We start from the raw sequence: 57671 nt of genomic DNA on the forward strand, positions 1-57671 counted from the left end.
CGAGCGGCGGTTCTGCCCGATTCTCAAGCGCCACGTGATGGACGCTGCCCTTGGTCATGCCGGGCATAGGCCAGCAGAAGGCGGGGTGGAAGCCAAAGCCAAAGGGCATTGCGACCTTGTCATGGTTCTCGACGCGCGCTGTCACCTTCAGGCTGCGGCCTTCAAGCGCATGCGTAACCGAAAGCAGAAAGTCGAAAGGATAGGCGGCGCGGGTCTCCTCGGAGGGGCCAAGTTCCAGGCGGCACAGGCTTTCGGTCTGTTCCGCCACGCTGAAGAGCGAACGGCGGGCGAAACCATGCTGCTTCATCGGCATGCGCACGCCATCGATCTCGATCATGTCATTGGCGGCTTTGCCGACGATCGGAAAGAGGATCGGCGCGCGACCGGTCCAGAAGGCGGGATCGCCGTTCCACAGCCATGAGCGACCGTCGGTCGTTTCAAGGGTCTGCGTTTCCGCCCCGAGCGTTGCGACGGTCACGACGAGTTCGTCATTAGCGATGCGTATGGTCTCGGACATTAAGCTTCCTCGTTTCTGTCGATCGATTTCTGACGGACATTTCAAAACATTTCCGCGCTGGCAGCAATGAAAAACGCCGCGTTTTCGAGGCGCGGCGTTTTCAATTCTTTCAGGACGTCAGGCGGTTGCCATCAGCACCTTGCGCAGCTTGTCGAACAATTCATCGATCTCCGACTTGGAGATGATCAGCGGCGGCGACAGGGCGATGATATCACCGGTGGTGCGGATCAGCAGGCCGTCTTCATAGGCCTTGAGGAAGGCGTTGAAGGCGCGTTTGGTCGGCTCGCCGGCCAGCGGTGAAAGCTCGATCGCGCCAATCAGGCCAATATTGCGAATGTCGATGACATGCGGGCAATCGCGCAGGCTGTGCAGCTGTTCTTCCCAATAGGGGCCGATTTCGGCGCCGCGGGTCAGAAGGCCTTCTTCCTGATAGGTTTCAATCGTTGCAAGGCCTGCGGCCGAGGCGATCGGGTTGCCGGAATAGGTGTAGCCATGCATGAATTCGATGGCGTGGTCCGGACCGTTCATGAAAGCATCATGAATTTCGTCGCGCACAAAGACGGCACCCATCGGGATGACGCCATTGGTGAGGCCCTTGGCGGTCGTCATGATATCGGGAACGACGCCGAAATATTCCGATGCGAAGGCGGCGCCCAGGCGGCCATAGCCGGTGATGACTTCGTCGAAGATCAGCAGGATGCCATGCTTGGTGCAGATGTCGCGCAGGCGCTTCAGATAGCCCTTCGGCGGAATGAGAACGCCGGTGGAGCCCGAAACCGGCTCGACGATGACGGCGGCAATGCTTGAGGCATCATGCAGGCCGATGATGCGTTCCAGATAATCCGCCAGTTCAACGCCATGTTCCGGCTCGCCCTTGGTGAAGGCGTTCTTTTCCGGCATGTGGGTATGCGGCATGAAATCAACGCCCGGCAGCATGGGGCCGAAGGTCTTGCGGTCGGCAACGATGCCGCAGACCGAGGTGCCACCGATATTGATGCCGTGATAGGCACGCTCGCGGGCGACGAACATGTAGCGCGATCCTTCGCCACGAACCTGATGATAGGCACGGGCAATCTTCAGCGCGGTATCGACCGATTCCGAACCGGAATTGGTGAAGAATACATGGTTCATACCTTCCGGCGAAATATCCGTCAGACGGTTTGCAAGTTCGAAGGCCTTGGGGTGGCCGAGCTGGAAGGCCGGTGCATAGTCAAGCTCTGCGGCCTGTGCCTGGATTGCCTCGGTGATCTTCGGGCGGCAATGGCCAGCATTGTTGCACCACAGGCCTGCCGTGCCATCGAGAACCTTACGGCCGTCATGGGTTGTGTAATACATGTCCTTCGCGGCGACGAACAGGCGTGGTTCCTGCTTGAACTGCCGATTGGCGGTAAAGGGCATCCAGAAAGCCCGCATATCGTTCGGGGTGATATTGCGTCGATCAGACATCAACTGCTCCACTGAAAAAAGCCCGCTCTGCGGGCTGACTGTTTTTGGTGTTTTTGTGGGCCGCACGTTAGCAGGGTGAAACCATGCGTCAAGCAAGATCGACACACGACCAAAGGTCGCATTCCGACAATGCTGTTATGGTGCGCTGGCCTGCGCTCCGGAATGCTGCGGCCAGTCGGTTTCCTGGCAGTAGATGTCTTCCAGCGCACCAAGCAGCTTGAGAACCGGATCGGCATTACTGGTGTAGAAGATCGTCTGCGCCTCTCGGCGCGTGGTCACAAGATTTTGGGCGCGCAGCTTGGAAAGATGCTGGGAAAGCGCAGATTGGCTCAGGCCGACACGGTTTGCCAATAGCCCGACAGGCAATTCACATTCAACAAGCGCACAGAGAATTTCTAAACGTTTGGCATTGGCCATGGCCGACAGGACGCCTGCAACGTTTGTGGAGCGCTCGGAAAGAGTTTTGGTGTCCATTCTTGAATTCCGGTTTCGCATTTGTTGCGGTTTGCACCGCTTCTGCTGCTTTTGTCTGTTTTGAATAAATAAAATTGACGGGTGCGTACACTCTCAAATCTAAGATATTCGCATTTTTTGGCGGGATAAGAGCATTTCTAGCTCCGTTTCTGTCATATTCAGCGTGTTTAAAGGGATGCGCGACAAGGTTGAACCGTCTGCAAGGTCAACGCCACCAGGATCAGCACCGATGCATTTCATGCCGGAAAACGCCGGCAGAGCGCCGTTTTCAATCTGGTCTGTAACGATTCCGATCATCTTCTCCTCGTCAAATTCCGGGGCTGGTTCCGGAAATCTGAACGGTCGCAGATCATCAGCGGTCAGTGCAAAGGCCCGGCCGAAGCCACCGTTGAGACTGGCCGAATGCGGCTCAAGACGGAAGAAGGAAAAATCGGGGAAATCGATATAAAGCGCCGATTTTGGATGCCGGCGCAGGAAGCGGGTTTTCAAACGGTCATGATCAGCGCTGTCACGGCTGACAATTTCCGCATGGCAGCGCAGTGTCATGCGGGCATGGGCAAGCGGATCGCCCTTGCCCGGTTCACCAAGGAGCAGCGAGACGCGCGAATCAGCCTCGACAGCCTGGCGATGCGCAGCAAGCCTTGACAAAAGCAGGCATGGCCTGCCCTCAACATCGAAGCCGATCAGGACGCGGGTAACCAGCGGAAAACCGGAGCCTGGCTCAAGCGTTGCCAAAGCAGCAAAGCGCGCCTCGTGAAGCAGCCGCTCCGCAAGCAGTCGCGCCTCGTCATCTGTTGATCGCAGGATATTCGTGGCTTCCGTCATTGCCGACTCAGATTGGTTAATCTAGGGCGAAGTTATCATATTATCGGTGGAAAACCACGTGCTTTCCGTTGATGTGCGGAGGGCGCCGGTCAATCACGGTCTTGTTTGCGGTGGACGGTGAGCCCGGAAACAATGTCGCGCGCGCTGATCGTGCCGACGATCCGTCCGTGATCGACCACGCCGATACTGCCTTCGCTTCCGGCGATGACATCGAGGATATCAAGCAACGGCGTTTCAGGCCGTGCCGTGCCGGCGACGCTGGCGCGCAGACCGTCGGGGGCCGTGCTCGGCTGCATCACATCGGCCGCGGTCAGCATGTTGATCGGATTCATGTTCTGCACAAAATCAAAGACATAGCTGTTTGCCGGGCGGCTGACGATTTCGCGGGGCGTGCCGCACTGGATAATACGCCCGCCTTCCATGATGGCGATGCGATTGCCGAGCTTGAAGGCCTCGTCGAGGTCGTGGCTGACGAATAAAATGGTTTTTCTCAGCCGACGCTGGATATCCAGAAGCTCGTCCTGAAGATGCGAGCGGATCAGCGGATCAAGCGCGGAGAAGGGTTCGTCCATCAATAGGATTGGCGCGCCGGTGGCAAAAGCCCTTGCAAGCCCGACGCGCTGCTGCATGCCGCCAGAAAGCGCTGCGACCGGATGGTTGGCCCATTGCGACAGGTTGACAAGTTCCAGCTGCTGTTCGACGCGGCGCTTGCGCTCTGCCGCTTTCATGCCGGCCAGTTCCAGCCCGAAGCCGACATTTTCGGCGACGCTGCGCCAGGGCAGTAGTGCAAATTGCTGAAACACCATGGAAACGGTGTGCATGCGCAGGTCGCGCAGCACCTTTGCCGGTGTGTGATAGGGATCGACCGGACCATGATCGGTCTCGACCGCCACGCGGCCGCGGGTGACGGGCGCAAGCCCGTTGACGGCGCGCATCAGGGTGGATTTCCCGGAACCGGACAGCCCCATCAGCACCAGGATCTCGCCTTCTTCTACGGCGAGTGATGCATTGGCAACACCGACCACATTGTCGGTCTTTCTGGCAATGTCATCGCGACTGTGGCCTGCATCGATCAGCGGCAGTGCGCGTTCCGGTCTGTGGCCGAAGACGATATCGACATTTTCAAACAGAACCGCAGCACTCATTTTCTGTCTCCCGCACCGTCAACCTTGAACATGCGGTCGAGGATTATCGCCAGAACGACAATGCACAGGCCCGCTTCGAACCCCTTGGCGACATTGACGGTGTTGAGCGCGCGCAGAACGGGCACGCCAAGACCGTCAGCGCCGACAAGGGCGGCAATGACCACCATGGACAGCGACAGCATGATCGTCTGTGTCAGCCCGGCCATGATCTGGGCGGTGGCATAGGGAAGCTCGACCTTCAGCAGCACCTGCCACGAGGTGGCACCGAAGGATTGCGCCGCCTCCACCAGCGGAGCAGGCGTCGAGACGATGCCAAGCCGCGTCAGCCGGATCGGTGCGGGAATGGCAAAGATGACGGTGGCGATCAACCCCGGAACCATGCCGAGCCCGAAAAGGATGAGTGCCGGGATCAGATAGACAAAGGTCGGGATGGTCTGCATCAGATCAAGCAGCGGCCGCAGTATTGTGTAGAACCATTTCCGGCGCGCAGCGACGATGCCGAGCGGCACGCCGACCAGCATGGAGACGGCGGTGGAGGCCAGCACCAGCGACAGCGTTTCGGTGGTTTCCTTCCAGTAACCCTGATTGATGATCAGCAGAAAGCCTAGGATGGTGCCGATGGCAACCGTGACAGACCGGCGCAGCGCGAAGGCGATCAGCGCGATGACGGCAACCACGACCAAGGGAGGCGGTGCCTGCAGCAGATAGAGAAGACCGTCGATGACAGCCGACATCAGTGCGGCGAGCGCATCGAAGAAACCGGCGCCATTATCGGTCAGCCAGTCGACAGCGAGCTTGGCCCACCGGCCGAGGGGGATTTGGTGTTCAGTCAGCCAGTCCACGTTTTTCGTCCCGGATTGACGCATTCAGGGGCAGAGGACGGTCATTATGCGACCGTCCTCCTGGGTTGAGAGGCTTCAGTTGAGGCCAAGTGCAGTCTTGACGGCTGGCAGTGCATCGCCCGAGCCATCAAAGGTGGTCACACCTTCAAGCCAGGGGCCAAGCGTATCGGGATTGGCCTTCAGCCAGGCTGTCGCTGCCTTTTCCGGATCGGTGCCATCATCGAGGATGGCGCCCATGATCTCGTTTTCCATGGGCAACGAGAATTTCAGGTTCTTCAGGAAGGCGCCGACATTGGGGCATTCATCAAGATAGCCTGCGCGGACATTGGTGTAGACGGTCGCGCCGCCGAAATCGGGTCCAAAAATATCATCGCCGCCCGAAAGATAGGTCAGGTCAAACTTCGCATTCATCGGATGCGGCGCCCAGCCGAGGAAGATGATCGGCTTCTTTGATTTGTCGAGGCGGGCCACCTGGGCAAGCATGCCCTGTTCGGAGGATTCGACGATCTGGAAATCGCCGAGGCCGAAATCGTTCTTGTCGATCATGTCGATGATCAGGCGGTTGCCGTCATTGCCGGGTTCGATGCCGTAGATCTTGCCGTCGAGCTCATCCTTGTGGGCGGCGATATCGGCGAAATCCTTGATGCCGAGTTCCGCGCCATATTCATTGGTGGCCAGTGTGTATTTTGCGCCCTCAAGATTTTCACGAACGGTTTCAACGGAGCCATCTTCGCGATAGGGGCCGATGTCGCCTTCCATGGTCGGCATCCAGTTGCCGAGGAAAACGTCGATATCCTTGTTTTTCAGCGCGGTATAGGTCACCGGAACCGAGAGAACCTTGGTATCCGGCTCGTAGCCGATCGCTTTCAGAATGACGCTGGTGGTGGCCGTGGTTGCGGTGATGTCGGTCCAGCCGACATCGGAAAAGCGGACGGTCTTGCAGCTGTCCGGATCGGCGGCCAGCGCCCCTGTCGAAAGAATTGCCGTGATCGCCAGAGCAAGGGCCGATCGTTTCAGTTCCATCATGACGTCTCCATCTGTTCCCGTTTGCCATTTGTCTGTTTTGTAGCGGCAGCGTCAGCACAACTCAACCGCAGCACATCGCTGACCCGGCGGGCACCCGAATGCGCTTTTCTGTGGCTAGCTGAATTTTGGGCTTTTTCGTGACCGCCGACAGCGGCATTTAGAGGCAGCACCGAAAGACAGGACCATGGCCAAGCTACACTTCCACTACGCTACTATGAATGCAGGCAAGTCGACACTCCTGCTCCAGGCCGCCTATAACTATCGCGAACGCGGCATGCATGCCGTTATTCTGGCGGCTGCCTTTGACGACCGGGCGGGAACCGGCATCGTCGCATCGCGGATCGGGCTCAAGGCCGAAGCAGAGGTTTTCGATGCCGATACGGATCTGTTCGAGATGGTTTTGCGGCTCAATGCCGAAAAGCCGATCGATTGCATTTTTGTCGATGAAGCGCATTTCATGACGGCTGCCCATGTCTGGCAGCTGGCTCGCGTTGTCGATGAAGCAAGGCTGGCGGTGATGGCCTATGGTTTGAGAACCGATTTCAAAGGGGAACTGTTCCCGGCAACGGCAGAACTCTTCGCTCTTGCCGATGAGGTGCGCGAAGTGCGCACTATCTGCCATTGCGGCCGCAAGGCGACCATGGTGGCAAGGCTTGATCAGAAGGGCAATGCCCTGATAGACGGGCCGCAGATCGAAGTCGGCGGCAATGAGCGCTATGTCTCCTATTGCCGGCTGCACTGGAAGGAAAAAACCGGCCGGCGCTAGCGGCAAGCTGCACGGCCATAACGGAGATTGCGCGCGCATGCGAACAGCCTTTACTGCCTCTCTCATCCTTATGGCTGCATGCGGTTTCCTGGCCGAATCGGCGTTTGCCGGCGGCGATCCGGCCAAGGGCGAGGCGCTGTTCAAGCGCTCTTGCCAGGCCTGTCACACAGTTCAGGGAACGCAAAATCGCGTCGGCCCCTATCTTGCGGGCCTGTCCGGCCGCCCGATCGCCAGCGCAGAGAAATACAGATACACTCCCGCCATGCTGGATTTTGCCGCAACGCATGATGTCTGGACGGCAGAGCTTCTTGCCGAATATCTGCAAAATCCCCGTGCCATGGTCCCGAAAACCCGTATGGCCTTTGCCGGGATCCGGGATGCGGCAGACGCTCAGGATCTGGCGGCCTATCTGGAAAGCCTTCCCCCCGCCAAGTGATTGCCAGCTTTCGTGACCCGGTCGCCATCCACTGGTGCACCGGGTTTTTCATCGGTATTTATGCAAAAAATTTACGTATTTCGCAAAGTTTTCACTTGATGAAAACGGGCGTAGATTGCCGGACGAACAGCTGATGCGGCCACTGCGCGAGGGCCGCCAGACGATCCGGGAGGTCATGATGTCGAACGAAGCTGAATTTGCCTGGGACAGGCTGCCGATCATCCAGAAAATGGCGGCGAACAATCCGATGAACGGCAATCCGCTCAAGAGCCGCGATGACATGGCGGTTGCGGTTTCCCGGCTTTTTGCGCCACTGAAAGACCATTTCTCAGCGGGCAATGCCCGGATCGAATTATCGGCAGGTGCTGCGCATTATGATGACGGCGCGACCGCCATGGAGGCCTTCGTGCGGCCGCTATGGGGCATGGCACCACTGGTTGCCGGCGGCTATGCCTTTGACGAGGCCTGGCGCTATGTCGAGGGACTGGCCAATGGCATGGACCCGGAGCATCCTGAATATTGGGGTGACATTGCCCCCTTTGATCAGCGTCTGGTGGAAATGGCCGGTATTGCGCTGGCGCTGCTGGTTGCCCCGAAAATCTTCTGGGAGCCGATGCCTGAAGCCGCGAAAAAGAAGGCGGTCAGCTATCTTCTGAAGATCAACACCTATGATGTGGCCGACAATAACTGGCTGTTTTTCCGCGTGCTGACCAATCTGGCGCTGCGCAATGTCGGCGAGGAATGGTCGGAGGCGGCCGTGCGTGCTGCGCTGGAGCGGATCGAGAGTTTTTACATCGCCGACGGCTATTATCTCGATGGCAAGTGGCGCCAGCGTGACTATTATTCGCCGATGGCGCTGCATTTCTACGGTCTGGTTGTCACCAAGGTGGCGGGCGATCTCTTCCCCGATTATGCGGCGCGCTATCGCGAGCGTGCGCGCCTTTTTGCGCAGGATTTTCAGCACTGGTTCGCCGATGACGGTGCCGCCATTCCCTATGGCCGGTCGCTGACCTATCGCTTTGCCGAAGGCGCCTTCTGGGCCGGCTGTGCCTTTGCCGATGAGGAGGTGCTGCCCTGGGGACGGATCAAGGGGCTTTTGCTGCGCCATCTGCGCTGGTGGTCGAACCGGTCGATCACCGATCGCGATGGTATCCTGAATATCGGCTATGCCTATCCGAACCTTTTCATGTCGGAGAGCTATAATGCGCCGGGTTCACCCTATTGGGCGCTGAAAAGCTTTCTTGTGCTCTGCCTTGAAAAGGACCACCCCTTCTGGGCGGCGGAGGAAGAAGCGCCTGAGGCGCTTCCCGGCGGTCGCGTGATTGCGCCGGCGGCGGGGTTCATCGTCCGGCGTGCCGAAGGCGATACGGTGATGCTGACCGGCGGCCAGGATGGTCACGAACATCGCGGTTTTGACGCCAAATATAGCCGTTTTGCCTATTCCTCGGCCTTCGCCTTTTCGGTGAAGTGCGACATGGTTTCCCCGGATCAGCCGGACAAGAGCGCGGTTGACTGTGGCATGATGATCTCACGCGATGGAAAGACCTTCATTTCACGGGCCGAGATCCTTGAAGAGGGCATTGATCAGAACATGGCCTTCGGGCGCTGGCGGCCGGACGAGCGTATTGCCGTTGAAAGCTGGCTCGATTTTGCTGGCGAGGGCTGGCATGTCCGTATCCACCGGATCGTTACCGAGGATGCGCTGGTGATTGCCGAAAGTGGCTTCTCGCTTGACCGGACCGGCGAAAATGCGCCCGGCTTTGCCGAGGGGCTGAAGACCGAGCCCGGCCTTGCCATGATCCGCACCGGCTTTGCCACGTCAGCGATCCGTGACCTCACCGGCGACCGTATGGCGATGAATGTCCGCGCAGCACCCAATACCAATCTGCGCTTTCCCCGCACGCTTTTTCCGCGCCTCGAAGGACGCGTCGGGCCGGGTGAGACCTATCTGGTCACCGCCGCCTTCGGCGTGACGCGGCCGATGCAGGCCTTGCCGCCGGTTGAAATACCGGAAACGGTCAGAAGTTTCTGTGCCGCGCGTGGTATCGTGCTCAACGCATTCTGACAGGTGAAGGGAGGACGGGCGCTCTGGCCGAGATTGGAGAACTGACGCGCAACAGGCGCCGGGTGAAACTACGTGAAATTGCCGACGAGGCGGGGGTGTCAATCGCCACCGCCTCGCGGGCGCTGTCCGGGGCCGATGGCATTTCCGATGCGGTGCGGGCCCGCGTTGCCCAGGTGGCGGCCCGGCTTGATTATGTCGGTCAGGGGCCGGCACCGGAGGTGATTGTTCATTCGGCACTGGATATGGGCATGTCCGGCCTGCCAGCCTTTCAGCAGGAGTTGTTTGGCGGGATCGAAGAAGCGGCGCTCGCGCTTGGGGTCGGCATCACCGTGCGCGTTCACCGGCCTGGCGAAGGGCTGGAGGAAAGCGACCTGAAGACACGTCGTGGTGCGCACGGACATATCCTGATGTCGGTGCAGGACGAAGTGTTGATTGCCGGGCTCGTCGCCCATGATCTGCCAGCGATTATCGTCAATGGTTTCGATCCGCTGATGCGCCTTGATACGGTGGCGGCGGGAAACCGGGCGGGCGGCTATGCCACGGCGCGCCATCTGATCGGGCTTGGACATCGCCGTATTCTGATGCTGGAACACAGGGCGCGTCTGCCAGTGATGGACCGGTTCGGCGGTGCGCGTTTCGCGCTTGCCGAAGCCGGTCTGCCGCATGATCCGGCGCTTTGTGCCGATATGTCGGTGATGAACCCGGATGTCGCCTATGATCTGATCGGCAAACGGCTGGCCGCTCATGGTGGCAGGCCAGATTTTACGGCCGTGCAATGCCCGAATGATGCTGCTGCCTTTGGTGTCATGGCCGCCCTTGGCGAAGCCGGGCTTGGCGTGCCGGATGATGTTTCGGTCGTCGGTTTCGATGACATTCCCATGGCCGCCAGCGCCAGTCCGCCGCTGACGACCGTTGCCGTGCCGCGCGGCGAGATCGGCGCTCACGGGCTTCGCCGGCTGATCGCGCGGATTCGCGAGCCTGCCCTGACCGCAGTCTATGCCGAGCTGGCAGGGCGTCTGGTTATTCGCGCCTCCACCGGGGTCATATGCCGCCGCGATGTTGACTGAACTGCGCGCAAAGGTCGTAAGTCTTCATATTCCTGTTACGGTTCTGCCGTGAACTTCGATTCGGCAATTTGCAGCAGGATCGTCTTATGGCGGGGGATTTTGATGAATATGGAGAGGGATGCTGGCTTCTGGAACAAGCTGGCGGAAAAATATGCGAAATCCCCGGTTGCTGACCAGAAGGCCTATGAGCGGACGCTGGAGCGAACCCAGGCTCACTTGAAACCGGGCGACCATGTCGCGGAACTGGGATGTGGCACCGGAAGTTCGGCGCTTCTGCTCGCCGCACATGTGGAGCGATATCTGGCGACGGATTTTTCCGAGCAAATGATCCTGATCGCCAGAGACAAGCAGCAAAAGAGTGAAGCGTCAGCAGGGCTTGAATTTCGCTGCGCCACGGCTGAGGTGCTGGCCGGGGAGGCGGCGCGTTTTGATGTGGTCCTCGGCTTCAACTATCTACATGTGGTGCATGATCTGCCGGCGACGCTTGCGGCCATCCATGCCATGCTGAAGCCTGGCGGCTTGTTCATCTCAAAGACCCCCTGTCTCAACGAGATGAACCCCCTCATCAGGCTTGTGGCCTTGCCGGTCATGCAGTTTTTCGGAAAGGCCCCGCATGTCGTTTCATTCAGTGCCGAAAGGCTGAACGGAGCCTTGCGCGATGCTGGTTTCAACGTCATCACGACCGAGCATCATGCCAGCAAGGGGGCCGATCCGCGCCCCTTCATCATTGCCGCGCGTGTGTAAGCTGGGCCGTGGGGCGAAGCGCTGAAACAGGCTGCGCACAGGAGGACTGGTGAGACAGTCTTTTAATTGCGACGCTGAAGTCTTGCAGCCTGGCGCAGGCGCTCGTCACGCATCAGGTTGCGATAGCGCTCCTGGCTACCCTTGAGATGGTCGCGCATGGCATCGCGCGCGCCCTGTTCATCACCGCTGGAAATGGCGATCACGATCCGCTCATGCTCCTTGATCAGCAGATTGCGATAGGCGATTTCATCGCCGTCATCTTCTTCAATTCGCTGACCGGTCTGCGGGATGACGGCCTTGCCCTGCATTTCGAGAAAGGTCGAGAACAGCGGGTTGTTTGTTGCACGTGCGATGGCAAGGTGCAGCGCAATGTCGGCGTCGGCCCAGCGCGGACCGTCATCGCGGGCGGCAATCGCATCGGCATGGGCAACGAAAATCGCTTCTTCCTGGGCCGGCGAACGGCGCAGCGCGGCAAGGCCTGCGGCCTCGATTTCAAGCGGTGTGCGGGCTTCGAGAATTTCCAGCGATGAATAGAGCCGCTCGCGGTCGACGCTTGGATGGGTGCGGTTGAAGGCAAAGCCGATCGGATCGAGAACAAAAACGCCCGCGCCCTGTCTCGCTTCGACAAGACCGTCAGAGCGCAACGCTGCGACGGCCTCGCGCACAACGGTGCGGGATACGCCATGGGCCTGGGTCAGCTGTGCTTCGCTCGGCAGCTTCTGGCCGGGTTGATAGGTGCCGTCGAGGATGGCACCGCGCAGGGCATCGCTGACGCGGGAAACGAGCGTGCCCGTACCCGCTGTGCTGCGGCTTGCCGATTGAGTGGCCAATTGCATCCCCTTCCAAGCACCCGCCATTTTTGGCGGTGCAACATGTCTGTTCTGTGCCACAGTTGCAGCAAATCATCATATAATTGTATGACAAGCTGAATAATTTGGCAACAGATGAATGATGAGTCTTCCGTCTAGACCTCTGTTCCCCAGGCCTCGATCTGGGTCAGCGCCGGAAAGGGGGAGGGGTCATCGGCCTTGATCAGCCGGTCGATGCGGATCCAATCGGTGATGCGATCTTCGATGGCATGGCGTTGCGGGCCGTCGATCTTTCCAAGCGGCAGATCGGTTGTCCATCCATCGCTCAATGTCAGGCTTGCCTGTTCCCACCAGGCGTCATGCGGGAAGTCGGCGCGGGTATAAAGGGTCACTTCGCTGATCCTGACCGGGCGGCCGAAATGAATGGTGATGGCGGCATCGGGATCGGCGTTGATGCCCCAGCTTGTATAGGGCCAGAAGCCGTGATTGTCGGCGGCAATCTCGCCATCGATCGCATTGCGGGCGGCAAAGGCAGCTTCGCCCCGGGTTTCCACCGTCGCTGTTGCATGCGGGAAGGTGCTGCGATTGTCGGCGTGGTCGAGAATATTGATCGCGAGATTGCGCGGCGCTTCGGTTTCTGGCGGACGCGCCAGCCGCGCCATGATCCGGTGCCGTGTCCCCGAAAAGGCCAGCGGCGGATAGATCATGGTCTGCTCGTCGAAGGGCACGGGGAAGGAGAAACGCGGTTCCTTCATGAAGATGATGGAAGGGGCGAGGGCTGCATCCACGGCGAGGCGGAGGAAGCAGGGAAACTGATCGGTCTCGATGACGATCTGCTCGCCAGGATGATAGCTGCTCTCGTGAACCAGATAGACATTGTCGCTGCCGGTTCTCTCCCTCAGTCGCGCGCCGTCCTTGTCCTCAATCGCGATTGTGATGGTCATGGTCGTCTCCCCTCAACGGATGGCAAGCCTGAGCGTGTTGCCGCTCAGGGGCAGAAGGACGCGATAGAGCCGCGCCGGCCAGGCTGCGCGCAGCCGGGAATCTGTAATGTCGATATGTTCAAGCCGCATGCTGCCGCCACCGGAAATGGCGATCTGTCCAAGGCCGGGCAGGGTGATGAGAGCGTCACCAAGCTGTGGCGCCTCGGCGAACAGCAATGACAGGACCGCTGGAAGGTCGCCGTCAAAACGGTCTTCAATATCAATGCCATGGCCCTTCTTGAACAAAACGGAGCGGTGATAGCTGCGCAACCTTGCTGTTGCAGGCCAGGCACCGGCAAGCTCCATCGTGATGGCGGCGGTGCTGTCTGTCAGCGTGACGGCAACATCGCTGGCGGCGTATTCCACCCCGTCCTGCTGGTCGATGCCGCCAAAGGCGGGCAGGTTGTGGAAGCCGGACTGCATGGTCCAGATCTCGTAGCGTCGTGCCGAGAAGGTTTTGGCGGTGTAGTTTTCAACGCCGATATCGATCAGAAACGGCCTGTTGTCCTTGTAAAGCGTGAAACTGCCGACATCGTTGTGATTATGGCTGTCGCCATTGTCGCCCGCCTTTGCGGCGAGCGCGAAATGCTGATCGCGCGCCACCAGCAGGCCGAGGCTTTCGAAGAAATGGTCGGGGATCGCCGGCATTTCAGGTGGTGTTTCCGGAAGGTCAATGGCGGTCATAGCCGTCTGCAGCCGGTAAAACAGGTTGATCTCCTCCGGCAGGTCGGGCTCTTCGCTTAGCGCAAAATCACGGGCGGCGAACTGCATCAATCGGTTAGAGCCGACGGCCTTACCGAACAGATATTCCCGTGCGCCGCAACGCCCGGCGCGGGCGGACGAATCATTGAAATTGAAATAGCGCTCGCCATCGACATGCATGAAGAGAATGAATTCCGCGATATTGCGGATTTTCTCATTCTGCCAGAGCGGTGCAAAGGCCTCAGGCGCCACGGTGCTCAAAATGTTGAGGGCGTTGAAAAGACAGAGGCCGGCATGGCGATAATAGAGCACACCTTCTTCGCAGGCGCCGTCCTCGCCATATTCCTTGAGGAAACAGTCAAGGCTGTAGGCCGCTTTCTTCACGACGGCGCGGCGGACCTCATCCGATGTCGCGCTGGTAAAAGTCGCGAGCAGCACATTCTGGGTGCACCATGCCGTCCAGTTGTTCATCGGCTCATCACCATTGCCCATCCACCAGAAGTGCGTGTTGAGGTATGGGGTGATGATGCGGCGTTCGATCTCATCTTGGATCCGCGCCGCAATGAAGGGGCTGACACGATCGAATTCTGCCGCAAACAACCAGTTGAGGACGGCAAGCTGGGCGCCGGTTTCGGCGGCGAAGAGGTCGATCACCGGCCGTGCTGCATCGGGTAGCGGCAGGCAGGGCGTGTCGCGGATATAGGTGTTGTGGGCGGGCAGCTGCCAGCCGCTTTCCTCACACAGAAGCAGCGCGCCATCAATGATCCGGTCGATATGCCGGCCTTGACCCTCGGCGCATTCGGCCAGCGCATAGGCATTCAGCATGCGCCGCCGCGTCATATATTTGGCTTCGAAGCGGGTTCTGTTGCCGTTCCGGGTGAAATCCAGATAGTCACTGGCTGTCAGCAGCGGCCAGTCTGTTCCGGCAGCCCGTGCGCGCTCTGCCAAAAGCTGCTTCCAGCGGTCGGGCAAGGATGTCCATCTGTCACGATCGCCATAGGCTGCGGTCGGCGAAAAATCGCAGAGTGTTTCGGGCAGCCGGTCAAGGCATTCGAAAAACATCATTCCTCCCATGCGCCGAACCTGTCACATGATTCCTGTACCGGCGCCTTTGCGCAGCGGCTATCGGGAAGATCATGACTCTTCCGCCGCTCGCGTTGACCATTAGATATCATACAAGTTGATTGAATTTCAAACGCCAAAAAACATTTTTTCGAATACTTGTCGTATGATTTTTTTGAATGTAGTATGAGGCGAAATCAGGGCATGGTCTCAATGCCCGGCAAACAATGCCTGCTCGGGTCTGGAGTGATCGGGCGGTGTTCAGACTTGGGAGGAACAAGTGGCTGTGAGCAGCTTGGAACCTGCGGGCGGAGCCACGGTTCGGCGGAAACGGAAGGTGCTGTCGAAACGGCAGCAAAAGCTTCGTGCCGGACTGGTCGCCTATTCATTCATTGCGCCGAATTTCCTCGGCTTTGCAATTTTCACGCTTGGGCCGATCATTTTCGCCTTCGCGCTTGCCTTCATGCACTGGGACGGATCGAACCCGATCCAGTTTGCCGGGCTTTCGAATTTCTTCGCGCTGTTTCACGACAGCGCCTTCATCGCCGCCTTCTGGAATACCATTATCTACACGGTCTTTTCCGTGCCGCTGACCATGGCCTGCTCGCTCGGGCTGGCGCTTCTGTTGAACCAGAAGATCTTTGGCCGGGATTTCTTCCGTGCGGCGATGTTCTTTCCCTATGTCGCCTCGCTGGTGGCCGCTGCCGTTGTTTGGAACATGCTGTTCAACCCGGCCATGGGGCCGGTCAACATGATCCTTTATACATTTGGTGTTGATCCGAAGAACCTGCCGGGCTGGGCTGCCGATAAGGATTGGGCGATGGTCACCATCATCCTGTTCGGCATCTGGAAGCAGGCCGGCTATTTCATGGTGATCTATCTGGCCGGCCTTCAGGGTGTGAACCGCGAGCTTTACGAGGCGGCCGATCTTGATGGCGCCAATGCCTGGCAGAAGTTCTGGAACGTCACCATTCCGCAGCTGGCGCCGACCACATTCTTCGTCTCGGTCATGCTGACGATCAACTCCTTCAAGGTGTTCGATCAGGTCTACATGATCACGCAAGGCGGTCCCGGAACCTCAACGCTGGTGCTGGTCTATCACATCTATAACGAGGCCTTCATCTCCTGGGATCTCGGCTATTCCAGCATGGTCGCGCTGGTGCTGTTCGCGCTCGTCCTCACGGTGACGCTGGTGCAGTTCCGCTATTCGCGCAGTCTGGACTAGGGGAGGGCAAGTCATGCGTGTTTTCGGTCATAAAATCAAACTCAGCCGCATCCTCGTCTACGTGTTGATCATTGCCATCACGGTGATCATGCTGCTGCCCTTCGTCTGGATGCTGTCGGCATCGCTGAAGCTGAACCGCGAAGTGTTCGAATTCCCGATCCACTGGATCCCGCAGCATCCGCGCTGGCAGAACTATGTCGATATCTGGACCAAGATCCCGCTCGGCCTGTTCGTGTTCAACACCGCAAAAATCACCTTCATGGTGACGATCCTGCAGCTGTTCACCTCGTCCTTTGCGGCTTACGCCTTTGCCAAGCTGAAATTTCCCTATCGCGACGTGCTGTTCCTTGGCTACATCGCCACCATCGCCATGCCCTGGCAGGTCTATATGGTGCCGCAGTTCATCCTGATGCGTGAATTCGGCCTCTATAACACCCATTGGGCGCTGATCGCGCTGCAGGCCTTCACCGCATTCGGCGTGTTCCTGATGAAGCAGTTCTACATGTCGATCCCGGATGAACTCTGCGAGGCGGCGCGTGTCGATGGCATGAACGAATATCAGATCTGGTGGAAGATCATGCTGCCGCTGTCGAAGCCGGCCCTGTCGACGCTGACGATCTTCACCTTTGTCTTCGCCTGGAACGACTTCCTCGGGCCGATGATCTATCTGACCAAGACCGACCTCAAGACGATCCAGATCGGCCTTCGCATGTTCATCAGCCAGTATTCGGCTGAATACGGACTGATCATGGCGGCCTCGGTTGTCGCGATCATTCCGGTGCTGCTGGTCTTCCTCGCATTGCAGCGCTTCTTCGTTGAAGGTGTTGCCTCTTCCGGACTGAAAGGCTGATGACCATGACCATTCAACAAAAGGCCTTTCCGGTTGCGCCGATCACCGATGCGGAGATTGCCGGGGCGATTGAGATTGCCGTCGCCCAGGTGCGGCGCAACCTGCCGGATTTCACCTTCCGCATGCAGAACCATTCGAGCGTCGACAATTTCTATCCCGCCGTCGACAATGATCAGTGGACCTGCGGTTTCTGGCCGGGCGAGGTCTGGCTTTCCTACGAGTTAACCGGTGACAAGGTGTTCCGCCATGTCGGCCAGATCCATGTGCAGGATTTCCTGCACCGGATCGAGAACCGCATCGCCACCGATCACCACGATATGGGCTTTCTCTATTCGCCGACCTGTATCGCCGCCTACATGCTGGTTGGCGATGAGGATGGCCGCAAGGCGGCGATCATGGCCGCCGATCAGCTGATCGAGCGCTACCAGCCGGTCGGGCGTTTCATTCAGGCCTGGGGCGAGATGGGGGCGGCCGACAATTACCGCTACATCATCGACTGCCTCCTAAACCTGCCGCTGCTCTACTGGGCAAGCCGCGAGACGGGGAACGAGACCTATCGCGACATCGCCCGCATTCACGCGGCAACGACGCTGGCCAATTCCTTCCGTCCGGATGGCTCGACCTTCCATACCTTCTTCATGGATCCGGTTACCGGCGGTCCTGTGCGCGGCGCAACGCAACAGGGCTATCGCGATGACAGCAACTGGGCGCGCGGCCAGGCCTGGGCGATCTACGGGCTGGCGCTCTCCTATCGCCATGATCCGAAGCCTGAATATCTGGAGATGTTCGGCAAGGCGCTCGCCTTCTTCATGACGCGTCTGCCGAAGGACATGGTGCCGTTCTGGGATCAGATCTTCACCGATGGCGATGACGAACCGCGCGATTCATCGTCGGCTGCGATTGTCGCCTGCGGGCTTTGCGAGATGGCCGATATCGTCGGCGGCGCGGCGGCGGAAGAATATCGCGATCTCGCCCGGCGCTTCATGAAGAGCCTCGTTGATATCTATGCCGTGAAGGATCCGAAGATCTCCAACGGCCTGGTGCTGCACGGCACCTATTCGAAGAAAACCCCCTTCAACAACTGCACACCGGAAGGCGTCGATGAATGCGTCTCCTGGGGCGATTACTACTATCTCGAAGCGCTGATGCGCCTGTCGCGCAACTGGTCATCCTACTGGTGAGGGGCGCCGCTATGAGATTTGGGAGGAATGGATAATGTCCGGTATCTCGCTTAAGAAAATCAACAAGACCTATGGCGCGCTCACGGTCGTCCATGACATCGATCTGGAGATCGCCGACAAGGAATTCATCATTCTGGTTGGCCCGTCGGGCTGCGGCAAGTCGACGACCTTGCGTATGATCGCCGGCCTGGAGGAAATCTCCGGCGGTGAGCTTTATATCGGTGAAGACCTTGTCAACGACGTGCCATCGAAAGAGCGCGACATCGCCATGGTGTTCCAGAACTATGCGCTTTATCCGCATATGACGGTCTACAAGAACATGGCCTTCGGCCTGCAGCTGAGAAAAGCGCCGGAAGCCGAGATCGACAAGAAAGTGCGCGAGACGGCCAAGACGCTCGATATCGAGCATCTTTTGAACCGCAAGCCGAAGGCGCTTTCCGGCGGTCAGCGCCAGCGTGTCGCCCTTGGCCGCGCCATGGTGCGCAATCCGGAGGTCTTCCTGCTTGATGAGCCGCTGTCGAACCTCGACGCCAAGCTGCGCGGCTCGATGCGCACAGCGATCACCAAGCTGCACCGCCAGCTCGATTCAACCTTCATCTATGTGACCCATGACCAAGTGGAAGCCATGACCATGGCCGACCGGATCGTGGTAATGAAGGATGGCTATATTCAGCAGGTCGATACGCCGCAGATGCTTTACGACCACCCGATCAACATGTTCGTCGCCGGCTTTATCGGTGCGCCGCAGATGAACATGTTCACGATCACGGTCAAGAAAAACGGCGACGACTGGGTCGGCATCTTCCACGATACCGAATTCCCGCTGGTTCTTGGCGACAAGCATGACCGGCTCACCCCCTATGAGGGGCGCGAAGTGGTGCTCGGCATCCGCCCGGAAAACTTCCACGAGGCCCAGCCCTATGACATCGCTCCGGAACTGACGACGCCGTTTTCGGCGCTGATCGATCTGGCCGAGCCGATGGGATCTGAAATCCACCTCAACATGTCAGCTCATGGCGTCGATCTGATCGCCAAGGTCTCGCCGCGCTGCACCGCGACCGATGGCGAAAATGTCACCCTGATTGCCGATCTCGCCAATCCGCATCTCTTCGACAAGGAAACCGAGAAGTCGATCCTTTACTGATAAGGTCAGCGCAAGGGAGGCGCCGATCATGAACTGGATGACGAACTGGATGATGCGGGAGGGGCCGGGCATTCCCAAGAATGCGCCGAAGAAGAAAGGGCTTGCGCTGTTCTTCTTTGTCCTCTTCCGTGAGGCATGGGACCTGTTCAAGCTCAATGTGATGCTGCTGGTCCTGTCGATCCCGCTCGTCACCATTCCGGCAGCTTTTGCGGCTGCCACCCGGATCACGGTGCTGATGGTTCAGGATGAGAATGTCTATCTCTGGCGTGATTTCTGGCGTGCCTTTCGCCAGTATTTCCGAGCCGCCACGGTTGCGGGGCTCGCCTTTGCTGCCGTGCTCGGCCTGTCCGGCTATGCCGTCTACATCTATGCGCAGATGGCCCGGCACAATCTCGCCTTTGCCATTCCCGTCGCCATCGGTGCCAGCGTCGTGATTGTCACGGCGATGACGGCCTCGGTCTATTTCGTGCTGATGGTGCGCAGTGAAATGCGCGGGGCGCCGCTTCTGAAAGCCGCGCTGATGGCGGTTCTGGCGCGGCCGCTGCCGATCCTTGGCGGTCTGGCCGTCGTTGCGGTCCTCTGGGTCGCCCACATCATTTTCTATCCGGCCTCGGTCTTCATGCCGGTGGTCTTCAACTTTTCCCTGGGCTCGCTGGTGATGACATTCACAGCGTTCAGGGCGAGCGATTTCGCGCTTAGCCTCGCCGGAGTGACGGGGCCCGATCACGGCGCGAATGATCCTGCAACGGCGCAGATGCGCAACTGATCGGAGGAGATATTATGCGTAATATTGTGAAGGCAATGCTTCTGGCCACGGTTGGCCTGATGCCGATCGCCGCCCATGCGGACGATACGACGACCATCAACTGGGCGCTGTGGGACTGGGACGCCACGGCCTATTACCAGCCGCTGATTGATGCTTTTGAAGCCAAATATCCCGATATCAAGGTTGAACATACCGATCTCGGCTCAAGCGACTATACCACCATGCTGATGACCCAGCTTTCCGGTGGGGGCTCCGATCTCGACGTGGTTCAGGTCAAGGATATTCCGAGCTATGCCAATATGGTGCGCACCAATTCGCTGCTGCCGCTCGGCGACGATATCAAGAGCGCCGGGATTGACACTGCGGCCTATGGCGGTCTGATCGAAGCTCTGACAGTGGACGGCAATATCTACGCCCTGCCATTCCGTTCCGACGTCTGGATCCTCTATTACAACAAGGATCTGTTCGATGCTGCCGGGGTCGACTATCCGACCAATGACATGACCTGGTCGGAATTTGCCGACAAGGCCCGCGCGCTTTCCTCCGGCTTCGGTGCCAACAAGACCTATGGTGCGTTGTTCCATACCTGGCGTTCGACGGTTGAACTGCCCTGCATCATGGATGGCCAGCACACGCTGGATGGCGGCTCTTACGACTTCCTGAAGCCCTGCTACGACATGGTTCTGGGCTTGCAGAATGATCAGGCCGTGCCGTCCTACGCGTCGCTGAAGACGACCAATACCCATTATTCCGGTCCGTTCTACAACGGCACGGTTGCCATGCTCCCCATGGGCAGCTGGTTTATCGGCACGCAAATCGCCAAGGTCCAATCGGGTGAATCGCTTGCCAAGAACTGGGGTATTGCCCGCTATCCGCATATGGATGGCGTTGAAGCCGGCACCACGGCGGCAACCATCACCTCCATTGGTGTGGCTGCCAACTCCAAGCATCAGGATGCAGCGTTGAAGTTCGCCAACTTCGTTGCCGGTCCCGAGGGCGCCAAGGTGATGGCTGAAACCGGCACGCTGCCGGCGATTTCGAGTGATGAGGTTCTGGCTGCCATCGCTGCCAAGGACGGCTTCCCGCAGGACGACACGTCCAAGGGCGCGCTCAAGACCGTCAAGAGCTATCTGGAAATGCCGGTCAACCTCAAGGCCGCCGATATCGAAGTCGTGCTCAACCGTGCCCATGACTCGATCATGACCGACAATATTTCGGTCGAAGATGGGCTGAAGGAAATGAATGACGGCGTTCAGCAGGTGCTGAACAAAAACTGATCGATCCTTGTGATCCTTGGTAGCTCCGGCCTTTCGGCCGGGGCTTCTTCCTGCTACAAACCTAATCGTTTCGCATCGCATGTCGAAACGGGGAGGAAATACCGCTGACACGCCGGCCGCAAGGTTCATGGCGTTGTTGCATCGGTCATCCGTTACATGCATTCAGGGAGTTGAGCGATGTCCAGTCTTGGCGAAGAATTTGCCCGTCAATTTGGCGGCGTGCCGTCCTATTACCGCGCGCCGGGTCGGGTGAACCTGATCGGTGAACATACCGATTACAATGACGGTTTCGTCATGCCGGCAGCGCTTGAATATGAGGCAGAGGCCGCCGCCGCGCTCAACGGCACGGACAAAATCCGCCTGTTCTCGCTGAACAATGGCGAAAGCGCCAGTTTCGATCTTTCCGATCCCGCGCCCCAGCCGCTTGGCAACTGGACCGATTATGCCTTTGGTGTTGCCGTGAAGCTGAAAGAAGCTGGCAAACCGATACGGGGCATCGATATTGCCGTTTCCTCATCCGTACCGGTCGGCTCGGGCCTGTCATCATCGGCGGCCTTTGAGGTTGTGACCGGATTTGCGCTGCTGTCGCTGATCGGCGAAGATGTTGACACGGTCGAGCTCGCCAAGATCTGCCAGAAGGCGGAAAATGAATATGTCGGCATGCGCTGCGGCATCATGGACCAGTTCATCTCCTGCAATGGCGTGCATGATCATGCGCTGATGATCGACTGCCGCTCGCTTGCCACCCGTTCCGTGCCGATCGATCCGAAGGCACGCATCGTCGTTGCCAATTCCATGGTCCATCACGCCCTTGCCGGCGGCGAATATAACAAGCGCCGCGAAAGCTGTGAGGAGGGGGTACGCCTTCTGCGTCCCGCCCTTGGTGAAATCGCCGCATTGCGCGATGTGACGATCGAGGATCTGGACGAAAACCGCGACTTTCTGCCGGAGGTGACCTATCGCCGCTGCAGGCATATTATCAGCGAGAACGAACGCGTACTCGATGCCGCTGATGCGCTGGAGCATGGGGATCTGAAGACCTTCGGCCGGTTGATGAATGCGTCGCATGCCTCCATGCGCGATGACTACGAAATCTCCTGCCCGGAGGTCGATATTCTGGTCGAGATCGGCCAGCGGCAGACGGGTGTCTATGGCTCACGCATGACCGGCGGCGGTTTCGGCGGCTGCACGGTCAGCCTTGTCGAGGCCGAACATGTCGATGACTTCATCGAAAATGTTGCGGCTGAATATGAAAAGGCGACCGGGCTGAAGTCGCCGATCTTTGCCTGTGCACCGCAGGCCGGTGTCTCGGTGCTGAACAAGGCCTGAGACGACACCGGAAAGGAAGGAGCATCCCATGAACACCTTCGCCGATCACCCGCACCGCCGCTTCAACCCCTTGACCGGGGAGTGGATCTTGGTCTCGCCGCAACGAGCCAAGCGCCCCTGGCAGGGACAGGTGGAAGATCCCGTGCGTCCCTCCATGCTGGCGCATGATCCCGATTGTTATCTCTGCGCCCGCAATACCCGCATCAATGGCGAGGTAAACCCGGACTACCAGCACACATTTGTGTTCGAGAACGATTTTCCCGCGCTGACCACCGATGCGCCTGACGAGCGTTTCGAAGACGGCCTGCTCCTGGCCGAGGGCGAAAGCGGCATCGGCCGGGTGCTCTGCTTCTCGCCGCGCCATGACCTGACGCTGGCACGCATGGCCGTTGATGACATCGTCCATGTCGTTAATGAATGGGTGGCGCAATATGAAGAGCTGGGGGCGATGGACGACATCACCCATGTGCAGATCTTCGAAAATCGCGGCGCGATGATGGGCTGCTCCAACCCGCATCCGCATGGCCAGATCTGGGCCAGCCGCCACGTTCCGAACGAGCCGGAAAAGGAAGGCCGCAACCAGCTGGCCTATTATGAAAAACATGGCCATCCGCTGCTGCTCGATTATCTTGAACAGGAGCTGAAGCTTGGCGAGCGCATCCTGTTCGAAAACGACACCTTTGTCGTGCTGGTGCCCTATTGGGCGATCTGGCCGTTCGAGACCATGGTGCTGCCAAAGCGGCATATCCGTTCGATGGACGAGATGGAGCCGTCGGAACGCCGGGATCTCGCCGAAGCCCTGTCCAAGGTGACAATTCGCTACGATAACCTGTTCAAGACCTCCTTTCCCTATTCGATGGGCTTCCACCAGCGCCCGACCGATGGTGAAGAGCACGACGAATGGATCCTGCACGCCCATTTCTACCCGCCGCTCCTGAGATCGGCGACGGTGAAGAAATTCATGGTCGGCTTCGAGATGCTGGGCGGACCGCAGCGCGACATCACCGCCGAACAGGCGGCCGAGCGTCTGCGGGCGCTGCCAGAGATCCACTATCTCGCTGAGTAAGACATGTAGGCGCCGGGATGACCGGCGCCGATCCCTGATGATCCTTCATGCCGCCCGGCTCCGGGCAAAAGGTAACATGATGATTGCTGAACCCGATCTCGGCTGGCTCGCCGATCCGCGCGTCTTCGCCGTCAACCGTCTCGATGCTGTTTCCGATCATATCGCCTATCCCGATGCAAAGGCGGCTGAGAGCGGTCTTTCGCTTTTCCGTCAGAGCCTGAACGGTGAATGGGCGTTCAGGGCGGACGCAAAGATCGCCGAACGTCCCGCAGGTTTCCATGCGCGTGATTTTGATGCGAGTGGCTGGGGGCGGATAGAGGTTCCCGGCTATATCCAGCTTCAGGGCCATGGTTACAATCAATATGTGAACACGCAATATCCCTGGGACGGCGTTGCCGATATCCGGCCGCCGGCGATCCCGGAGGATAATCTTGTCGGCTCCTATATCCGTGATTTCACCTTTGCCGGCAAAGCCGATGACGGTCGTGTGGTTCTGACCTTTGATGGTGTCGAGACAGCCTTTTATGTCTGGCTCAACGGAGTCTTTGTCGGCTATGGCGAAGACAGTTTCACGCCGTCGCGGTTTGATATCACCGATCTCGTCGAGAAGGGTGAAAACCGGCTGGCTGTGCAGGTGTTTCAGCGCTCCTCCGCCAGCTGGATCGAGGATCAGGATTTCTGGCGTCTGACCGGTATTTTCCGCGAGGTCTGGATCGAAAACCAGCCCGCTCTGCATCTTGATGACCTTTTCGTCACCACCGATCTCACGGATGATTTTTCTGCCGCAACGCTGAAGCTGCGGCTGAAGCTTGCCGGGGCTTCAGGTGTTGTTACCGTCGCGCTTGCCGATGCGACCGGCAATGTGGTGGTTGCGCCTGAGGATTTTGCGGCTGCATCCGAAATGGATCTTGCCTTTGCCATTGACCAGCCGGCTCTTTGGAGCGCCGAAGTGCCGAACCTCTACCGGCTGGTGATCACGCTGAAGGACAAGGCGGGCCGTGTCAGCGAAGTCGTGCCGCAAGCCGTCGGCTTCCGCCGTTTCGAGATGATCGACAAGATCATGCATCTGAACGGCAAGCGCATCATCTTCAACGGCATCAACCGCCACGATTTCGATGCCTATCGCGGCCGTGCGGTGACCTATGAGCAGATGCTGTGGGACGTGAAATTCTTCAAGGCGCATAACATCAATGCCGTTCGGACCTGTCATTATCCCAATCAGTCGGTCTTCTACCGGCTTTGCGATGAATATGGGCTCTACCTGATCGACGAGACCAATCTGGAAAGCCACGGCTCCTGGCAGAAGGATGGCAAGGTGCTGCCGGACTGGGTGGTGCCGGATGGGCTGCCGGAATGGCGCGACTGCGTGCTTGACCGGGCGAAATCCATGCTCGAGCGTGACAAGAACCACGCCTCGATCCTGATCTGGTCCTGCGGCAATGAAAGCTTCGGCGGCAAGACGCTCTATGAGATGTCGGAGTTCTTCCGCTCGCGCGATCCCTCGCGCCTCGTCCATTACGAGGGCGTGTTCCAGGATCGTCGCTATAACGATACCTCCGATATGGAAAGCCGGATGTATGCCAAGCCGCAGGAGGTTGAGGCCTTTTTGCAGGATGATCCGCAAAAGCCCTTCATCCTCTGCGAATACATGCATGCCATGGGCAATTCCTGTGGCGGCATGCATCTCTACACCGATCTCGTCGACAAGTATGAACTCTATCAGGGCGGCTTCATCTGGGATTATATCGACCAGGCGATCGCGGTTACCGGTGAGGATGGCAAGCCGTTGCTCGCCTATGGCGGCGATTTCGGCGACCGGCCGTCGGATTACGAATTCTGCGCTGACGGCATCGTCACCGCTTTCCGTGAACTGACGCCGAAGGTGCAGGAGGTCAAATACCTCTATCAAAATGCCGATCTGACGCCGGAGGCCGGCGGCGTGACGATCCGCAACAAGAACCTGTTTGTTTCGACGGCAGATTTTGCGCTGCGCTACACGCTGATGCGCGATGGCGTGGTGGTCTTCACGGGGGCGACCGTTGTTGATATCGCGCCCGGTGAGACAGCTTTCGTGCCGCTGTCGCTTCCCGACAGGACGCAGCCCGGCGAATATGTGCTGCAGACAGCACTCTGCCTGAAAGCCGATACACTCTGGGCCGGTGCCGGCCATGAGGTTGCCTTTGGCGAAGCGGTCCTGTCCGGTGCGCTCGCCGCAAAGTCTGGCGCCAGAGCGGGCGCCAATCTGCGCGTTATCCGTGGCGATCTCAATCTCGGCGTTCAGGCTCCGGGCTTCACCGCGATGTTTGCCCAGGTCTATGGCGGGCTTTCCTCGCTGACAGTCGGAACGCTGGAATTCATCCGCCGCCCGCCGCGCCTGACCTTCTGGCGCGCCATGACGGATAATGATCGCGGCCGCAAGCATGGTTTCGAACTGGGCGTATGGCAGACGGCAACGCTTTATCAGAAGATTGCCGCTGTCGAGATCGATGCCGAGGCCAATGAGCCGACGGTGACCTACCGTTTCGCACTGCCTGGCCTTCCTGTTGAACCGAGCGTGACATACCGTGTCGGCCGCGACGGGTTGGTCCATGTCGAGGCGCATTATCCGGGCGCTGAAGGCCTGCCGGAATTGCCGATCTTCGGCCTGCAATTCACCATGGACAAGAGCTTCGACCGGTTCCGCTATTATGGTCTCGGCCCGGAGGAAAATTATGCCGACCGCGCCAAAGGCGCACGGCTCGGCATTTTTGAAAAGCGCGTTGCCGATAATCTTCCTGCCTATCTGGTGCCGCAGGAGGCGGGCAACCGCATGGGCGTTCGCTTCGCCGAAGTTCTGGATGCAAGGGGCAGGGGGCTGAGATTTGCAACGGAGGCCGAGCCCTTCGAATTCAATGCTTTGCATTATGCGCCGATGGAACTGGAAAATGCGTTGCGTGTCGAAGAACTTCCGCCGGTCTATCGCACGGTTGTGACGGTTGCGGCAAAACAGATGGGTGTCGGTGGCGATGACAGCTGGGGCGCGCCGGTACATCCGCCCTATCGGGTGTCTTCACAGGCACCGCTTTCCATTGCATTCTCGCTCGCGCCGACGGGGATTTCGGCGGATTGAGAGCGCAGCAATTTGTTTTTTGATTATCGGCGCTCGGCTAAATGCATGAGATGCCGGAAAGGAGTTGAGAAATGGCCATTCTGGTAACGGGCGGTGCCGGCTATGTCGGTTCACACATGTCACATGCGCTGGTGGATCGCGGCGAAAAGGTCGTGGTGATCGATGACCTTTCAACCGGTCACAAGGAACTGGTTCCCGAGGCGGCCAAGCTGGTTCAGGGCGATATTGCTGACAAAAAGCTGATTGCGAAACTGATTGCCGATGAAGGCATTGTGGCGATCGCCCATTTTGCCGGATCTATTGTCGTGTCGGATTCGGTCTCCGATCCGCTGACCTATTACGAGAACAACACCGTCCGATCGCGGGCGCTGATCGAGGCGGCTGTCGAGGCCAAGATCCAGGCTTTTCTGTTTTCTTCCACGGCAGCTGTCTACGGCGAACCGGGGGCGGATATCCTTGATGAGGGGCAGAACCTGCAGCCGGTCTCGCCCTATGGCTGGTCGAAGCTGATGACCGAAGTCATGCTGCGCGACAGTGCAACGGCCTATGGGCTGAAATATGCGGCGCTCCGCTATTTCAACGTCGCTGGCGCGGACCCGAAAGGCCGCACCGGTGAAACCCGCGAACATGCGACCCATCTGATCGAGATCGCCGCGCAGGCCGCGACCGGCCGGCGCAATCGCATGCAGATTTTCGGGACGGATTACCCGACCCCGGATGGCACCTGCCTGCGCGATTATATTCACGTCACCGATCTGATCGATGCGCATGTGAAGGCGCTGATGCATCTTCTCAATGGCGGCGAGAATTTCGTCGCCAATTGCGGCTATGGTCACGGTTTCTCCGTGCTGGAAGTGGTCAATGCGATCAAGCGTGTTTCCGGTGTCGATTTCCGCGTTGATCTCGCCGAACGCCGCGCGGGCGATCCGCCATCACTGGTCGCGGATAGTTCTCGGGTGCGTGCGCTGCTCGGCTGGGAGCCGCAATATGACGACCTCGATACGATCGTCAAACATGCGCTTGCCTGGGAGGACCAACTGGTCAAAGGCCGCGTCAAGCTCTAAGCGGCGGCTACAGCATCGGCCCGAAAATCGGAATCGACTTTCGGAAAGCACGATGCGCGGCACTCTACGGATTGCAGGCCCGGCCTATGCCGGGCCTGTCGTCATTGGCGGGGCTGTTCCTGTTGACATGTCCGTCGCGCCGCAGTGGCAGAGCCTCTTCGGTTTTCTCCCGGTGTTGTCACGGGCTGAGCGTGGATTGTGTTCTATTTCTGTCGTCTCGATGCGTGTTTGCGGCGATGCAGAATTGAACCCGGCGGGTAGTGACCCTATCTGAAAAGCGGGCATGGTACGGCAATCGCCGGTACATGCGTCAAGGGGCGGATCAAGGAGTGGGCCATGCCGGAATTTCTCAAAGATGCGATGAAACGGGTGGTCGCTTTTTTTCGGCGTATCGGTGCGCTTCTGGTCGCGGCCGTGGTCTGGCCCTTCGGGGCGGCAGGTGGTGCCTCCGGGCGGCGTGGCCTGATCATCAAGTCTGGACTCGGTGTTTTTGTGCTGGTACTGGTGCTGTTTTATGGCACATTCTTCTGGCGAACCGAGATCTGGTATGGCTTCAACCCCGATTATGTTGATGGCTATCAGCTCAGTGAGCGCACAGCGCCCGCCGGTGCCAGTCTGCCAGCCTCCGGCGATGGTGCCGCCGCCAGCTGCCAGTCATCCGCCCTCGTCAGCGTGCTTGCCGATCTGGTGGATATGAATGTCAATCAGAACAGTTGGATCTCCTCCACACTTGCCTATCGGATGGGTTTTTTCGGGCTCAACTGGGACAAGACGCCATTTTTCGACAACAAGGCGGCTTTTCAGCGTGGCGTCAATCAGGCGGTCCGGCGCTCAACGGTTGAACTGGTCGATACACTCGGACGCGTGCGCGGCACATCAGGTGTCGACAACAACCTCCAGGATGCGCGCGGCAATCTGCAATATGATGAATATTCCTGGTATTTCGGCCTGCATCCCTTCGGGTTCAAAACCCCGACGCCAAGCTTTTATCGTTCGGCGGTCAAGAGCCTTGATCGCTTCAATACTGAACTTTCCGGCTGTAACACGGTGTTTGATGCGCGCGCCGACAATCTGAGCCAGTTTGTTGACCGCATCGCCAATGACCTTGGCGGAACCTCGGCAATTTTGCGCGAGCGCTCCGAAAACCACAATGGCGGCTGGTTCGATACCAGGGCCGATGACCGTTTCTGGTTCGCTTATGGCCAGCTCTACGGCTATTACGGCATTCTCGCTGCAACGGGTGCCGACTTTTCACAGGTGATCGCGCAGCGTGATCTGACGGCCTTGTGGAGCGAAACCCTGGATCAGTTCCGTGCAGCGCTTGCCATTCAGCCTGCGATCATTTCCAACGGCCGGGAAGATGGCTGGATCATGCCGACGCATCTGGCAACCATGGGCTTTTATATCCTGAGGGTGCGCTCGAATCTCGTCGAGATCCGCGCTGTGCTGGACCGGTAGAAATGTCTTATCGGATCAGTCCACAGCGAATAGCCTTTGCCACCATCTGCACGCGATTGACGCAGTCTAGCTTGCGGATGGCGTTGCCGAGATAGGCATTGATCGTATGTTCGGAAAGGCCGAGGATCTGGCCGATCTCGGCCGAGGTCTTGCCCTCGGCGGTCCAGCTGGCGACCTCCGTTTCGCGCGCAGATAGCGGTTGCGAGCAATCAAAACCTTCATGACGCAAGCGTTCGAAGGACGAAAAGACCTTCAGCGCGACCATGCCAAGTTCATTAAGCTCTGACTGCGCCAGCTCCAGGCGATTGCCGACGAAATAAAGTCCCAGCCGTCCGTGATCGAGTGCGGTGAAAGTGAAGCCCATCCCCATGGTAATGCCGAATGCGGACAGGAGCCGGGCGTAATAACCGGCTGCCGGAGAAAGCTGGTCGCCATTCTGTGACAAGCGCCACTGCACCGGCATGAGCGAGGGCTGTGACGTGCGTGCGATCGCCGAATGTGCGAGCAGGTTGCGGCGGTCATAGGCTGAGAGAAACGCATCCGGAATTGAGGTGAGGTGAATGAAGGGCGCAAGCCGGCTTGCATTGGGTGTCGGCAAGTCCAGAAGACAGTAATGGCTGAAGCCGAATGCAGTCGTCACCGTCGTAATGATATCGGCAAATTCATCCATATTCTGGCTCGCGCGAAGCCTGGCCTGAAGCCGGGGCTGGCGCTCTGTTTCTGGCATGGTCATTTCAGGACTGGAACGCTTTCCTGCCATCTGGCAGAATCATATGTTAGAGCTGTCATGCTATAAATTCCAAAAGTATGAATCTGACGTTTCGAATTATAGTTTTGCGAAAATCATTTCCCCGTCATTGCAGCTTTTCCCCTGTTCCGCGCAAAATATCGCTGAACCGCATTCAAACGGGGTTTGATGCCGCCTCCGGCATGATCAAAATAAGCGTGCTGATTTCAAATCATCACAACTTATTCGAATTTGACGATTGATGAGCGTGAAAATCAAGTTCGAACGCGTTGAAATTCACTCTTTCTTGCACAGACCTGCCCGCAAGCGCGCCGGACGATACCCGCCAGGCGCCAGATGCTCTCGGCGCGACAAGCTGTCGGCCGTCGCGATCGGTCGGTCAGAATGCCTCTCCACGAAAACTTGACTAAAAGATGACAGAAATCAGGTTTACATATATTGACAAAAATACTCATGTTTTTTAACGCCATTCATACAGAGATTGTTCCGGCCCTCAGAAAGGCGCCGGTGTTCAGCCAAGCCAGCCAGATAGGGGGCTTCCCTTCCAGCCAGCCAGGCGCTTTTCAAAGCGAAGGATTTGGTGATGCGAATGGGGACATTTCGTAAGGCCTTTTTGGGTGCCACGGCACTCGCAACGCTCATGACGGCAATGCCGGCCTGGTCTCAGGACAGTACGGCCACGGGCACGGATGCTGACGGCGACTTCACTGTGCTTGAACCCGTCACGGTGACGACAACGTCGGCAAACAATGGTGATGCCAGCGGTGTTGCCGATACGCCTCTGGCCGTCGATGTCACGGCTGCAGAGCTTGACCGTTATGAGATCCAGTCGGTTGATGATCTGGGCAATATGCTGATTCCCGGCGTTGCCTTTGCCGGCGATGAGGGGGGATCTATCAACATTCGCGGTCTTCAGGGACCGCGCGTTCTGACAACAATTGACGGCATTCCGATTCCCTATCTTGATCCCGGCGCGCGTTCCGGTTCCGGCGGTGGCGTCGACAGCTTTGATTTCAATGCGGTCGCCAATGTCGATATCGTGCGCGGCTCCGATTCCAGCCGCGCCGGAAGCGGCGCCATGGGGGGCGCGATGGTGCTTTCCACGCTTCAGCCGGAAGACCTGCTGGAACCCGGCAAGAGCTGGGGCGGACGGTTGAAGATGACCTATGACAGCGCCGATCGCTCGCTGAAGACTGACGCCGCCATTGCCGCTCAGGGCAAGCAGGGCACTTCAATCCTGTTCCAGGGTATCTATACGACCGGTCATGAGACGGAAAATCAGGGCACCGTCGGCGGAACAGGCGCGACGCGCTCCGAGGCCAATCCGGCCAATTATGACGAGGATAACTTCCTCTTCAAGCTGAAGCAGCAGGTTGACGATGCCACGACCATCGGTCTGACCTTTGAGCGCTATGATTACGACAATGACATCGATCTAATGACAGCGCAGGGCTCGACCTACAAGCCCGGCGACTGGAACGGATCGGAGGACAGCCATCGTGACCGCGTCTCGCTCGATTATTCCTACGATGCCTTTTCCACCGATGGCTGGATTGATGCGGCCTGGGCCACGCTGTACTGGCAGCGTAACCAGCGCATCAGCGGCACGGGCGGCACCCGTCTGACATCGCCGGCCGGTGCCTATGGCCGCCAGTCGAAGATCACGGAAAATGATTTCGGCTTCAATGGCTGGGCGGAAAACACCATTGATGCAGGCAATTTCCAGCATAACATTACGGTCGGCGGTTCCTTCAATTACGCCAACACCCAGCAATATTCATCCGGCTATGACAGCTGCGATGTCACCTATTCCTATGCCTGCAATTACTACCACAACAATCAGGCTGATACGCCGGAGGTGGATTCCTACGACCTCGGTCTCTTTGCGCAGGATGAGATCGTCTTCGGTGACAGCGGCTTCGCACTGACGCCCGGCGTCCGCCTCGACGCTTACTGGCGCGAACCGCAGGATACCGCAGCCTACGAAAACAACCCGATGTACGAGACCTATGGCATGCCCAGCGCGCAGAACGGCGTCCATGTCTCTCCGAAGCTTCTGGCAACCTATGATCTGACACCGGACGTCCAGCTCTACGGCCAGTTCTCCACCGCCTTCCGCGCGCCGACCACGCCGGAACTCTATATGGCCTATGGTTCGCCGGGCAGCTATCTGTCGATCGGCAATCCGGACCTGAAGCCGGAAACCAGCTGGGGCTTCGAGCTGGGATCGAATTTCGGCGACGATCTGTTCGGTGGCCGGATCTCGGCCTTCTACAACCGCTACCACAATTTCATCGATACCGAGACGCTCTCTGACAGCGAGATCTCCGCGCTCGGCCTGGATCCCTCGGATTACATGTTCGTCTATCAGAATGTGAATATCGAGAATGTTCAGATTGCCGGTCTTGAGCTCTCGGCGCAGAAGCAGTTCGAAAATGACTTCAGTGTCCGCTCGTCGCTGGCCTTTGCGCGTGGCTGGAACATGGAAACCAATGAGTTCCTGTCTTCGGTCGCGCCGCTGAAGGCCATTCTCGGTGGCGGCTATAATAACGAGACCTGGGGCGCCAATGCCAATTGGGTGCTGCAGGCCGCCGTGTCGGAGCACTCCGATGCCAGCTATGCCTGGCCGGGTTATGGCGTTGTTGATCTGACCGCCTGGTGGGCACCGGAACAGCTCAATGGTTTCAAGATTCAGGCCGGCGTCTTCAACGTGTTTGACCAGACCTATTACGATTCGCTCGACTGGCAGGAGACGACGCTGACCCAGCCCAAGACCTATTATTCAGAGACGGGCCGCTCCTTCCGCATCACCCTGACGCAAACCTTCTGAGGACGCTCGCAATGGCTTTGAACGAAGGGCGGCTCCGGCCGCCCTTCAGATTGCTGGCAAAGTCGTTCAGATTGCCTGCTCGGGGTGGAATGGCCGCCCCCTCCGTCGTCATCCCCGTGCTCGTCACGGGGATCCATACTCTTAAGGATTTGAATAAGGAGAACCTTTCGCCGCGCGGACGCGCGTCGGCTGGATGCCTGTGACAAGCACAGGCATGACGTTAGAGAAGGGGCTAGGCTTTGCCAGCAGCCTGAGGGCGGCTCCGGCCGCTCTTTTTCATTCACCAAAGCCATTCTATTTGGTCTTGCCACGTCTGAAAGGCTGAGGTACAAAACGCCCATGATGACAAACGCGAACATTGCAAAGTGGTGGTGGGTACGCTAGAGCGGCCACGATCACGCATGTCGATTTGATCAGGATAAGCCGCCCAAGAACTGAGGCGGCTTTTTTGTATTTCGGGCTGCCTTATGGCGGGGCAGGGAGCAATTGGCGGGAACCGGCCTAAGACCCGGCCCGAAAGACGAGGTGGAGCAAATGAGCCTTGAAAAGCCCGAGAGCGGGGAAAGCTATCTGACCAAAGGTGACGTGGAGATCACCCGCACGCGGCGTTACGTGCCCTATGGCAGCGCGGTTTCCAACTATATCGAGCGGCTGGATGAGCGGCGCGGCGTGGTCCTGTCGTCCAATTATGAATATCCTGGTCGCTACACCCGCTGGGATACGGCGGTGATCGATCCACCGGTGGCTGTGTCCTGTCTCGGGCGGACCATGTGGCTTGAGGCCTTCAATGGCCGCGGCGAAGCGCTGCTTGGCATGATTGCACCGGTTGTGGAGGCGCTGGATGCGGTGACGATCACCGGCACGAGCGCGCGCCGTATCGATCTCAAGGTTGCCGATCCTGACCGTCAGTTTACCGAGGAAGAGCGCTCCAAGGCGCCCACCGTTTTCACCGTATTGCGGGCGATTGTTGAGCTTTTCTATTCGGAAGAGGATGCAAGCCTCGGGCTTTACGGGGCATTTGGCTATGATCTGGCCTTCCAGTTTGATGCCATCACACTCAAGCTTGAACGCCCGTCGGATCAGCGCGACATGGTGCTTTATCTGCCTGACGAAGTGATGATGGTCGACAATCATGCTGCCAAGGCCTGGATCGACCGGTATGAGTTCAAGAAGGACGGTCTGGCGACGGCCGGCAAGGACGGCGAAATCGCCGCAAATCCGTTTCACTCTTCAAACAGCGTTCCGCCGCGCGGCGATCATCGACCGGGCGAATATGCCGAACTGGTGGTCAAGGCCAAGGAAAGCTTCGTGCGTGGCGATCTCTTCGAGGTCGTGCCCGGCCAGCAGTTCATGGAGCGCTGCACGTCGAAACCATCGGCGATTTCCAAACGGCTGAAATCGACCAATCCCTCGCCCTATTCCTTCTTCATCAATCTGGGCAATCAGGAATATCTGATCGGCGCGTCGCCGGAAATGTTTGTCCGGGTGACCGGGCGCCGGGTCGAGACCTGCCCGATTTCCGGCACCATCAAGCGCGGCGAGGATCCGATTGCCGACAGCCAGCAGATCCTGAAACTTCTGAACTCGGTCAAGGATGAATCCGAGCTGACCATGTGCTCGGATGTGGACCGTAACGACAAGAGCCGCGTCTGCGAGCCAGGATCGGTCAAGGTTATCGGCCGTCGCCAGATTGAAATGTATTCACGGCTGATCCATACCGTTGATCATATCGAAGGGCGTTTGCGGCCCGATATGGACGCGTTTGACGCCTTTTTGAGCCATGCCTGGGCTGTGACCGTCACTGGCGCACCGAAGCTTTGGGCGATGCGCTTCATTGAAAATCACGAGAAGAGCCCACGCGCATGGTATGGCGGCGCGATAGGCATGGTCGGCTTCAATGGCGACATGAATACCGGTCTGACGCTCAGGACCATTCGGGTGAAGGATGGCATTGCCTCCGTGCGGGCCGGTGCAACGCTGCTTTACGATTCCAATCCAAAGGAAGAAGAGGCCGAGACGGAGCTGAAGGCCTCAGCGATGCTCGCCGCCATCCGCGAGGCGGAAACGGTGAGCGAGGCGCCAGCAGTTCGCACGGTTGCCCGTGTGGGCGAGGGTGTGAAAATCCTGCTGGTCGATCATGAAGACAGCTTCGTTCATACGCTGGCCAACTATCTGCGCCAGACAGGCGCCACGGTTTCCACCGTACGCTCTCCGGTGGCTGAAGAAACGCTTGACCGGATCAATCCGGATCTCGTTGTGCTCTCGCCCGGACCGGGGTCGCCCAAGGATTTCGACTGCGCGGCCACGATCAGGAAGGCGCGCGCACGCGGCCTTCCGCTCTTTGGTGTCTGCCTTGGCCTGCAGGCGCTGGCGGAAGCCTATGGCGGCTCGCTGCGCCAGCTCGCCGTTCCCATGCATGGCAAGCCATCCCGCATCCGCGTGCTGGAGCAGGGGCGGCTGTTTGCCGGCCTGCCGAAGGAAATCACGGTCGGCCGCTATCACTCGATCTTTGCCGATGCCGTGGCCCTGCCGAAGGAATTCATGATCTCGGCAGAAACCGATGACGGTATCGTCATGGGGATCGAGCATGAAAGCGAACCCGTGGCCGCCGTTCAGTTCCACCCGGAATCGATCATGACCCTTGGCGGGGATGCCGGCATGCGCATCATCGAAAATGCGGTGATGCGGCTGGCGCGGCCCGCAGATGAGACGGCAAGCGCGGGGCGGAAGGCTGTCGGCCTCTAAATACCGCCAAAGGCAGAAATTGAGATATTGAAGGCGGCGGAAATTGCATCTTCGCCGCCTTTATGCCTATAAGCGGGCGCGCCGGACAGGGGCCGGCGAAGCGATCGAAAAATATCAGGCAGACAGAGATGACAGAGACTGGCAGAAGCACAATCAGCCGGCTGGCGCTGGCCAGTATTCCGATTGCCGTGGCCGTCTTTGCAATCAAATTCCTGGCCTACTGGCTGACCGGTTCGGTCGCACTTCTGTCTGATGCGCTGGAATCGATCGTCAATGTCGTGGCTTCGATTGCTGCCTATATCGCCATCGTCTACGCCGCCAAGCCGGCCGATCACGATCATCAGTTCGGGCACTACAAGGCCGAATATGTATCGGCGGTGCTTGAGGGCGTTTTCATTATCGTCGCAGCGCTGCTGATCGTGCGCGAAGCGGTCGGAGAGCTGGCGCACCCGACCATGCCGACATCCGTCACGCTCGGTCTTGGCGTGAATATCATCGCCAGTGTGATCAATGGGGTCTGGGCCTATCTGCTGATTGCCGAAGGCCGCAAGCGCCGCTCTCCGGCGCTGGTGGCCGACGGGCAGCATATCCGCACCGATGTGGTCACCTCTGTCGGTGTCGTCATCGGCCTTGGTCTGGCGCTGGCGACCGGCTATCCGATCTTCGATCCGCTGCTGGCACTTCTGGTTGCTGCCAACATCCTGTTCGAAGGCTGGAAGGTGATTTCCTCTTCGATGAGCGGGTTGATGGATAGTGCGCTGACGGGTGATGAAGAAGACGATATCCGCGCGGCCATTGCCGCCAATGCGGAGGGGTCGATCGGGGTTCATGACCTGAGAACCCGGCGCGCCGGCCCTGCGGCCTTTATCGATTTTCACCTCGTCGTGCCGATTGATATGAGTGTTGGCAAGGCACATGAAATCTGCGACCGGCTTGAGGCGGCCATCAAGACGGCCATTCCTGGCGCAAGCCTGGCCATCCATGTCGAGCCGGAAGGGGTAAAGCCCCATGGCGTGCGGGTGCGGATCTAGATCACCGGGCGTCCTTTTGGACGCAGCAAGACGCTCTATTTTAGTGAATCTACGCATCGTTCTTTTCGAAAGTCGATCCCGATTTTCGAGCCGATGCGCTAGGCCGGGCCGTTCCAGGAGAAATGGCCGCTGCTGTTGCAATTGAAACTTGAGAGGACAAGCTCATGGTCAAGACAGATGTTTCCGGGCTTTCCCAGCTCGGCCATGCCGTAGAGGCACCGGCAAATCCCGAAGATGCAGTGATGGAGAAGGTACCGTTCAGCCAGGCTGGTACGGATTTCGTTGTCCGTTTCACCGCGCCGGAATTCACCTCGCTTTGCCCGATGACGGGGCAGCCGGATTTCGCTCATATCGTTATTGATTACATTCCCGGCGAATGGCTGGTGGAATCGAAGTCGCTGAAACTGTTTCTCGCCTCGTTCCGCAATCACGGTGCCTTTCACGAGGATTGCTCGATCTATATCGCCAAGCGGATTGTTGAATTGCTCGATCCGAAATGGCTGAGGATCGGCGCCTATTGGTATCCGCGCGGTGGCATCCCAATCGATGTTTTCTGGCAGACGGGCACGCCGCCGGAAGGCGTGTGTCTGCCGGATCAGGGCGTTCAGCCCTATCGCGGGCGTGGGTGAGTCTCACACACGGGTACGGAATCAAAAACGCCGCGCGGCAAAACCGCACGGCGTTTTCTTCTGGAAGGTGGTGTCGCTCAGGCCGCCATCATGGCAATGCCGGCAAGCGCCGTTGCACCGCCGAGAATGCGCGAAAGCGTGGTGCCGCCAAAGCGGTTGAGGCCGATGCCGATGCCAAGGCCTGCAATGTGAAGCAGGGCGGTGCCAACCATGAAGCCGAGGCCGAAGCGGATGGCGCCAGCACCGCCAAGCTCGGAGCCATGGGCATAGCCATGGAATAGGGCAAAGACAGCAACCACAGCGGCCGAAACCGGCGTCGGCAGCTTTACGGCGAGCGCCACCAAAAGGCCAAGGCCGACGACGGAAGCGAGGATTGCCGGTTCGACAAAGGGCAGGTAGACGCCGGAAAGTGCCAGCGCAAAGCCGATCCCCATGGTCGCGACGAATGCTGCCGGAACCGCCAGCATGGCCCGTCCGCCGATCATCGAAGCCCAGATACCGACAGCGACCATGGCCAGGATATGGTCGGCGCCGAAGAGCGGATGCGAAACACCGGCCATGAAGGAGCCGTGCTCTGCGGGGTTGAGATGGGCAAAGGCCGGCGCCGTGGCGGCGGCGAGGATGAGTGCGGACAAGGCGATGCGCTTGAACATGGTTCCCTCATTTTGTTGTCAGGGCACCCTGATTGGTCATCAGGGGCAATGCGTGCCCATGCGGGCTTAAGTAAGGTTATGGAGCCAAGATTAGCGATCCGGCGTCCGTCCTGTCCATACGCAAATTCGCGCAGTTGCGCTTTTGCAGCCCTCAGGCCCGTCAGTGCGAAATTCCTTTGTCATCAGCAATTGTTTTGTCGCGCCGGAGGCATTAAGTCGGGAAGTGCAACATTCAGTTTCGGAGATGCCGCATGAACGACGAAGACGAAGACGACAAGAAGACTGAACTGCCCCTGGGCAAGGAAGCGGAAGCCAATCTGTTCAAGTCGCGGTCCATCTTCATCTATGGGCCGATCACGCAGGAGCTGGCGCAGCGGGTTTGCTCGCAGCTCGTTGCCATGGCGGCCGTCAGCGACGACGATATTCGCGTTTTCGTCAATTCGCCGGGCGGTCACGTAGAATCGGGCGATTCGATCCACGACATGATCAAGTTCATCAAGCCGAAGGTCACGATCATCGGTTCGGGCTGGGTCGCCTCGGCTGGCGCGCTGATCTATGTCAGCGTTCCGAAAGAGCGTCGCATCTGCCTGCCGAACACCCGCTTCCTGCTGCATCAACCCTCCGGCGGTACCCGTGGCATGGCGTCCGATATCGAGATCCAGGCGCGCGAGATCATTCGCATGAATGAGCGGCTGAACAAGATCTTTGCTGAAGCAACCGGCCAGACGGTTGAAAAGATCACCCATGATACGGATCGCGACTACTGGCTTTCCGCTGATGAAGCGATCGGTTACGGCCTCGTTTCGCGGATTGTTTCCAGCCAGGCTGATCTCTGAGGCGTGCCTCGGTCATCTGTATGAATTCAAACCCCCGTCCCTTGAGGGGCGGGGGATTTTTCGTGGCGGGACAGAAGATGGTCCATAGCTTTGGGTAAAACCACGCCTGGTTGCTCTCTTCTGACATTACCAGCCTTGCAATGCCTGCGCGCATTTGATCTTTGTTGATCCTCCTTGTCGCTTGTTGCCTGGTATTCCAATGCTGAAAGATTTTTCCCTTCAGGGCCTTTTCATGGGGCTGCTGGTCGCCTTTGTCGGTTTTGCCAGTTCCTTTTCCGTTGTTCTGCAGGGGCTAGCCGGTGTCGGCGCTTCGCCGGCGGAGGCCGCATCGGGCCTGATGGCGCTTTCGATCGCCATGGGGCTGAGCGGCATTCTGATTTCCGCTGTCACGCGCATGCCGGTCAGCATCGCCTGGTCGACCCCGGGGGCGGCGCTTCTGGCAACGGCAGGCGTGCAACAGGGCGGTTTTGCCGATGCGGTGGGCGCCTTCCTCATTGCCAATGTGCTGATCATCATTGCCGGGCTGGTGCGCCCCGTCGGCCGCGCCATTTCCGCCATTCCCGCGCCGATTGCCAATGCCATGCTGGCCGGTGTTCTCTTAAGCCTCTGCCTGGCACCGGTCCAGGCTGTGTCCTTCAGTCCGCTGCTCGGTCTGCCGATCATTCTTGCCTGGGCTGTTGCCGGGGCCTTCAATCGCCTGCTGGCGGTTCCGGCAGCGCTTCTGGCCTTCGCGCTGGTGGTCATCTTCGGGGTCGATATTCCCGATGGTGCATGGGCCGGCATTGCCGAACAAATGGTGCCGCGCTTTGTCTGGGTGACGCCGCATTTCTCTTTGCAGGCAACCATCGCTGTCGCCCTGCCGCTCTTCATCGTTACCATGGCCTCGCAGAATATTCCCGGCATCGCGATCCTGAATATCAATGGCTATCGGCCTGAAGCCGGACGTCTGTTCTCGCTGACGGGCCTGTTTTCCGTCGTATCCGCGCCCTTTGGCGGTCATGGCATCAATCTCGCGGCAATCACGGCGGCCATGTGTGCCGGGCCGGATGCCAGTGCCGATCCGCAAAAACGCTACTGGTCCGCGATCATTGGCGGCGCTGGCTATGTTCTGCTTGGGCTGTTGAGCGGGCTGGTCGTTGCCCTTGTCAGTCTTGCGCCGACAATCCTGATCGAAGCCGTGGCAGGTCTTGCCCTGATTGGCGCATTGGGGGCATCGGCCATGGGCGCCTTCAAGGAGCCTGATGCGCGCGAAGCCGCTGCGGCGACCTTTCTGGCTGCCGCTTCGGGGGCAAGCTTCTTCGGTATTTCCGGTGCCTTCTGGGGGCTGGTCGCCGGTCTTGCTGTGATGGGTATGAAACGTGGCGTTGAAAAAATGAAGGCCGGATAGTGAATAGGGATTGCACGGCGCGGACGTTCATTGCCAATTCATGGTAAAGAAAATATGACTTTAAACTGTCTTCAGGAATAAACGGTTCCAAACGATCACATGGGGGTGAGATTGGTTTCGAAGCTGTTGAAAATTTTAAGTGTTTGCGCTGTCACAGCGATGCTGTCGGGTTGCGTTGTTGAATCGGGCGTTGGCGTTGGTGTTGACTATGGCTGGGGCTATATGCCCTATGGCGAATATTCTCCCTTTTATGCTGGTAATCCTTATCCTTGGCTGGTGCCGCCGGGGCAGCCCTGGCCCGGACACGGGCCGGATCCACGCCCTGGTCATCACCCACCCGGGCCGAATGGTGGGAGACCGCCCGGGGGGGCGCGGCCGGGTGGGCCGGGCGGCGGGCCGCGCCCGCATGTGCCAATGGGGCCGGGGCCGGAAATCCCGCATGGTGCGGGTGGTTTCCATGGTGGCAATTTCGGTGGTGGCAATCTCGGCGGTGGTCGTATTGGCGGTGGCGGCTTCCATGGCGGCGGCGGCTTTCATCGATAATAATATCGCTGGTGCAAGGCGGTGTCGGCTGCCTTGTTCCGCCGGTTTGCCTCAGTTTTTGCCTGTTTTCTGACGTTTCTGCCCTATGGTTGTGCAGCCTGTTCCAAAATTCGGATTGCAAAGCTGACCGCTTGCGGCTATGAAGCCTCTCATGAACACGTTGACGAACCAGTTTCCGGCCTTTATGCCGCCTGCGGTTGATACCGCCGGCGCCGGTTCTGACGTTCTTCAGACGCTCCTTCTTCTCGACCTTACGCGCGGTTGCCGGGTCCGTTGAGGAGCGCCCGGCGGCCGAAACCGCCTGGGCTTATAAAGCGCTCCTCGCTGAAATCTCCTGAAACAGAATTTTAAGAGACTGATCCGGTCCGGCACAGATATGTGCATGTGACACCGGGCGCATCGAAGGACGAGAAAATGAACAAGAGTGTCAATATCATCCGCAAGGGCATGCCTTCCGCTTCCAGCAAGTACCAGCCTTACGGACAGATCAACCTGACCGATCGCACCTGGCCGTCGAGGCGGATCGACAAGGCGCCGATCTGGTGTTCGGTCGATCTGCGTGATGGCAATCAGGCGCTGGTTGATCCGATGGGCCATGATCGCAAGGCGCGCATGTTCCATATGCTGCTGGATATGGGCTTCAAGGAAATCGAGATCGGTTTCCCCTCCGCCTCGCAGACGGATTTCGACTTTGCCCGCTGGTGTGTGGAAGAAAGTGGCGTTGGCGACGATGTCTCTCTGCAGGTTCTGGTGCAGTGCCGGCCGGAGCTGATCACCCGCACATTCGAGGCGCTGGAAGGCGCCAACAGGCCGATTGTCCATTTCTACAATTCCACCAGCGAGCTGCAGCGCCGCGTTGTCTTTGGCAAGGATGTTGCCGGCATTCGCCAGATTGCCGTCGATGCCGCCAAGATGATCACCGATATGGCGGAAAAGGCTGGCGGTGGCTATCGCTTTGAATATTCACCGGAAAGCTTTACTGGCACGGAGCTGGATGTGGCGCTGGATGTCTGCAATGCGGTGATCGCCGAGGTTAAGCCGACGCCCGACAACAAGCTGATCATCAACCTGCCTTCGACGGTCGAGATGTCGACGCCGAATATCTATGCCGATCAGATCGAGTGGATGTGCCGCAATCTGGACAATCGCGAAAACCTGATCATCTCCGTTCATCCGCATAATGACCGTGGAACGGGCATTGCTGCTGCCGAGCTGGGGCTGATGGCTGGTGCCGACCGCGTTGAAGGCACGCTGTTTGGCAATGGCGAGCGTACCGGCAATGTCGATATCGTCACCCTGGCGCTGAACATGTTCACGCAAGGGGTCGACCCGGAACTGGATTGCTCCGATATCGAGCGAATGAAGGCTGTCTACGAATATTCCAACCAGATGGTGATCCCTGAGCGTCACCCTTATGTCGGCGAGCTGGTCTATACCGCCTTTTCCGGTTCGCATCAGGATGCCATCAACAAGGGCATGAAGGCGATCCGCGTTGCCAACAAACCGCAATGGGAAGTGCCGTATCTGCCGATCGATCCGCAGGATGTCGGGCGTAGTTATGAGGCGATCATTCGCATCAACTCGCAGTCCGGCAAGGGCGGTATCGCCTATATTCTGCAGCAGGACTACGGCATTCACATGCCGCGTGGCCTGCAGGTGGAGTTCCGCGAGCATATCCAGAAGATCACCGATGAAGAGGGGCGCGAACTGCCCTCGAGGCGGATTTACGAAGAGTTCATCAACTATTATGTTGAGCAGCCGGAAGCCCGGATTAAATTCGTCGATCATCACACCTATCCGCAGGGTGATGCCAGGGGCGTGCGTATGGTGACGGCCGAGATCACCGATGGCGGTGTCACAAAGCGCATTGATGCCCAGGGCAACGGCCCGGTCGACGGATTTATCAATGCGCTCTCGTCCTATCTGGGCGTGAAGCTGAGTGTTGCCGATTATTCGGAGCATTCCATGCATGAGGGCTCTGACGCCCGGGCGATTTCCTATGTTGATGTCGCCTATGCGGGCGGTCATCTCTATGGCGTCGGCGTTAACACCAATATCGTAGCCGCATCGCTGGAAGCGATCGTTTCCGCTGCCAACCACATTTTGAAGATGCGTGCGGCAGATTGACCGCTATAAATGGTGCAGGACTGAAAGACCCCGGCTGGCAACAGTCGGGGTTTGTCATGCTGGCAAAAGCGATGAAGAGTTGGATGCTTCAGAAGCTCAGATAGGCCGATTTGGCGATTTCAGAAATTTCGGCATCTGAAGAGGGGGCGACCACGGCGTAGAGCGCTGCATTTCCCTGCCACCAGGCAATGCCGAGATCGTCACGGATTGTCTCGTTGATCTCGGTGATCGGATGATCCTTGGAGGCAGATCGGGCGATGGCGAAAACCGAAAAGGATTCTCCGCTTGGCTTGCGGTAGAAAAGTTCGGCGCCGGGCAGCCGGTTGATCGAGATGATCCTTACGCCTTCGAAAATGACGTTCTTGTCCGCAAAGGCCGGGATCTGCATATCCAGTCCGGTCGTGCGGTTCATGAGATCATGAACGGTAGCCGGATCATCCGGCCCGACATCCATCAACGGCTTGTAGCCGCGTCCGAACAGCCTGAAGGAAACGCAGATTTCATCCAGCCAGTCGATACCATTCTCAACCGGAAGGCTGAGATTTGGCGTTGCCGGTACGGTTTCACGCGATACGCCAAGGCCGATTGCCGCCCCCATGCCGAGGCACAGAAACGCCACCAGCCCGGTCGCCAGAAGGGCGCGGCCGGAGCGTCGTTTCGTATTTTTGATTCTGCGCTCAGAAAGTGCGACGTCCATATTCCAAAGCTCAAAGTCCGGAGGCGCTTCAGGCGGGCTCACGTCCGGATCATCATTGTTCCCGTATCACTTGTTGCGCTGATATTGGCCTCGCTCTTGGATTCGGGCAAGAGCCTTTCGATATCATTTTTCATGATATCATTCAGCACACGGAAACATGGCAAATTCGGGTCGACCTGTGAAAAAAACTTGCGTCAATATCGGATTTCTCCCCATATTTCTTGCAGTTCTGACTGTCACACGAAACAGTACATTGCATGATATCCAGCGATGGGAATCGGAGCGCCCGTTGTTTTTTGTATTCCGCTCCGCTGAAGCTGCTGCATGGCAGCTCAAACGATTTGGTTGGTTATGACTGAAGTTTTGCAGGGAGCTGCTGCCACTCGCCAGGCACTGATCTCCACGGCGCTCAAACTATTTGGCGAGTTCGGCTATAATGCGGTGTCCACCCGGCAGATCGCGGATATGGCCAATGCGAATATAGGTAGCATTGCCTATCACTTCGGCGGCAAGCCGGGCCTGATGCGGGCTTGCGCCAAATATGTCATCGCAGTGATGGAGCAGCAATTCGGTCACTCCGCTCTCGATCCCATCCCTGAGGATATCACCCGGGCGGAGGCGCGTAAGGAATTGCTCGACAGTCTGCCGATCCTGATCACCAAGATCACCGATCGTCAGGACGCAGAGCAGATTTCGGCCTTCATGATGCGTCATATCTCCCAGCCGGGCGAGGCCTATGATATTCTCTATGAAGAATTTCTGCAGCCTTTGCAGATCCGGCTTTCGACGCTGATCGGCCGTGCAACCGGCCGCGATCCGGCAAGCGAGGAAGTGCGGGTGCTCACCTTCACCATGATGGGACAGTCGACCTATCTTCGTCAGTGCAAGCATACGGTCAAGCGCAGCCTTGGCTGGGAACAGCTTGGTCCCGACGAGGGCAAGATGCTGCTCAAGGTGCTGGAGACGAATTTCAACGCGCTGATCGACGCCTATAGCGTCGATTGAGCGTAAGCGCGCATTCAGGGTCATGGCCAGGCATAGCGAAATTCATTTTCTGCTTCGAAGATACCGCTGTCGCCCGACAGGCCGTGACGGGTGCAGGTGAAGCTGTAGGCACCGGCCGTCCCGGCAATTCTGATCAGATTGAATGCGGAGGGCGGTTTTTTCCCGCCTGGCCCCTGACCGGCAGCGGCAATACCGATCACCGGTGTCTTGCCTCTGGGCGTCTCGATAAAATTGATCGTGTTCAGATGGGTGTGGCCGTGTAGCACAAGCTCGCAACCGCCCGTGGAGATGGCGGCGGCGAAACGCCTTATGCCGATGAGGCGTTTGTGGCGGCTGGCGGCGCCCTTGATCGGTGGATGGTGGATCATCACCACCCTGAACAGGCCTTCCTCACCGGCTTTCTTCAAAAGCTCCGCCGTCGCGCGCGCCTGCTTTTTGCCGAAGGTGCCGATGGCGAGGAAAGGCGGTGAGGCAATCGCGCTGGAGCAGCCGATCAGCGCCACCGGTCCGCGCCGCCTGATATAGGGGAAGAACTGCTGTTCGTCGCGACGGCTGCGCGGCTGGGCGGCATCGCCCGCCATGAACGGGCGCCAGGCCTCATTCACGCGCGCATAGGCACCAGCAACATAGGCATCGTGATTGCCCGGAATCAGCGAAACTTGGTGTGGGTCGCCAACGCTTTCCAGCCATCGGGCAGCATTGTCGATTTCCGTGTGGGTTGCAAGGTTGACCAGATCACCGGTGATGGCGAGATGATCGGGATGCTGGTCGGCAATCGCCAACAGCAATTGCTCGACCGTGTCGCCCTTGTGGTGGCGCGCCCGGTTTCTGTGCCAGTTGATATAGCCGGTAATCCGCTTGGAGAAGAGCTCGCGCGGCGACACCCGCGGCAACGGGCCAAGATGGGCGTCGGAAATATGGGCCAGAGTGAACATGGCCTCTGTCATAACGATGCGATTGCGTTGCGGCAAGCTCGCTCTGCCGTGTCGCAGGTACGGTAAGGGACTTGACGGATCTTGTAATAAGGATATTTAATATCCTTAAGGATGTATAATATCCTTAATTAAGATCAGGAGATAACGATGACACGCCCAGACTATCAAAAACTCGCGCCGGATCTGGTCAAAGCCTATTACGGCTTCAGCGCCAGAGTGACAGGTAAATCCGTTGAGCCCACGACCAGGCATCTGATCGATCTCAGGATTTCGCAGATCAACGGTTGCGCCTTCTGTACCGATATGCACAGCAAGGAGGCAAAGATTGACGGGGAGGGGGAGCTGCGGCTCTACCATCTGCCTGTCTGGCGTGACTCTCCGCTGTTTTCAGCGCGTGAGCGTGCGGCATTGGCCTTTGCCGAGGCACTGACCGAGATTGCTGGCCATGATGAGATCGATGCAGCCTATCAGGCGCTGCAGGCAGAATTCAGCGATGCCGAGATCGCAGAATTGACCTTCATGGTGGTATCGATTAACGGGTGGAACCGTATTGGAATTGCCTATCAGAGTGTTCCGGGATCGCTTGACGCACTTTACGGTCTCGATAAGGCCGGACTGGGATTGGATGCAGCTTAGAAATCAGGTCGAATGGGTCTTGCATTGTGCGGCGGTTCTGGCTGGCGCACCGTCGCATGTCTATCTGCCGACAAAAACCCTTGCCGCATTTCACGGCATTCCAAAGGAATATCTGTCCAAGGCCTTGCAGGCACTGTCGCAGGCGGGACTGGTGGAAAGCACACTAGGCCCGTCTGGTGGCTATCGTCTGGCAAAGCCGGCTGACGATATTTCATTTCTGGATGTTGTCGAAGCCGTCGAAGGCAAGGCGCCGCTGTTTGCCTGTCGCAATATCCGCGACAATAATCCATGCTTGCCCAAGGGCCACTGTTCGACCGGGATCTGTCCGGTCGCTCGTGTCATGCTTGCCGCTGACCGCGCTTGGCGCGACAGCCTGGCCGCCGTCAGCCTGGCGACACTGAGACGCGACGTCGAGGCCGACGTCGCGTCCGATATTCTGAAGTGTAGCGCCGATTGGCTGGAGCAAAACCGCTAGAGTGCCTCACGCCCGTGCGGCGCATCGAGATCCATCAGCGGCCCCATCGGCACGACGCCGGTCGGGTTGATGGTCTTGTGGGAGCCGTAATAGTGGCGCTTGATGTGGTCAAAATTCACCGTCTCTGCGACACCCAGCACCTGATAAAGCTCGCGCAGATAGCCATAGAGTGCCGGATAGTCGGCAATGCGCTTCAGATTGCATTTGAAATGACCGACATAGACCGGGTCGAACCGCACCAGCGTCGTGAACAGGCGCCAGTCGGCTTCGGTGATCTGGTCGCCGACGAGATAACGCTGTTTCGAAAGGCGGTCTTCCAGCGCGTCAAGCGCCGTAAACAGCTTGGTCACATGTTCCTCATAGGCGGCCTGGGTGGTGGCGAAGCCTGACTTGTAGACACCGTTATTGACCTTGTCATAGACCAGCGCATTGATTTCATCGATCTCGCTGCGTAGCGCTTGCGGGTAGAAATCCAGCCTGTTGCCAGTGATGCCGTCAAAGGCGGAATTGAACATGCGGATGATTTCCGCCGATTCGTTGGAGACGATGGTTTTGGTCTTTTTGTCCCACAGGACAGGCACTGTAACGCGGCCGGTATAGTCGTCTGCAGCGGCCTTGTAGACCTGCCAGAGAAAGTCGGCGCCATTGATCGGATCGTCGGTGCCGCCATCGCGGTTTTTGAATTCCCAGCCATTTTCCAGCATCAACGGATCAACGATGGATAGACCGATGAGGTCTTCAAGGCCTTTCAGCTTGCGGAAGATCAGCGTGCGATGCGCCCAGGGGCAGGCAAGTGACACATAGAGATGATAGCGGCCGGCTTCTGCGGCAAAGCCTGCTTTTCCGGTCGCTCCGGCAGCGCCATCGGCGGTCAGCCAGTTGCGGAACTGAGCGTTTTCACGCTTGAAATGTCCGTTTGTTTTCTTGGTCTCGTACCAGACGTCTTTCCAGACGCCGTCCACCAGCAGGCCCATGGTGCTCTCCTTTCTTTATCATTCTGGGGGAGAGATACGGTCTTTGTGGCAAATTGCCAGTCCCCAATTTCTTGACACTGTGTTGCGTCCTGTTCCGAGGCATTGCGATTTGCCGCTAAAAAGTCTGGACCCTTGGCCGCTTTCCTGCTAGAGGCAACAGACTTCATGACAAAGGCCAATTGATGCTGCTGAACCTGCGACGACGCTGAACTGGATGAGACGGGGCTTTCCAGGCCTCGAATGAGTTTTGCGCGCCGAAAACAGGTTATTTCCGACATGACAGCCGATTTGCATTATTGCGCCGAACAGGCCTCCCACGACATCGAAATCGAAGAGATCAACGACGAGGCCTTTGGTCCCGGACGGTTTACCCGTACCGCAAGCCGGATCCGCGAACAGGGCGCGCATGACATGGATCTTTCCTTTGTCTGTCTCTGTCAGGACAAGGTGATCGCCTCCGTGCGGATGACGCCGGTCTGGGCCGGCCAGGCGGCCGGGCACATGCTTGGCCCGCTGGCCGTCAGACCCTCCTTCAAGAGCCAGGGAATTGGCCGGCGTCTGGTTGCGATCGCGACCGAAGCGGCGGCAAAGGCTGGCTCTGAAGCGGTGATCCTGATTGGCGATGCACCCTATTACGGCCCCCTCGGCTTCAAGCCCATCATCCCGCCGACATTGCTTCTGCCCGGCCCGGTCGATCCGCGCCGGATCCTCGCCTATCCGATTGCCGCCGATGTCGGCAGCCGGATGGTCGGGATGATGCGCTGGCGCGGCTGAGCTGCAACCATAACGTTGCGTTGGTGCGGCTGTGCCGCAGCCATAATGTTTCTTTGGTGCCGCTATGCCGCACCGGCCCGGTCAAGGCTTCCGTCTCAGCGCCGTCCTTCCCGCCACCAGCTTGCCGAAAGCGCCAGTAACAGAAGCGCAATGCCGAGGAAACCGGCAAAGAGCGGCAGGGTGTGGATGCTTTTCAGGACGGTATCGCTTGTCATATGAACAGGAATGGCATTGCCATCGGGCGCCCGCAGCGCGCCTGACACAATCCGCAAGGGGGGCACGGAGATTGCTGCACCATCAGGGCTGAGCCTTGTTGTGATGCCATTGCTTGCAGCACTCAATGGCGACAGCGTTTGCGTGGTTGAGATCATTGCCCTGAATTCCGGGGCATTCGGATCACCGATATTGATCAGCCTTTCAAGATCACCGTTGTCGATGGTGAAGAGGCCGGTCTCGGTCAGATCTGTTTCGCCGCGATAAAGTCCGGGTTCGGCCTCGTCAAGCGGCAGCTGGATCGTCGCACCTGTTGGCGTATGGATGATCGCCGGTCCCGGTGCTGCACCCATGGTCTGGCGCGTCACCGTCAGATGCCGGCCATCGGCCTTTGCCGTCAATGCCTCGTCTTCGAGTGCCGGTTCTTTCATCAGCCAGTGGGCAATGCGGCGATAGAGCTGCGCATAGGGTCCGCCGCCTTCGAAGCCACGGGCCCAGAGCCAGCCCTGATCGGACAAAAGCTCCGCCACGCGTCCATCCCCCACCTTGTCGAGGACAAGAAGCGGTTTGCCATCAGCCGTCATCACCGTCTCGCCGGCCGCCGCGCTGACATCGATGGCACGGAACCAGCGGCCCCAGTCGGGCGGTGTCGATGCGGATCCGGGCAGGTCGCGGGTTACGGGATGTTTACGCCCGAGATCGGAAAGTTCCGGATAGTAGCCGCCCGTGGCGACGTTCCCGCTCGGGATCGCTGGCAGGACGCTTGAAAGCGGTGTCGCCGCGATCGATTCCGGTCCGGCGATTTCCGGACCCGCGGCGACCAGAAGCGCACCGCCCTTGCGCACATATTGGGCGATATTGTCATAATAGAGCAGCGGCAGCACGCCGCGATTCTGGTAGCGATCGAGGATGATCAGGTCGAAATCATCGATCTTGTCGTTGAACAGCTCACGCGTGGGAAAGGCGATCAGCGACAATTCATTGATCGGCGTGCCATCCTGTTTTTCCGGCGGGCGCAGAATTGTGAAATGGACGAGATCAACCGAGGCATCGGATTTGAGAAGGTTTCGCCAGGTTCTCTCGCCGGCGTGGGGCGAGCCGGATACCAGAAGCACACGCAGGTTCTCGCGGATACCCTCGACCGTCTCGACGGCGCGATTATTGACATTGCTGAGCTCGCCGGGGATCGGGTCAACGGAAAGTTCGATAATGTTGCTGCCGCCATTGGGCACGTTGAATGTCAATGTTGTCGGCTCACCCGGGCGAACGCGCATCGTTGCGATGACATCGCCATTGACCCTTGCCGTGACCGTTGCCGCAGCCGTTTCATCCGCCGGGATCGCGCCATCGTCAATGACACGGAAGGCGATGGACTGATCGTCACCGACAAGGCCGAAACGCGGGGCTTCGTCAATGGCAATGCGCCGGTCGAATTCATCCGGCTTGCCGGTAATCAGGGCGCTGAGCGGTGCTTGATCGCCAAGAAGGGTGTTGTTGTCGGGAATATCGTCGATTTCGCCATCGGTGATGAAGATGGCACCGCCGAGCCGGCTCTGCGGAACATCGCGAATGGCATCGGCAAGCGCGGTGAAGGCGCGCGTCGAGGCCGAACCGTTTTCCTCCGATGTCGGAACATCAATGATGCGCGGCTCGATCAGCGGCTGGGCCTCAAGCTCTTTCTGAAGTGCGGCAAGCGCCGCGTCGCTCTGCTTTTGCCGTTCACCGAGCTTCTGGCTCTGGCTGCGATCAACGACGACCGGAACAATGGTTGGCAGCGGCGAGCGCTCCTCGCTGGAAAGCGTCGGGTTGGCAAGCGCCGCAATGATCAAAAGCCCGGAAAGGGCGCGCAGTGTCGTGCCTTTCAGGCGGGCGAAATAGCCGGCGCCCGCGACAAGCGCGACAATAACGATGGCGCCGATAAGGAGCGGCAGCGGCAGAAAGGGTGAAAAGGCAAGCTGCATTACTGGCCGAGCCTTTCGAGAAGAGCCGGGACATGAACCTGATCGGCCTTGTAGTTTCCGGTCAGCATATACATGACGATATTGACGCCGGCGCGATAGGCGAGAACACGCTGGCGCGGATCCGGCGGAATGGTGGGCAGCATCGGCGTGCTGTCATCATTGATGGCCCAGGCGCCGGCGAAATCATTGCCGGTGATGATGATCGGTGACACGCCGTCTCCGCCCATGGAGCCGGAACCGGGCCCGGCAAGGGCCGGATCGCTGCCGCCTTCGGCCTCGACCCAGAGCGGCGAGCCATCATAGCGCCCGGGGAAATCATCAAGCAGATAGAAGGCGCGCGTCAGCACATGGCCTTCCGGCACAGGCTCCAGCGGCGGCACGTCGATGGAACTGAGGATCTGCCGCAGGCGCTGGGTATTGGCGCTGGCGACATTGCTGCCAAGCGGCGAATACTGATCGCGCGTATCAAACAGAACCGTGCCGCCATTGCGCATATAGGCGTCGATCCGGGCAATGGCTTCCGGGCTTGGCATGGGGGCAGTGGCGGAAATCGGCCAGTAGATCAGCGGATAGAAGGCGAGCTCGTCCTTGGCGGGGTCAATGCCGACGGGATCTCCCGGTTCGAGCGCCGTGCGGTAGGAAATGAACTGCGTCAGACCTTCCAGTCCGCGTTTGGAGATCGTGTCGACGTCATCTTCGCCGGTGATCACATAGGCAAGGTGGGTTTCATCAAGCTGTGCCATGATGACGGCGTCATTCTCGCTGGATGTCTCATTGGCATGGGCGGTCTGCGGCTGGACAAGACCGGCAAGCGGAACCAGAGCGGCAATGAGTGCCATCGAGGCCGCCTTGCCGATACGACGCGAAAAGGCGCCATTCATGAAAAGCATGATCAGCCCGTCAGCCAGAAGCAGGAGAAGGGCGGTGCCCAATAGCCAGGGTTTGAGCGGGATTGTCGGTGGCCCTTCGATGAAACCGGTGCTGGCGGAAGGTGACAGGGCGCTGGCGTCAAAGGGTGAGAGCTGGTCGTCTGCTCCGAAAAGATTGAGCGCAACAAAGCCATCGGCACTGCCGTAAAGGCCGGGCGGATTGTCCTTGCTGGCAACCGGCCTGGCGTCAGCGCTGATGGCAAGCGGCTTGGCATTGGCCGTGTCGGTGGAAAGCGCGCCATCGGCCGAAAGCAGGCGATAGGGTGGTAATGTTCCGCTGTCCCCGGCGGCAAGGGCACTTCCCTGCGACAGTCGGATCACCCGGCGCAGCATTTCGACAAAGAAGCCCGAGATCGGCAGGTCGGACCAGGTCGCATCGGCCGATGTGTGAAACAGGACCAGCCGGCCGGTGCCGTCATCGGCAGCTGTCACCAGCGGCGTACCGTCGGCAAGGCTTGCCCAGGTGTGCTGCGGCAGTGTGGCGGTGGGTTCTGCCAGGACCTGACGCTTGACTGTGACATCGGAGGGGACCGGCAGTCCGGCAAAGGGGCTGTCGGGTGAAAACGGCGCCAGATGCTGCGGCTCGCTCCAGGACATGGCGCCGCCAAAGGCGCGTGCGCCCTGGCGCAGCTGGACCGGCAGCAGCGTGTCACTGCCATCGCTTGCCGCAAGGCGCGGTCCGGCAAAGCGGATCAATGTGCCGCCGGCCTTGGTCCAGTCTTCCAGCTTTGCATGGACATCGTCAGGCATGGTGCCGATATCGGCAAGGATGATGACCGAAGGTTTGCCAGCGAGCAATTCGTCGACCTGCTCGCCAAGCGTCTGCTTGTGGCTTTCCGTGAGGTCGGCATAGGGTTCGAGCGCCTGCCGGATATAGTAGATCGGTGTCAGCAGTGGCTGGAAATCATTGGTTTCATCACCGGTGATCAGCGCTACGCGGCGGCGTCTGAAACCGTCGTCAACCAGATGAACACCGCCGGCATCGGCCGAACCGTCTATTCTGAGGGTGGCGAAATCATTGCGCAGTTCGAACGGGGCGGACAGCGTGGCAACCGCCGTTGCGGCATCCGCCTCAAAACGGGCATCGGCGCTGGCGATCAACCTGCCTTCCTTGTCATAGGCATTCACGGTTTTTGTCCCGGTCGCACCTGCATGAGCGCGGATCACGGTCACGCGGGTTGCATCGGCATCATTGCGGGCCAGACTGATCGCATCAGGGGCCGCACTGCGCCGGCCAAGCACCAGCGTGGCCGCGGGCTGAAGCGCATTGAGTGCCGTGATGGCTTCGCTGTCGCTTCTGGCCGAAATCTCGTCCGAGATCAGTGCCAGTGTACCGGGTCTGGTTCCGTTCAACCCGTCTGAAAGGTTTTTTGCTGCCTGTTCCCGGTCGGGCCGCAGGGGAAGGGGGCGGGCCGCAGCCAGCCTTTCGCGCGCCGTCGTGGCTGAAACCGGGCTGGCATCGCTGGCCGGGCCAGCGGTAAAGGCAAGGGCGACAGCGAGGTCCTGTTTCTCGGCCTCATCAATCAGGCGTGAGGCGGCGTCAACCCGCTGCTGCCAGTCTTCGGCCGTTGCCCAGCCATTGTCGACGAGGAGAGCCAGCGGCCCGCCGGGGGCCAGTCTGGCGCTTTGCGGGTTTATGAGCGGATCAGCCAGCGCCAGGATCACCAGGGTCAGAAGCAGCATGCGCAACAGCGTCAGCCACCACGGGCTTCTGGCTGGCGTCTCCTCGCGCCTGCCCAGCCGGGCGAGAATGGCAAAGGGCGGAAAGGCTTCCTGTGTCGGACGTGGCGGCGTCAACTTCAGCAACCACCAGATTGCCGGTAGCAAGACCAGCGACAAAAGCACGAGGGGGCTGGCAAAGGCGATGAGGCCCATCAGTTTCGTCCTCCTGCAGCGGTTTCACCGGAAAGCTGGACATGAAGTGCGCTGAGCGCTTCAGAGGCGGGACGGTCTGTATGATGGGTGGCAAAGCTCCAGCCCAGGCGCCGTGCCTCTGCGGCGAGGAATTGCCGGCGCTGCTGATAAAAACGCAGATAATCATCGCGAAGGCTCTCTGCGCGACCAAGCGTCAGACGGCTGCCTGTTTCGGGATCGCGAAATTCGGTACGACCGCGATAGGGAAAGCTTTCCTCCGCCGGATCGGCAATCTCCATCAGATGGCCGCGAATGCCACGTTCGGCCAGCGGCGCAATCCGGGCGATCAGCGCATCCGGCTGATCGAGGAAATCGCCGAAGATCACCATATCGGCATGGTCGCGGATCATCGCCGTTTCCGGCAGGCTCTGCGGCGGGGCAGATGTGAGCGAGAGCGCATGGGCCAGCCGTTCGGCGCCATTGCGATTGGCAACCGGTGTCATCAGGCCGGGCGCGCCGATCCGCTCGCCGGAGCGCAGCAGAAGCTCGGCCAGCGCCAGCATCAGCACCAGCGCGCGTTCCTCCTTGGAGACGGGCGACAATGTGGATCGGAACAGCATGGAGGGCGACAGGTCGGCATGAAGCCAGATCGTGTGGGCGGCCTCCCACTCCATGTCACGGACATAGGCATGATCGTCGCGGGCAGACCGGCGCCAGTCGATCCGCGTATAGCTTTCGCCCTGTGCATAGGGGCGGAACTGCCAGAACTGTTCGCCGGTGCCGCGGCGCTTGCGGCCATGCCAGCCGGCAATCACCGTATTGGCGATCCGCCGCGCTTCAGTCAGGCAATCGGGCATCAGGGCGGCGCGCCGCGCGGCCTCGCTGAGGGCCTTGCCGGCGGTGCTTGGCGTGACGCTGTGTCCAATGGGTGCCACGTGATGACCTGCTTTCAGTCCCGCGCCGCGATCTTGGCAATGATATCGGAAAGCTTGACGCCCTCGGCGCGCGCAGCAAAGGACAGTGCCATGCGGTGCTTCAGCACCGGTTCGGCAAGCGCCCGCACATCATCGATCGATGGCGCAAGCCGGCCCTGATAGAGCGCGCGGGCGCGAACCGTCAGCATCAGCGCCTGGCCGGCACGCGGACCCGGACCCCAGGCGATATGGCGGTCTGTCGCCGCCTCGCCATGGCCCGGACGGGCGGCGCGCACCAGTTTCAGGATTGCCTCGACCACGCTTTCGCCGACCGGCATCTGCCGGATCAGGGCCTGGATTTCCATCAGCCGCTCGGCGGTCAGAACCGGGCTTGCGGTCTTTTCCTCAAGACCGGTCGTTTCCAGCAGGATGCGGCGCTCGGCTTCCAGCTCAGGATAGGCAACATCGACCTGCAGCAGGAAGCGGTCCAGCTGCGCTTCGGGCAGCGGATAGGTGCCTTCCTGCTCCAGCGGGTTCTGCGTCGCCAGCACATGGAAGGGACGCGGCAGCGCATAATGCTGGCCGGCAATCGTCACGTGATATTCCTGCATCGCCTGCAAAAGGGCCGATTGCGTGCGCGGGGAGGCGCGGTTTATCTCGTCCGCCATCAGCAGTTGGGCGAAGACCGGACCCTTGATGAAGCGGAAGGAGCGCTTGCCGCTGTCATCCTGTTCCAGCACTTCGGCGCCGAGAATATCCGACGGCATCAGGTCGGGCGTGAACTGGATGCGGCTGGCGCCAAGCCCAAGCACGGTGCCGAGCGTGGTGACGAGCTTGGTCTTGGCAAGCCCCGGCACGCCGACAAGCAATGCATGGCCGCCAGACAGAAGCGACAGCATGGCATTTTCGACCACGGCCTCCTGGCCGAAAATCACCTTCGCCGTTTCCGCGCGCACGCGTTTCAGGTCATCGAGAGCCTGCTCCGCCTGCTTGACGATTTCGGCCTCATCGATGTCATGACCGGTCGGTCGTGTCAGACCCATGCTGTTTTCTCCGCGATAATGATAGGCCGGGGCGGGCGGGCCTGAAAATCGAAACAAACCCGCCATATGATCGCGTTCAGGATAAACACCTGTTGGCGGCTGACAAGACGGATCGAAATGACTATTCCGAGAGCACGCTCTTTCGAGACCGTAGGTTTAAACCGGGACCGAAACATGACAATGCGAAAAAACAGCGATGTAAGCGGACTTGCCAGCGAAATCGCAAGGCTGTTTACCGAAGAAGACCTGAAAGCGGCGGGCGCTGCCCCCGTGGAACGCTGGTCCCCGCCCGATTGCGGTGCCATTGACATGGAAATCCGCCGTGACGGCAGCTGGTACTACATGCAGACGCCGATCACCCGGGAGGCGCTTGTGCGGCTGTTTGCCTCGGTGCTGCGCAAGGACGAGGATGGTGAAACCTATCTCGTCACACCTGTGGAAAAGGTGAGGATCCGCGTCGAAGATGCTGCCTTTCTCGCCGTTGAACTGAAGATCACCGAGAAGGATGGCGCACCGCTCCTGGCGATTCGCACCAATACCGGCAATATCGTCGAGATTGATGCCGACCATCCGCTGCGTTTTGCCCTTGAGGGTGACGATGGCGCACTCAAACCCTATGTAAGGGTGCGCGGAAGGCTTGAGGCACTTTTTTCGCGCGCATTGGTACATGATCTCGTGGCGCTGGGCGAAGAGGCGGATATCGACGGAGAGGCAATGTTTGCCATCCGCTCCGGTGGTGCTGTCTTTCCGGTGATGCGGATGAAGGATATCGGAGATGGAACAGATGAGTGAGGCCGCGGATTTCAGCGCTTCTGAATTTCGCCGGCGCGCGCTTGACCAGAGTGGCCGGCCGCTTGCGGAAGCCTGGCGCGACCATGGCGATCATCGTTTGAACCCGGATCTTCTGGACGGGCTTGAAACCATTGCGCTTCGCGATGCTGCCGTCCTGGTGCCAGTGATCGATGACGGCGCAGAGGCGCGGGTGATTTTCACCCGGCGCACGACCAAGCTGCGCAAACATTCCGGTCAGATTTCCTTTCCCGGCGGCTCCATAGATCCCGAGGATGCAAGCCCTGAAGCCGCTGCATTGCGTGAAAGCGAGGAGGAGATCGGCCTCTTGCGAAATTTCGTCGAGCCGCTGGCGCGCATGCCTCACTACTTCGCCGGGACAGGCTTCAAGATCACGCCAGTGCTTTCGCTGGTGCGCCCCGGCTTTTCGCTGACGCTCAACCCGGACGAGGTGGCAGAGGTCTTCGAGGTGCCGCTTTCCTTCATCATGAACCCGGCGAACCACCAGATGGGTCACGCCGTGCTTGCAGGTCACGACCGGCAATTCTACGAGATGATCTTTGGCGAATATCGTATCTGGGGCATCACCGCCGGTATCATCCGAACGATTTATGAAAGGCTTTATGCGTGACAAGCGTGAAGGATCAGCCCTGGTTCAAGGCAGACAATGTTCAGCGCGTTCTCAACGTCATGAACGGAGACGGCGCGGAGACGCGTGTTGTCGGCGGCGCGGTGCGCAATGCGCTGATGGGGCTTGCGGTTAACGATATCGATATGGCGACCACGCTTGAGCCTGAAGCCGTCATCGCCCGGGCAAAGGCGCATGGCATGAAGCCGGTGCCGACAGGCATCGACCACGGCACGGTGACGGTGATCTGCAATCATCAGCCCTTTGAACTGACGACATTGCGCACCGATGTGGAAACCTTCGGGCGTCACGCCCAGGTGCGTTTCGGCACGGACTGGGCCGAGGATGCGGCCCGGCGCGACCTGACCATCAACGCGCTTTACGCCGGGGCGGATGGCGAGGTTATCGATCTGGTTGACGGCCTTGCCGATATCGAGACGAGGACCGTGCGTTTTATCGGCGATGCGGAGCTCCGGATCCGCGAGGACTATCTGCGTATCCTGCGCTTTTTCCGCTTCTTTGCCTGGTATGGCTCTGGCCGTCCGGATGCCGCAGGCCTCAAGGCTGCTGCCAGGGCGCGCGACGGTCTCTCGACGCTTTCGGCCGAGCGGATATGGGCCGAGCTGAAGAAAATTCTATCCGCCCAGGACCCGTCACGGGCACTGCTGTGGATGCGCCAGACCGGGGTTTTGACGATAATCCTGCCGGAAAGCGAGAAATGGGGGATCGACGCGATCACCCCGCTCATTGCGACGGAAGAAAAACTCGGCTGGGTGCCTGATCCCTATCTCCGGCTTGCCGCAATCATTCCGCCGGACGAGGCGCGTGTCAGCGCCATGGCGAGCCGTCTGCGCATGGCCAATGCCGAAAGCGCGCGGCTAAAGGCTTTCACCCGGACACCGCAGATTGACGACGGTATGAGCCGGGTGGCTTTGCG

Annotated in this window: 50 protein-coding genes (2 of these 50 only partly in view); 31 read left to right on the forward strand and 19 right to left on the reverse strand. The window is 59.1% G+C overall.

All coding sequences use genetic code 11. From position 1 onward, the window contains the following. The 7 genes from FJU08_RS07960 to FJU08_RS07990 form a co-directional block, all read right to left on the reverse strand. On the reverse strand, positions 1-517 hold the 5' portion of the coding sequence (locus tag FJU08_RS07960) for an aldose 1-epimerase family protein (protein ID WP_141148440.1). It extends 356 nt beyond the left edge of the window; the window shows 517 of its 873 coding nt (coding positions 1-517); it begins with the start codon at positions 515-517; the stop codon falls past the left edge of the window. A 117-nt stretch (positions 518-634) separates the two neighbouring features. Continuing rightward, the gene (gene aptA / locus FJU08_RS07965; protein ID WP_141148441.1) at positions 635-1963 is read right to left on the reverse strand and encodes an omega-aminotransferase AptA; all 1329 of its coding nucleotides are present in this window, start codon (positions 1961-1963) and stop codon (positions 635-637) included. Positions 1964-2098: 135 nt separating this feature from the next. Beyond that, positions 2099-2437 (reverse strand): ArsR/SmtB family transcription factor, encoded by a 339-nt coding sequence (locus tag FJU08_RS07970; RefSeq protein WP_141148442.1) that lies wholly within the window; start codon positions 2435-2437, stop codon positions 2099-2101. A gap of 99 nt (positions 2438-2536) precedes the next feature. Further along, complete coding sequence (locus FJU08_RS07975; RefSeq protein ID WP_141148443.1) at positions 2537-3262, reverse strand: HugZ family pyridoxamine 5'-phosphate oxidase; 726 nt, start codon at positions 3260-3262, stop codon at positions 2537-2539. A gap of 89 nt (positions 3263-3351) precedes the next feature. Further along, positions 3352-4407, reverse strand: a complete 1056-nt coding sequence (choV, locus tag FJU08_RS07980) for a choline ABC transporter ATP-binding protein (RefSeq protein WP_141148444.1) — start codon at positions 4405-4407, stop codon at positions 3352-3354. Further along, a complete protein-coding gene (gene choW, locus FJU08_RS07985; RefSeq protein ID WP_141148445.1) occupies positions 4404-5249 on the reverse strand; it encodes a choline ABC transporter permease subunit in 846 nt (281 codons plus the stop codon). The genes choV and choW overlap by 4 nt, the downstream gene beginning before the upstream one ends. Positions 5250-5324: 75 nt before the next feature. Beyond that, on the reverse strand, positions 5325-6275 hold the full coding sequence (locus FJU08_RS07990; RefSeq protein WP_141148446.1) for a choline ABC transporter substrate-binding protein: 951 nt from the start codon (positions 6273-6275) through the stop codon (positions 5325-5327). Positions 6276-6459: 184 nt separating this feature from the next. Between FJU08_RS07990 and FJU08_RS07995 the strand changes: the two genes are divergently transcribed. The 5 genes from FJU08_RS07995 (at position 6460) to FJU08_RS08015 (ending at position 11353) form a co-directional block, all read left to right on the forward strand. Then, positions 6460-7041 (forward strand): thymidine kinase, encoded by a 582-nt coding sequence (locus tag FJU08_RS07995; RefSeq protein WP_141148447.1) that lies wholly within the window; start codon positions 6460-6462, stop codon positions 7039-7041. Positions 7042-7078: 37 nt separating this feature from the next. Then, the gene (locus FJU08_RS08000) at positions 7079-7477 is read left to right on the forward strand and encodes a c-type cytochrome (protein ID WP_235890628.1); all 399 of its coding nucleotides are present in this window, start codon (positions 7079-7081) and stop codon (positions 7475-7477) included. Between the two features lie 178 nt (positions 7478-7655). Next, on the forward strand, positions 7656-9542 hold the full coding sequence (locus tag FJU08_RS08005) for a DUF2264 domain-containing protein (protein ID WP_181409781.1): 1887 nt from the start codon (positions 7656-7658) through the stop codon (positions 9540-9542). A 62-nt stretch (positions 9543-9604) separates the two neighbouring features. Continuing rightward, the gene (locus FJU08_RS08010) at positions 9605-10609 is read left to right on the forward strand and encodes a LacI family DNA-binding transcriptional regulator (protein ID WP_141148449.1); all 1005 of its coding nucleotides are present in this window, start codon (positions 9605-9607) and stop codon (positions 10607-10609) included. Positions 10610-10711: 102 nt separating this feature from the next. Then, positions 10712-11353 (forward strand): class I SAM-dependent methyltransferase, encoded by a 642-nt coding sequence (locus FJU08_RS08015; RefSeq protein ID WP_141148450.1) that lies wholly within the window; start codon positions 10712-10714, stop codon positions 11351-11353. A 62-nt stretch (positions 11354-11415) separates the two neighbouring features. Here FJU08_RS08015 and FJU08_RS08020 read toward each other — a convergent pair whose 3' ends face one another. The 3 genes from FJU08_RS08020 to FJU08_RS08030 all read right to left on the reverse strand — a co-directional run bounded on the left by FJU08_RS08020 (position 11416) and on the right by FJU08_RS08030 (position 14909). Then, on the reverse strand, positions 11416-12189 hold the full coding sequence (locus tag FJU08_RS08020; RefSeq protein WP_235890629.1) for a FadR/GntR family transcriptional regulator: 774 nt from the start codon (positions 12187-12189) through the stop codon (positions 11416-11418). A gap of 128 nt (positions 12190-12317) precedes the next feature. Then, complete coding sequence (locus FJU08_RS08025; RefSeq protein ID WP_141148452.1) at positions 12318-13106, reverse strand: carbohydrate-binding protein; 789 nt, start codon at positions 13104-13106, stop codon at positions 12318-12320. 12 nt (positions 13107-13118) lie between these two features. After that, complete coding sequence (locus FJU08_RS08030) at positions 13119-14909, reverse strand: heparinase II/III domain-containing protein (RefSeq protein WP_141148453.1); 1791 nt, start codon at positions 14907-14909, stop codon at positions 13119-13121. A 280-nt stretch (positions 14910-15189) separates the two neighbouring features. Here FJU08_RS08030 and FJU08_RS08035 point away from each other — a divergent pair, with 280 nt between their 5' ends. From FJU08_RS08035 to FJU08_RS08085, 11 genes are all read left to right on the forward strand, one after another. Continuing rightward, on the forward strand, positions 15190-16134 hold the full coding sequence (locus FJU08_RS08035; RefSeq protein WP_141148454.1) for a carbohydrate ABC transporter permease: 945 nt from the start codon (positions 15190-15192) through the stop codon (positions 16132-16134). 13 nt (positions 16135-16147) lie between these two features. After that, entirely contained in the window at positions 16148-16984 is an 837-nt protein-coding gene (locus FJU08_RS08040; RefSeq protein ID WP_141148455.1) for a carbohydrate ABC transporter permease, read from the forward strand. A gap of 5 nt (positions 16985-16989) precedes the next feature. After that, positions 16990-18165, forward strand: coding sequence for a glycoside hydrolase family 88 protein (locus tag FJU08_RS08045; protein ID WP_141148456.1), 1176 nt, complete (start codon positions 16990-16992; stop codon positions 18163-18165). Between the two features lie 34 nt (positions 18166-18199). Further along, the gene (locus FJU08_RS08050) at positions 18200-19309 is read left to right on the forward strand and encodes an ABC transporter ATP-binding protein (protein ID WP_141148457.1); all 1110 of its coding nucleotides are present in this window, start codon (positions 18200-18202) and stop codon (positions 19307-19309) included. Positions 19310-19337: 28 nt separating this feature from the next. Further along, positions 19338-20075 carry a DUF624 domain-containing protein gene (locus FJU08_RS08055; RefSeq protein WP_141148458.1) on the forward strand — a complete coding sequence of 246 codons (738 nt, stop codon included), beginning with the start codon at positions 19338-19340 and terminating at the stop codon, positions 20073-20075. Between the two features lie 14 nt (positions 20076-20089). Continuing rightward, positions 20090-21352, forward strand: a complete 1263-nt coding sequence (locus tag FJU08_RS08060; RefSeq protein WP_141148459.1) for an ABC transporter substrate-binding protein — start codon at positions 20090-20092, stop codon at positions 21350-21352. 177 nt (positions 21353-21529) lie between these two features. Then, positions 21530-22681 (forward strand): galactokinase, encoded by a 1152-nt coding sequence (gene galK, locus FJU08_RS08065; protein ID WP_141148460.1) that lies wholly within the window; start codon positions 21530-21532, stop codon positions 22679-22681. Positions 22682-22709: 28 nt separating this feature from the next. Continuing rightward, complete coding sequence (locus tag FJU08_RS08070) at positions 22710-23747, forward strand: UDP-glucose--hexose-1-phosphate uridylyltransferase (RefSeq protein ID WP_141148461.1); 1038 nt, start codon at positions 22710-22712, stop codon at positions 23745-23747. Between the two features lie 79 nt (positions 23748-23826). After that, positions 23827-26856, forward strand: a complete 3030-nt coding sequence (gene lacZ, locus FJU08_RS08075) for a beta-galactosidase, LacZ type (protein WP_210245212.1) — start codon at positions 23827-23829, stop codon at positions 26854-26856. Positions 26857-26927: 71 nt separating this feature from the next. Then, positions 26928-27920, forward strand: a complete 993-nt coding sequence (gene galE / locus FJU08_RS08080; RefSeq protein WP_141148463.1) for a UDP-glucose 4-epimerase GalE — start codon at positions 26928-26930, stop codon at positions 27918-27920. A 336-nt stretch (positions 27921-28256) separates the two neighbouring features. Then, positions 28257-29378, forward strand: a complete 1122-nt coding sequence (locus tag FJU08_RS08085; RefSeq protein ID WP_141148464.1) for a DUF2333 family protein — start codon at positions 28257-28259, stop codon at positions 29376-29378. A 7-nt stretch (positions 29379-29385) separates the two neighbouring features. Here the strand turns inward: FJU08_RS08085 and FJU08_RS08090 are convergent, their stop codons facing one another. After that, complete coding sequence (locus tag FJU08_RS08090; RefSeq protein ID WP_181409782.1) at positions 29386-30105, reverse strand: helix-turn-helix transcriptional regulator; 720 nt, start codon at positions 30103-30105, stop codon at positions 29386-29388. Positions 30106-30715: 610 nt separating this feature from the next. Between FJU08_RS08090 and FJU08_RS08095 the strand changes: the two genes are divergently transcribed. From FJU08_RS08095 to queF, 4 genes are all read left to right on the forward strand, one after another. Further along, a complete protein-coding gene (locus FJU08_RS08095; RefSeq protein WP_235890630.1) occupies positions 30716-32956 on the forward strand; it encodes a TonB-dependent hemoglobin/transferrin/lactoferrin family receptor in 2241 nt (746 codons plus the stop codon). A 534-nt stretch (positions 32957-33490) separates the two neighbouring features. After that, positions 33491-35701 carry an anthranilate synthase gene (locus FJU08_RS08100; RefSeq protein ID WP_141148467.1) on the forward strand — a complete coding sequence of 737 codons (2211 nt, stop codon included), beginning with the start codon at positions 33491-33493 and terminating at the stop codon, positions 35699-35701. A gap of 128 nt (positions 35702-35829) precedes the next feature. Further along, on the forward strand, positions 35830-36732 hold the full coding sequence (locus tag FJU08_RS08105; protein WP_141148468.1) for a cation diffusion facilitator family transporter: 903 nt from the start codon (positions 35830-35832) through the stop codon (positions 36730-36732). A 164-nt stretch (positions 36733-36896) separates the two neighbouring features. Continuing rightward, positions 36897-37361 carry a preQ(1) synthase gene (queF, locus tag FJU08_RS08110; protein WP_141148469.1) on the forward strand — a complete coding sequence of 155 codons (465 nt, stop codon included), beginning with the start codon at positions 36897-36899 and terminating at the stop codon, positions 37359-37361. A 77-nt stretch (positions 37362-37438) separates the two neighbouring features. Here queF and FJU08_RS08115 read toward each other — a convergent pair whose 3' ends face one another. Beyond that, the gene (locus tag FJU08_RS08115; RefSeq protein WP_141148470.1) at positions 37439-38014 is read right to left on the reverse strand and encodes a HupE/UreJ family protein; all 576 of its coding nucleotides are present in this window, start codon (positions 38012-38014) and stop codon (positions 37439-37441) included. 251 nt (positions 38015-38265) lie between these two features. On the opposite strand from FJU08_RS08115, the gene FJU08_RS08120 reads away from it, so the two are divergent. The 4 genes from FJU08_RS08120 to leuA all read left to right on the forward strand — a co-directional run bounded on the left by FJU08_RS08120 (position 38266) and on the right by leuA (position 42907). Continuing rightward, positions 38266-38850 (forward strand): ATP-dependent Clp protease proteolytic subunit, encoded by a 585-nt coding sequence (locus tag FJU08_RS08120; RefSeq protein WP_141148471.1) that lies wholly within the window; start codon positions 38266-38268, stop codon positions 38848-38850. 199 nt (positions 38851-39049) lie between these two features. Beyond that, positions 39050-40237, forward strand: coding sequence for a benzoate/H(+) symporter BenE family transporter (locus FJU08_RS08125; RefSeq protein ID WP_141148472.1), 1188 nt, complete (start codon positions 39050-39052; stop codon positions 40235-40237). Positions 40238-40348: 111 nt separating this feature from the next. Next, a complete protein-coding gene (locus FJU08_RS08130; protein WP_141148473.1) occupies positions 40349-40780 on the forward strand; it encodes a hypothetical protein in 432 nt (143 codons plus the stop codon). Between the two features lie 414 nt (positions 40781-41194). Next, positions 41195-42907, forward strand: a complete 1713-nt coding sequence (leuA, locus tag FJU08_RS08135; RefSeq protein ID WP_141148474.1) for a 2-isopropylmalate synthase — start codon at positions 41195-41197, stop codon at positions 42905-42907. Positions 42908-42995: 88 nt separating this feature from the next. Here the strand turns inward: leuA and FJU08_RS08140 are convergent, their stop codons facing one another. Beyond that, the gene (locus tag FJU08_RS08140) at positions 42996-43604 is read right to left on the reverse strand and encodes a hypothetical protein (protein ID WP_141148475.1); all 609 of its coding nucleotides are present in this window, start codon (positions 43602-43604) and stop codon (positions 42996-42998) included. Between the two features lie 351 nt (positions 43605-43955). Between FJU08_RS08140 and FJU08_RS08145 the strand changes: the two genes are divergently transcribed. Beyond that, positions 43956-44609, forward strand: coding sequence for a CerR family C-terminal domain-containing protein (locus FJU08_RS08145; RefSeq protein WP_181409783.1), 654 nt, complete (start codon positions 43956-43958; stop codon positions 44607-44609). 20 nt (positions 44610-44629) lie between these two features. On the opposite strand, the gene FJU08_RS08150 is transcribed toward FJU08_RS08145, so the two are convergent. Further along, entirely contained in the window at positions 44630-45544 is a 915-nt protein-coding gene (locus tag FJU08_RS08150) for a metallophosphoesterase family protein (protein WP_141148620.1), read from the reverse strand. 147 nt (positions 45545-45691) lie between these two features. Here FJU08_RS08150 and FJU08_RS08155 point away from each other — a divergent pair, with 147 nt between their 5' ends. Together FJU08_RS08155 and FJU08_RS08160 are read left to right on the forward strand one after the other, a co-directional pair. Continuing rightward, positions 45692-46180 carry a carboxymuconolactone decarboxylase family protein gene (locus tag FJU08_RS08155; protein WP_141148477.1) on the forward strand — a complete coding sequence of 163 codons (489 nt, stop codon included), beginning with the start codon at positions 45692-45694 and terminating at the stop codon, positions 46178-46180. Then, the gene (locus FJU08_RS08160; RefSeq protein WP_141148478.1) at positions 46170-46655 is read left to right on the forward strand and encodes an RrF2 family transcriptional regulator; all 486 of its coding nucleotides are present in this window, start codon (positions 46170-46172) and stop codon (positions 46653-46655) included. The genes FJU08_RS08155 and FJU08_RS08160 overlap by 11 nt, the downstream gene beginning before the upstream one ends. Here FJU08_RS08160 and FJU08_RS08165 read toward each other — a convergent pair. Further along, on the reverse strand, positions 46652-47629 hold the full coding sequence (locus FJU08_RS08165; RefSeq protein WP_141148479.1) for a glutathione S-transferase family protein: 978 nt from the start codon (positions 47627-47629) through the stop codon (positions 46652-46654). The two genes, FJU08_RS08160 and FJU08_RS08165, sit on opposite strands and share 4 nt — an antisense overlap. Positions 47630-47905: 276 nt before the next feature. Here FJU08_RS08165 and FJU08_RS08170 point away from each other — a divergent pair, with 276 nt between their 5' ends. Then, on the forward strand, positions 47906-48403 hold the full coding sequence (locus FJU08_RS08170) for a GNAT family N-acetyltransferase (protein ID WP_141148480.1): 498 nt from the start codon (positions 47906-47908) through the stop codon (positions 48401-48403). A 95-nt stretch (positions 48404-48498) separates the two neighbouring features. On the opposite strand, the gene FJU08_RS08175 is transcribed toward FJU08_RS08170, so the two are convergent. From FJU08_RS08175 to FJU08_RS08190, 4 genes are read right to left on the reverse strand one after another with little or no spacing between them, the layout of a single operon-like run. Then, the gene (locus tag FJU08_RS08175) at positions 48499-50577 is read right to left on the reverse strand and encodes a hypothetical protein (protein ID WP_141148481.1); all 2079 of its coding nucleotides are present in this window, start codon (positions 50575-50577) and stop codon (positions 48499-48501) included. Beyond that, the gene (locus FJU08_RS08180; RefSeq protein WP_141148482.1) at positions 50577-53381 is read right to left on the reverse strand and encodes a DUF4159 domain-containing protein; all 2805 of its coding nucleotides are present in this window, start codon (positions 53379-53381) and stop codon (positions 50577-50579) included. The genes FJU08_RS08175 and FJU08_RS08180 overlap by 1 nt, the downstream gene beginning before the upstream one ends. Then, the gene (locus tag FJU08_RS08185) at positions 53381-54295 is read right to left on the reverse strand and encodes a DUF58 domain-containing protein (protein WP_141148483.1); all 915 of its coding nucleotides are present in this window, start codon (positions 54293-54295) and stop codon (positions 53381-53383) included. The genes FJU08_RS08180 and FJU08_RS08185 overlap by 1 nt, the downstream gene beginning before the upstream one ends. A gap of 14 nt (positions 54296-54309) precedes the next feature. Then, entirely contained in the window at positions 54310-55317 is a 1008-nt protein-coding gene (locus FJU08_RS08190; RefSeq protein WP_141148484.1) for an AAA family ATPase, read from the reverse strand. Between the two features lie 174 nt (positions 55318-55491). Here FJU08_RS08190 and FJU08_RS08195 point away from each other — a divergent pair, with 174 nt between their 5' ends. The 3 genes in view from FJU08_RS08195 to FJU08_RS08205 are tightly spaced (each overlapping or abutting the next) and all read left to right on the forward strand, a layout consistent with a single transcriptional unit that may run on beyond the window. Then, a complete protein-coding gene (locus FJU08_RS08195; protein ID WP_235890631.1) occupies positions 55492-56109 on the forward strand; it encodes a DUF1285 domain-containing protein in 618 nt (205 codons plus the stop codon). Continuing rightward, positions 56102-56737 carry a CoA pyrophosphatase gene (locus FJU08_RS08200; RefSeq protein WP_141148485.1) on the forward strand — a complete coding sequence of 212 codons (636 nt, stop codon included), beginning with the start codon at positions 56102-56104 and terminating at the stop codon, positions 56735-56737. Before FJU08_RS08195 ends, FJU08_RS08200 begins: the two co-directional genes overlap by 8 nt. Next, positions 56734-57671 carry the 5' portion of a CCA tRNA nucleotidyltransferase gene (locus tag FJU08_RS08205; protein ID WP_141148486.1) on the forward strand. 331 nt of this gene lie beyond the right edge of the window, so 938 of the gene's 1269 nt are visible here — the first part of the coding sequence; the start codon lies at positions 56734-56736; the stop codon falls past the right edge of the window. Before FJU08_RS08200 ends, FJU08_RS08205 begins: the two co-directional genes overlap by 4 nt.

It is taken from the genome of Martelella alba, from assembly GCF_006516955.1.
In the GTDB taxonomy this organism is placed as follows: Bacteria; Pseudomonadota; Alphaproteobacteria; order Rhizobiales; family Rhizobiaceae; genus Martelella; species Martelella alba.

Bases quoted from the DNA above. Each gene is read 5' to 3' on its own strand.
- FJU08_RS08125 (WP_141148472.1), top strand. From the start codon at position 39,050: ATGCTGAAAGATTTTTCCCTTCAGGGCCTTTTCATGGGGCTGCTGGTC.
- FJU08_RS08200 (WP_141148485.1), top strand. From the start codon at position 56,102: ATGAGTGAGGCCGCGGATTTCAGCGCTTCTGAATTTCGCCGGCGCGCG.
- FJU08_RS08050 (WP_141148457.1), top strand. From the start codon at position 18,200: ATGTCCGGTATCTCGCTTAAGAAAATCAACAAGACCTATGGCGCGCTC.
- FJU08_RS08145 (WP_181409783.1), top strand. From the start codon at position 43,956: ATGACTGAAGTTTTGCAGGGAGCTGCTGCCACTCGCCAGGCACTGATC.
- FJU08_RS08055 (WP_141148458.1), top strand. From the start codon at position 19,338: ATGAACTGGATGACGAACTGGATGATGCGGGAGGGGCCGGGCATTCCC.
- FJU08_RS07970 (WP_141148442.1), bottom strand. From the start codon at position 2,437: ATGGACACCAAAACTCTTTCCGAGCGCTCCACAAACGTTGCAGGCGTC.
- FJU08_RS08015 (WP_141148450.1), top strand. From the start codon at position 10,712: ATGAATATGGAGAGGGATGCTGGCTTCTGGAACAAGCTGGCGGAAAAA.
- FJU08_RS08030 (WP_141148453.1), bottom strand. From the start codon at position 14,909: ATGTTTTTCGAATGCCTTGACCGGCTGCCCGAAACACTCTGCGATTTT.
- FJU08_RS08190 (WP_141148484.1), bottom strand. From the start codon at position 55,317: ATGGGTCTGACACGACCGACCGGTCATGACATCGATGAGGCCGAAATC.
- galK (WP_141148460.1), top strand. From the start codon at position 21,530: ATGTCCAGTCTTGGCGAAGAATTTGCCCGTCAATTTGGCGGCGTGCCG.
- FJU08_RS08120 (WP_141148471.1), top strand. From the start codon at position 38,266: ATGAACGACGAAGACGAAGACGACAAGAAGACTGAACTGCCCCTGGGC.
- FJU08_RS08000 (WP_235890628.1), top strand. From the start codon at position 7,079: ATGCGAACAGCCTTTACTGCCTCTCTCATCCTTATGGCTGCATGCGGT.
- FJU08_RS08085 (WP_141148464.1), top strand. From the start codon at position 28,257: ATGCCGGAATTTCTCAAAGATGCGATGAAACGGGTGGTCGCTTTTTTT.
- FJU08_RS08195 (WP_235890631.1), top strand. From the start codon at position 55,492: ATGACAATGCGAAAAAACAGCGATGTAAGCGGACTTGCCAGCGAAATC.
- FJU08_RS08170 (WP_141148480.1), top strand. From the start codon at position 47,906: ATGACAGCCGATTTGCATTATTGCGCCGAACAGGCCTCCCACGACATC.
- FJU08_RS08150 (WP_141148620.1), bottom strand. From the start codon at position 45,544: ATGTTCACTCTGGCCCATATTTCCGACGCCCATCTTGGCCCGTTGCCG.
- FJU08_RS08160 (WP_141148478.1), top strand. From the start codon at position 46,170: ATGCAGCTTAGAAATCAGGTCGAATGGGTCTTGCATTGTGCGGCGGTT.
- leuA (WP_141148474.1), top strand. From the start codon at position 41,195: ATGAACAAGAGTGTCAATATCATCCGCAAGGGCATGCCTTCCGCTTCC.
- FJU08_RS08020 (WP_235890629.1), bottom strand. From the start codon at position 12,189: ATGCAATTGGCCACTCAATCGGCAAGCCGCAGCACAGCGGGTACGGGC.
- FJU08_RS08095 (WP_235890630.1), top strand. From the start codon at position 30,716: ATGGGGACATTTCGTAAGGCCTTTTTGGGTGCCACGGCACTCGCAACG.
- FJU08_RS08005 (WP_181409781.1), top strand. From the start codon at position 7,656: ATGTCGAACGAAGCTGAATTTGCCTGGGACAGGCTGCCGATCATCCAG.
- aptA (WP_141148441.1), bottom strand. From the start codon at position 1,963: ATGTCTGATCGACGCAATATCACCCCGAACGATATGCGGGCTTTCTGG.
- FJU08_RS08140 (WP_141148475.1), bottom strand. From the start codon at position 43,604: ATGGACGTCGCACTTTCTGAGCGCAGAATCAAAAATACGAAACGACGC.
- queF (WP_141148469.1), top strand. From the start codon at position 36,897: ATGGTCAAGACAGATGTTTCCGGGCTTTCCCAGCTCGGCCATGCCGTA.
- FJU08_RS07975 (WP_141148443.1), bottom strand. From the start codon at position 3,262: ATGACGGAAGCCACGAATATCCTGCGATCAACAGATGACGAGGCGCGA.
- FJU08_RS08040 (WP_141148455.1), top strand. From the start codon at position 16,148: ATGCGTGTTTTCGGTCATAAAATCAAACTCAGCCGCATCCTCGTCTAC.
- FJU08_RS08180 (WP_141148482.1), bottom strand. From the start codon at position 53,381: ATGGGCCTCATCGCCTTTGCCAGCCCCCTCGTGCTTTTGTCGCTGGTC.
- FJU08_RS08070 (WP_141148461.1), top strand. From the start codon at position 22,710: ATGAACACCTTCGCCGATCACCCGCACCGCCGCTTCAACCCCTTGACC.
- FJU08_RS08025 (WP_141148452.1), bottom strand. From the start codon at position 13,106: ATGACCATCACAATCGCGATTGAGGACAAGGACGGCGCGCGACTGAGG.
- FJU08_RS08165 (WP_141148479.1), bottom strand. From the start codon at position 47,629: ATGGGCCTGCTGGTGGACGGCGTCTGGAAAGACGTCTGGTACGAGACC.
- FJU08_RS08100 (WP_141148467.1), top strand. From the start codon at position 33,491: ATGAGCCTTGAAAAGCCCGAGAGCGGGGAAAGCTATCTGACCAAAGGT.
- FJU08_RS07995 (WP_141148447.1), top strand. From the start codon at position 6,460: ATGGCCAAGCTACACTTCCACTACGCTACTATGAATGCAGGCAAGTCG.
- FJU08_RS08175 (WP_141148481.1), bottom strand. From the start codon at position 50,577: ATGCAGCTTGCCTTTTCACCCTTTCTGCCGCTGCCGCTCCTTATCGGC.
- lacZ (WP_210245212.1), top strand. From the start codon at position 23,827: ATGATTGCTGAACCCGATCTCGGCTGGCTCGCCGATCCGCGCGTCTTC.
- FJU08_RS08090 (WP_181409782.1), bottom strand. From the start codon at position 30,105: ATGCCAGAAACAGAGCGCCAGCCCCGGCTTCAGGCCAGGCTTCGCGCG.
- FJU08_RS08155 (WP_141148477.1), top strand. From the start codon at position 45,692: ATGACACGCCCAGACTATCAAAAACTCGCGCCGGATCTGGTCAAAGCC.
- choV (WP_141148444.1), bottom strand. From the start codon at position 4,407: ATGAGTGCTGCGGTTCTGTTTGAAAATGTCGATATCGTCTTCGGCCAC.
- FJU08_RS08060 (WP_141148459.1), top strand. From the start codon at position 20,090: ATGCGTAATATTGTGAAGGCAATGCTTCTGGCCACGGTTGGCCTGATG.
- FJU08_RS08115 (WP_141148470.1), bottom strand. From the start codon at position 38,014: ATGTTCAAGCGCATCGCCTTGTCCGCACTCATCCTCGCCGCCGCCACG.
- galE (WP_141148463.1), top strand. From the start codon at position 26,928: ATGGCCATTCTGGTAACGGGCGGTGCCGGCTATGTCGGTTCACACATG.
- FJU08_RS07990 (WP_141148446.1), bottom strand. From the start codon at position 6,275: ATGATGGAACTGAAACGATCGGCCCTTGCTCTGGCGATCACGGCAATT.
- FJU08_RS08045 (WP_141148456.1), top strand. From the start codon at position 16,990: ATGACCATTCAACAAAAGGCCTTTCCGGTTGCGCCGATCACCGATGCG.
- FJU08_RS08105 (WP_141148468.1), top strand. From the start codon at position 35,830: ATGACAGAGACTGGCAGAAGCACAATCAGCCGGCTGGCGCTGGCCAGT.